The organism is Streptomyces sp. NBC_01092, assembly GCF_045039535.1.
GTDB lineage: Bacteria > Actinomycetota > Actinomycetes > Streptomycetales > Streptomycetaceae > Streptomyces.
The window spans coordinates 6,372,288-6,426,907 of the sequence record NZ_CP108659.1; the positions used below are offsets into that span (position 1 = coordinate 6,372,288).

The window sequence follows — 54,620 nt, forward strand, 5'->3', positions numbered from 1 at the left end:
GAAGCTCGTCGTCACCCCGGACGACGGCAGCGACGAGACGGCGTTCCCGATCTCGAAGCGTGCCCGACTCCTGGTCAGCGAGGGCGAGCACGTCGAGGTGGGCCAGAAGCTCACCGTGGGTGCCACCAACCCGCACGACGTGCTGCGCATCCTGGGTCAGCGTGCCGTCCAGGTCCACCTGGTCGGCGAGGTCCAGAAGGTCTACAACTCGCAGGGTGTGTCGATCCACGACAAGCACATCGAGATCATCATCCGGCAGATGCTGCGCCGTGTGACGATCATCGAGTCCGGCGACGCCGAGCTGCTGCCCGGCGAGCTGGTCGAGCGCTCGAAGTTCGAGACCGAGAACCGTCGTGTGGTCCAGGAGGGCGGTCACCCGGCCTCCGGTCGTCCGCAGCTGATGGGTATCACCAAGGCCTCGCTGGCGACGGAATCCTGGCTGTCGGCCGCCTCCTTCCAGGAGACGACCCGAGTCCTGACGGATGCGGCGATCAACGCCAAGTCCGACAGCCTCATCGGCCTCAAGGAGAACGTCATCATCGGTAAGCTCATCCCGGCCGGTACGGGTCTGTCCCGCTACCGCAACATCCGGGTCGAGCCGACCGAGGAGGCCAAGGCCGCGATGTACTCGGCCGTCGGCTACGACGACATCGACTACTCGCCGTTCGGCACCGGCTCCGGCCAGGCCGTTCCGCTGGAGGACTACGACTACGGTCCGTACAACCAGTAAGCGAGCAGCCTGACTCAGGCACAGTCGAGGGCGGTCACCTTTCGAGGTGGCCGCCCTTCGGCGTTCCCCGGTGCCGTCTCCGGGTTTTCTCCGGGTGGACCCCGATGCCCGCAATGCCGGTTCGGCGCATCATGGAAGGACTCCGACCAGTACGGGGGAGGTGTTCCATGACGCATCCGTCGTGGCAGCCGTGGCAGCCATGGCAGGGGAGCAGCGCGCCACAGCCCTGGTCCGCGCCCAGCGCCCCGTCGATGCTCGCCTCGCACGCCGACCGTGAGCGGGCCGTGGATGTGCTCCGGGCCGGGTACGGGGAAGGACGGCTGGAGCAGCCCGAGTTCGAGAAGCGGGTCACGCGGGCCTATACGGCCCGTACGGTGGGGGAGCTGGCCCTGCTCGTCTCCGACCTGCCGCAGGGCCCCATGCCGCAGCCGGCGCCCGTCACGCCCGTACCTGGGACGTTCCTGGCGTCGCCGCGGCCGCAGACCAACAGCAAGGCCGTCGGGGCGGCGGTGTGCGGGGTGCTCTGTCTCGTGAGCTTCGGGCTGACCGGCATTCCGGCCGTGGTCCTGGGGCACGCGGCGCGTACCGAGATACGCCGCACCGGGCAGGGCGGTGACGCGCTGGCGCTGACCGGGCTCGTGCTCGGGTGGCTGTCGACCGCGGGCTGGGTGGTGCTGCTGACGCTGCTGATGGTGGCCGCCGCCTTGTCCGAATCGGGGGCCGGCTGAGGGACTCTGGCATGCCCGGATCGGCGATTCGAAGATCAAACCCGCCGTGCGGTCTTGACATCGGCCGTATGGCGATGCGGGCGGGGCCCATTTGTTTTGACCGCAGCGTATGAGGTAGGTACGCTCAGACCTTGTGCCTGGGGTGTGCCCTGGCTCTTGTGCGTGCCTTCAACCGCATAGCGAGCCGTGAGCGGCCACCGTAATCTGTGCTCTTTTCGCCTCACGGCGGAAGTTCGCTGGATTCGACACACCCGACCGCGTGGGTCGGCGACGTTCCAGGTTAGCTTCACCATTCGGCACACAGAAACCGGAGAAGTAGTGCCTACGATCCAGCAGCTGGTCCGGAAGGGCCGGCAGGACAAGGTCGAGAAGAACAAGACGCCCGCACTCGAGGGTTCGCCCCAGCGTCGCGGCGTCTGCACGCGTGTGTTCACGACCACCCCGAAGAAGCCGAACTCGGCCCTGCGTAAGGTCGCGCGTGTGCGTCTGACCAGCGGGATCGAGGTCACCGCTTACATTCCGGGTGAGGGACACAACCTGCAGGAGCACTCCATCGTGCTCGTGCGTGGTGGCCGTGTGAAGGACCTGCCCGGTGTTCGCTACAAGATCATCCGCGGCTCCCTTGACACCCAGGGTGTCAAGAACCGCAAGCAGGCCCGCAGCCGCTACGGCGCCAAGAAGGAGAAGTAGAAATGCCTCGTAAGGGCCCCGCCCCGAAGCGCCCGGTCATCATCGACCCGGTCTACGGTTCTCCTCTGGTCACGTCGCTGATCAACAAGGTGCTGCTGAACGGCAAGCGCTCCACCGCCGAGCGCATCGTGTACGGCGCCATGGAGGGCCTGCGCGAGAAGACCAGCAATGACCCGGTCATCACGCTGAAGCGCGCGCTGGAGAACATCAAGCCGACCCTCGAGGTCAAGTCCCGCCGTGTCGGTGGTGCGACGTACCAGGTTCCGATCGAGGTCAAGCCCGGTCGCGCCAACACGCTCGCGCTGCGCTGGCTGGTCGGTTACTCCCGCGCCCGTCGCGAGAAGACCATGACCGAGCGTCTCCTCAACGAGCTTCTCGACGCCTCGAACGGCCTCGGTGCGGCCGTGAAGAAGCGCGAGGACACCCACAAGATGGCCGAGTCCAACAAGGCCTTCGCGCACTACCGCTGGTAGTCGCAGACCCCATCGAGACCGAGAGAAGACTGAAGCCTTATGGCTACCACTTCACTTGACCTGGCCAAGGTCCGCAACATCGGGATCATGGCCCACATCGACGCGGGCAAGACGACCACCACCGAGCGGATCCTCTTCTACACCGGCGTCAGCTACAAGATCGGTGAGGTCCACGACGGCGCTGCCACCATGGACTGGATGGAGCAGGAGCAGGAGCGTGGCATCACGATCACGTCTGCTGCGACCACCTGTCACTGGCCGCTCGAGGACAACGACTACACCATCAACATCATCGACACCCCTGGGCACGTCGACTTCACCGTTGAGGTGGAGCGCTCCCTGCGTGTGCTCGACGGTGCCGTGACGGTGTTCGACGGTGTCGCCGGTGTCGAGCCGCAGTCCGAGACGGTGTGGCGTCAGGCCGACCGTTACGGCGTGCCGCGCATCTGCTTCGTGAACAAGCTGGACCGCACCGGTGCCGAGTTCCACCGCTGCGTCGACATGATCTCGGACCGCCTTGGTGCGCAGCCGCTGGTCATGCAGCTGCCGATCGGCGCCGAGATGGACTTCAAGGGCGTTGTGGACCTGGTCCGCATGAAGGCGCTCGTGTGGTCCGCCGAGGCCGCCAAGGGCGAGATGTACGACGTCGTCGACATCCCGGCCACGCACACCGAGGCTGCCGAGGAGTACCGCGGCAAGCTGATCGAGGGCGTCGCCGAGAACGACGAAGAGATCATGGAGCTGTACCTGGAGGGCCAGGAGCCCACCGAGGAGCAGCTGTACGCCGCGATCCGTCGCATCACCATCGCGTCCGGCAAGTCCAGCGACACCACGGTCACCCCGGTGTTCTGTGGCACCGCGTTCAAGAACAAGGGCGTCCAGCCCCTGCTCGACGCGGTCGTGCGCTACCTGCCGACCCCGCTCGACGTCGAGGCCATCGAGGGCCACGACGTGAAGGACCCCGAGCTGGTCGTCAAGCGCAAGCCGTCCGACGACGAGCCGCTGTCCGCGCTGGCGTTCAAGATCATGAGCGACCCGCACCTCGGCAAGCTCACCTTCGTCCGGGTTTACTCGGGCCGCCTGGAGTCCGGCACTGCCGTGCTGAACTCCGTCAAGGGCAAGAAGGAGCGCATCGGCAAGATCTACCGCATGCACGCGAACAAGCGTGAGGAGATCGACTCGGTGGGCGCCGGCGACATCATCGCCGTCATGGGCCTGAAGCAGACCACCACCGGTGAGACGCTGTCCGACGACAAGAACCCGGTCATCCTGGAGTCCATGGACTTCCCGGCGCCGGTCATCCAGGTCGCCATCGAGCCCAAGTCGAAGGGCGACCAGGAGAAGCTGGGCGTCGCGATCCAGCGCCTGGCCGAGGAGGACCCGTCCTTCCAGGTCCACTCGGACGAGGAGACCGGCCAGACCATCATCGGTGGTATGGGCGAGCTGCACCTTGAGGTGCTGGTCGACCGTATGCGCCGTGAGTTCAAGGTCGAGGCCAACGTCGGCAAGCCGCAGGTCGCCTACCGCGAGACGATCCGCAAGGCCGTCGAGCGCGTCGACTACACGCACAAGAAGCAGACTGGTGGTACCGGCCAGTTCGCCAAGGTGCAGATCGCGATCGAGCCGATCGAGGGCGGCGACGCCTCGTACGAGTTCGTGAACAAGGTGACCGGTGGTCGTATCCCGAAGGAGTACATCCCTTCGGTCGACGCCGGTGCGCAGGAGGCCATGCAGTTCGGCATCCTCGCCGGTTACGAGATGACCGGCGTGCGCGTCACCCTGATCGACGGTGGCTACCACGAGGTCGACTCCTCGGAGCTCGCCTTCAAGATCGCCGGTTCGCAGGCCTTCAAGGAGGCCGCGCGCAAGGCCAGCCCCGTGCTCCTCGAGCCGATGATGGCCGTCGAGGTCACCACGCCCGAGGACTACATGGGTGAGGTCATCGGCGACATCAACTCCCGCCGTGGCCAGATCCAGGCCATGGAGGAGCGGGCGGGTGCCCGCGTCGTGAAGGGCCTCGTGCCCCTCTCGGAGATGTTCGGTTACGTCGGCGACCTGCGCAGCAAGACGTCCGGCCGGGCCAGCTACTCCATGCAGTTCGACTCCTACGCCGAGGTTCCGCGGAACGTCGCCGAGGAGATCATCGCGAAGGCCAAGGGCGAGTAACGCTCCGCGTTCACACGCTTTAGGCTTGACTCCGGAGCCTTCAGGGGCAAACACCCGCAAACACGGATGTTTGCCCCGAGGCCCGGGCTTTCCAGCAAAGATCACCTGGCGCCGATGAAGCAAGGCGTTCAGAACCACTCCACAGGAGGACCCCGTGGCGAAGGCGAAGTTCGAGCGGACTAAGCCCCACGTCAACATCGGCACCATCGGTCACATCGACCACGGTAAGACGACCCTTACGGCCGCCATTACCAAGGTGCTGCACGACGCGTACCCGGACCTGAACGAGGCCTCGGCCTTCGACCAGATCGACAAGGCTCCTGAGGAGCGCCAGCGCGGTATCACCATCTCCATCGCGCACGTCGAGTACCAGACCGAGACGCGTCACTACGCCCACGTCGACTGCCCCGGTCACGCGGACTACATCAAGAACATGATCACGGGTGCGGCGCAGATGGACGGCGCCATCCTCGTGGTTGCCGCCACCGACGGCCCGATGCCGCAGACCAAGGAGCACGTGCTCCTGGCCCGCCAGGTCGGCGTTCCCTACATCGTTGTCGCGCTGAACAAGGCCGACATGGTGGACGACGAGGAGATCCTGGAGCTCGTCGAGCTCGAGGTTCGTGAGCTCCTCTCCGAGTACGAGTTCCCGGGCGACGACCTGCCGGTCGTCAAGGTCTCGGCGCTCAAGGCTCTTGAGGGCGACGCCGAGTGGGGCAAGACCGTCCTCGACCTGATGAAGGCCGTCGACGAGAACATCCCGCAGCCCGAGCGTGACGTCGACAAGCCGTTCCTGATGCCGATCGAGGACGTCTTCACGATCACCGGTCGTGGCACGGTCGTCACCGGTCGTATCGAGCGTGGTGTCCTCAAGGTCAACGAGACCGTCGACATCGTCGGTATCAAGACCGAGAAGACCACCACCACGGTCACCGGCATCGAGATGTTCCGCAAGCTGCTCGACGAGGGCCAGGCCGGTGAGAACGTCGGTCTGCTGCTCCGTGGCATCAAGCGCGAGGACGTCGAGCGCGGCCAGGTCATCATCAAGCCCGGCTCGGTCACCCCGCACACCTCGTTCGAGGCGCAGGCGTACATCCTGTCCAAGGACGAGGGCGGCCGTCACACGCCGTTCTTCAACAACTACCGTCCGCAGTTCTACTTCCGTACGACGGACGTGACCGGCGTCGTGACCCTCCCCGAGGGCACCGAGATGGTCATGCCGGGCGACAACACTGAGATGACCGTTGAGCTCATCCAGCCCGTCGCCATGGAAGAGGGCCTGAAGTTCGCCATCCGTGAGGGTGGCCGGACGGTCGGCGCCGGCCAGGTCACCAAGATCAACAAGTAAGCTTGTTGACTTGACCTGGTAGCTCCAGCGCGAGCACCTGAGAGGGCCCGTACGACTTCGGTCGTACGGGCCCTTTCGCTGTTTTCTCACCCTCGTGGCTCCCCCCGAGTGGCATGCCGATCACGCCTCGAAAAGAGTGCTGTGAGGAATCAAGAAAGGTGTCGGCATGGCACATTCAGGGCACTGGGTGCGTTATTCGTCCCGGTTCTGCATAACCTCGCTCACCGCTGCGGCCGCCCTGCTGGCCGGTGCGGTGCCGTCCACCACCGCCGTGGCCACGGATCTCGCCCCGCAAGCCGCCGTCGACGTAACGAAGTTGTCCACGGGCTGGTCGAATCCGTGGGCCATCTCCTTCCTGCCGGACGGGCGCTCGGCGCTGGTGACGGAGAACGAGAGCGCCCGTGTCTACCGCCTGCGCGACAACGGCAGCAGGACCCTGATCGGCAAGGTGCCGAAGGTGGCTGTCTTCCGGCCCGGTGACGCCGCCAAGGGCGGGCTCCTGGGAGTCGCACCGTCCCCGACCTGGGACGGCCGCAGGGACAGGCAGGTGTTCTTCATGCACACCACGGCGACCGAGAGCCGGGTGGTGCGGATGAACTACGACGGCAAGTCGCTGAGCGGCTACACCGTGATCCTCGGCGGGCTCAAGCGGGGTTCCAACCACCACGGCGGCAAGATCGCCTTCGGCCCCGACAAGTACCTCTACGTCGCGACCGGCGAGGCCACGCACGCGAGGCTCGCGCAGGACAAGAACTCGGTCAACGGCAAGATCCTGCGGATCACGAAGAGCGGGAAGCCGGCTCCCGGCAACCCGTTCGGCAACCACGTCCACAGCTACGGCCACCGCAATCCGCAGGGCCTGGCGTGGGACCGCAAGGGCCGGCTGTGGTCGGCGGAAATAGGGCAGGAAGCGAAGGACGAGCTCAACCTGATCAAGCGGGGCGCCAACTACGGCTGGCCCACCTGCGAGGGCCACTGCTCCGTCAAGGGCATGACCAATCCGAAGGTCACCTGGGATCACACCACGGCCCCCGCCCAGGTCGCTGTTGTGGGCGACCACCTGTATGTGTCGTCGCTGCGCGGCTGGAAGCTCTGGCGCGTCCCGATCGCCTCGGCTCTCGCGGGCAAGGGCGACAGCGCGAAGACCAAGGTCTTCTCCGGGTACGCACTGCGTGCCCTCGCGAAGGTCCCCGGCCGCAGCGAGCTGTGGATGGGCACGTCGAGGCACGCGGAGGGCGACCGGATCCTCCGCGTCGTCGTCAAGTAGCGCTGCCCACCGTCAATTCGAGTACGACGAAGGACGTCCACATGACCGACATACGCCGCTCGATGCAGCATTCATCCAGGTTCGGGATAGCTTCGCTCGCCACCGCGGTCGCGCTGCTGGCGACCGGCCTGGCCCAGCCGGTGACTGCCGCCCCCACCACCGCCGACGGCGGCGCCCCGGCCGGCGCCAAGACGCTGTCGAAGGGGTGGCACACCCCCTGGGGCATCTCGTTCCTGCCGAACGGCCGGACCGCCCTGGTGACCGAGCGGCTGTCCTACCAGGTCTACCGACTCGACCGGGCCGGCCACAAGAAGTGGGTCGGCGAGGTGCCGTACACGGTTCCGGAGCCGTACGACGAGGGCGCCGGCGGGCTGCTCGGGGTCGCTCCGTCGCCGACCTGGGACGGCAAGAAGGACAAGCAGGTGTTCTTCATGCACACCACGAAGAACGAGACCCGCGTCGTCAGGATGGACTACGACGGCTCCTCGCTGCGCAACTACAAGCCGATCCTCACCGGCATCCGGCGGGGCGGCGACCACAACGGCGGCCGGATCGCGTTCGGCCCCGACAAGTACCTCTACGTCACCACCGGCGAGGCACTCCAGCCGAAGCTCGCGCAGAACAAGAACTCGATCAACGGCAAGATCCTGCGGATCACCAAGAGCGGGAAGCCGGCCCCCGGCAACCCGTTCGGCAACCACGTCTACAGCTACGGCCACCGCAATCCGCAGGGCCTGGCCTGGGATCGCAAGGGCCGGCTGTGGTCGGTGGAGATCGGCCGGCAGACCCACGACGAGCTCAACCTGATCAAGCGGGGCGCCAACTACGGCTGGCCCAGCTGCGAGGGCTCCTGCTCCGTCAAGGGCATGACCGGCCCGAAGGCCACCTTCAGCCCCGTCAAGGGCGTGCCGGCCCAGCTCGCCGTCGTACGCAACGTCCTGTACGTGTCGGCGCTGCGCGGGCAGCGGCTGTGGCGCGTCCCGATCGACGGCAACAGCGAACGCCTCGGCACGAAGAGCGCCTTCTACCCCGGAACGTACGGCCGGCTGCGCGCCATCGCCAAGGTGCCCGGCGCGAACGAACTGTGGGTCGGCACCAGCGACCTGGGATACGGCAACGACAAGATCCTCCGCGTCCCGATCAAGTGACCCGGCCCCTTCCCCGAGTAACCCGTCAAGTAACCCCACCAGAAGGGACGTACGACCGATGCACGAGACCAAGGAACCGCTGAAGCCGGTCGAGCAGACCCCCGCGACGACGGACGACACCACCTGGCAGGCCCCCGCCTTCGAGGTCGTCGACACCGCGCTGGAAGTCACCGCCTACTCGCTCAGCACCCGCTAGCCGCTGCCATGCTGCTGCTGGTACTCGGCACCGCCGCCGGCGGCGGCATCCCCCAGTGGAACTGCGCGTGCCCCGGCTGCTCCGGGGCACGCGCCCACCCGCACCGACGCCGCCGGCACGCCTCGCTCGCCGTACGCACCGGTGAGGGCCGCTGGTACGTCGTCAACGCGACCCCCGACATCGGCGACCAGATCGAGGTCCGGCCCGAGCTCCACCCGGGGCCCGGCCCCCGGCAGAGCCCGGTCGCCGGAGTGATCCTCACCGACGCCGAACTCGACCACACCCTGGGCATCGCCCGGCTGCGCGAGGCCGAGCGGCTCCAGGTGCTGGCGACGGCCCCGGTCCGGCAGACGCTCCTTGACCGCCTGCGCCTCGGCGAGGTGCTGGCGCCGTACACCGACGTGACCTGGCGGGAGCTGCCCGGGCGCGGCGCCGAGCCGCTGGACGGTGCGGGACACGGCCTCCAGGTCACCGGCATCCCGGTGTCCGGCAAGCGCCCGCGCTACGCCGCCGACGCCCCGGACGACGGCGCCTGGGTCGTCGCGCTGCGCCTGTACGACCCCGCCTGTGGCGCCTCGGTCCTCTACGCCCCGGCGCTGGCCGCCTGGCCCGACCGGCTCCAGCAGGCCGCCGCCGAGGCCGACTGCGTCATCGTCGACGGCACCTTCTGGGACGACGAGGAGCCCCGCCGCACCGGCATCTCCTCCCGCACCTCCACCGGCATGGGCCATCTGCCCATCGACGGCCCGGACGGCACCGCCGAGCGGCTGGCCGGCCTCTCCGCCCGGTGCCTGTACACGCACCTCAACAACACCAACCCCCTCGTCGACCCGGCCGCGCCCCAGCACAAGCGGCTCGCCCGGCTGGGCATCGAGGTGGCCCACGACGGGATGGTGATCGAGCCATGAACACGCCAGCTGCGAACACGACCCTCGCCCCGCCCGCGCAGCCCTGGAGCACCACGGAGTTCGAGGCGCGGCTGCGCGCGGTGGGGGAGCAGCGCTACCACCACCTGCACCCCTTCAACCTCCGGATGCACAGCGGCGACCTCAGCCCGGAGGAACTGCGCCGCTGGATCGTCAACCGCTTCCACTACCAGCGGCTCATCCCCGTCAAGGACGCCCTGATCACCGCGAAACTGCCCACCTCCGACCTGCGCCGGATGTGGCTGCGCCGCATCCAGGACCACGACGGGGCGCAGACCGGCGAGGGCGGCATCGAGCGCTGGCTGCGGCTCGGTGAGGCGGCCGGCCTGGACCGCGAGATGCTGCTGCGCGCCGACTCGGTGCTGCCGGGCGTACGGCTGGCGGTCGACGGCTACGTCAACTTCTGCCGGCTGCGTCCACCCCTGGAGGCCGTCGCCGCCTCGCTGACCGAACTGTCCGCCCCGGACCTGATGCGCACCCGCATCGACGCCTTCGAGCGCCACTACCCGTGGATCGACGCCGAGGGCCTCGCCTACTTCCGCACCCGTGTCTCCCAGGGGCGGCGCGACAGCCGCGAGGCGCTCGACCTGGTGATGGGCTGGGCCCGCACCCGCGACGACCAGGAGCGTGCCGTGGCCGCGCTGCGCTTCAAGTGCGACGTGCTGTGGTCGCTGCTGGACACCGTGGACGGGGCGAGCCGCGGGGAGCAGGAGTGAACGCGCCGCCCGGCACCGACTGGCGGCCCGCCCTGGCCCCCGCCATCGTGCGGCGCCACGACCCCGTACGGGACGCGGACCTGCTGCTCCTCCCGGAGCGCGTCGGCGTCCTGACGGGCTCGGCCGGCGCGGTGGTCGGCCTGTGCGACGGCACCCGCAGGGTCGGCGACATCGTCGAGGAACTGGCCGCGCGCTTCCCCGACGCCCCGGTGGCCACCGACGTCCCCCTGTTCCTGGAACGGCTGCGCACGGAGGGCTGGCTGCGATGACCCCGACCGATCCGCCGCCGGGCCCCGCCGCCGCGGCCCCCGCCCGACCCTGGGCCCTGCTCGCCGAGCTCACCCACGCCTGCCCGCTGCACTGCGGGTACTGCTCCAACCCCCTTGAGCTGACGCGCCGTTCACGCGAACTGACCACCGCACAGTGGACGGACGTGCTGCGCCAGGCGGGCGAGCTCGGCGTCGTCCAGATGCATCTGTCGGGCGGCGAGCCGCTGCTGCGACGGGACCTGACGGAGATCGTCGCCGCGGCCGAGGCGGCCGGCATCTACACCCAGCTGGTCACCAGCGGCGTGGGCCTGAGCGAGCCGCGCCTGGCCGCACTCGCCGCCGCCGGGCTGAAGAGCGTCCAGCTGTCCGTGCAGCACGCCGACCCGCGCGCCTCCGACCGCATCGCCGGACGCCGATCCTTCGCCGAGAAGGAACGCGCCGCCGAGCTGGTGCGGGCCGCGGGCCTGCCGCTCGGCCTGAACGTCGTCCTGCACCGCGAGAACCTCGACGCCCTGGACGCCCTCGTCGAACTGGGCGTGGCCTGGGAAGTGGACCGCATCGAGCTGGCCAATGCGCAGTTCTACGGCTGGGGCCTGCTCAACCGCGCCGCGCTGCTGCCCACCCGTGAGCAGCTCGCCGGGGCGCGGGAGGCGGTGCAGCGGTGGCGCGGGCGGCTCCCGAACGGGCCCGAGCTGGTCTGGGTCGTCCCCGACTACTTCGACGGCGTCGCCAAGCCCTGCATGGGCGGCTGGGGAGCGGTCTCGCTCACCGTCACCCCGGACGGCACCGTCCTGCCCTGCCCGGCCGCCGCCTCGCTGCCGGACCTGGACCCGCCGAACGTCCGGGACCACCCGCTGGACTGGATCTGGGACCACTCCAAGGCGTTCACCCGCTACCGCGGCACCGACTGGATGCCCGACCCCTGCCGCAGCTGCTCCCGCCGCGAGGAGGACTTCGGCGGCTGCCGCTGCCAGGCTTACGCGCTGACGGGGGACGCGGGCCGTACGGATCCGGCGTGCGGGCTCTCTGCGGACCATGGGCTGATCCGGGGGCTGGCCGAGGACGCCACGGACGGGCGCGGTCGCATCACGCGGCGCGCACCGGCCCGGCCCGAGGCGGTCGGTTCGGGCTGATCACACCGGGAACTCGAGCTGCGTGTCCGTCGCGGGGGGTGGCGGGACGGCCGGCCTCAGCCGGGCCCACTGTGCCGCGAGCAGCAGCAGGTAGTGCGGGTTGAGCACGACGTACCGGCGCCACAGCCGGCGCGGTTCCAGGCACAGCCGCCACAGCCATTCGAGCCCGCGCCGGCGCATCCACAGCGGTGGTCTGCGCAGGTTTCCCGCGTGGAAGTCGAACGCGGCACCGACCGCGAGCAGCGGCATCGGCAGCAGCGGACGCATGGCGTGCGCGAAGATCTCCTGGCGTGGGCAGCCGAGCCCGACCAGGACAAGGCGTGCCCCGGACTCGGTGATCCGTGTGGCGATCTCCAGGTCCTCGCCGGGGCGGGCGGCCCGGAACCCGGACGCCTCGCGGCCGGCGATCTTCAGCGCGGGCAGGGTGTTCTCCAGGTTCAGCACGAGACTTTCCAGCGTCGACTCCGTCGAGCCGTACAGATACACCGGGAGGCCCTCGTCGGCCGCGGCGCGCAGGACGTGCAGCGTCAGGTCCGGGCCGCACACCGGGTCCTTCAACGCCGTGCCGTGGAGCAGGTTCAGCGCCCAGCGCACGGGCTGGCCGTCGGGGGTCACCAGGTCGAAGGAGTTGAGGCGGGCTCCGTGCTCCCGGTCCAGCACGCCCGTCATCACGCCGTGCACGGCCAGCGCGGTGACCGCGAACGGGCGGCGTTGCCGGGCCGCGGTGAGCACGTCGTCCGTCGCCGAGGCATAGGTGGTCGCGTCGACGAGGACGCCGAGTACGTTCCTCTTCCCCGGGCCCGGCAGCACCCCGCCCTCTTTCACCGGACCGGCGTCCATCTGTCCATGTTGGCCTCGTGGATCTCGTTCATGATCATGGGGACGTCGTACATCAATTGCCATGCGGGATAGTGCGACTCGAAACGCGCGTTGGAGCTGATCCACCAGATGTGGTCGCCGGTGCGGGGAGTCTCGACGTGCTCGACCCGCACCTCGTTCCCGGAGATCTTCTCGGCCAGTGCGATCGCTTCGAGATTGGAGGTGTTGGAATGCCGGCCGCCGCCGAGGTTGTAGACCTCCGCGCTGCGCGGGTTGCGGAAGAACGCCTCGAACGCGGTGACGACGTCGTGACTGTGGATGGCGTCCCGTACCTGTTTGCCCTTGTACCCGATGAGCTTGTACGTACGTCGCTCCATGGCGCAGCGCATCACATAGGCGAGGAACCCGTGCAGTTCCGTGGCGGAGTGGCCGGGGCCGGTGAGGGTGCCGCCGCGGAAGCACGCCGTCCGGAGTCCGAAGTAGCGGCCGTACTCCTGGACCATGATGTCCGCGGCCACCTTGGAGGCGCCGAACACCGAGTGCAGGCAGGCGTCGATCGACATGTCCTCGCGGATGCCGGCGGCGTAGTGGTGGTCCTCGGTGATCTCCCAGCGTGTCTCCCGCTCCACCAGCGGCAGGGAATTGGGGCGGTCGCCGTACACCTTGTTGGTGGAACAGTGGATCAGCGGGGCGTCGGCGCAGTGCTCGCGGACGTTCTGCAGCACATTGAGGGTGCCGCCGGCGTTGATGTCGAAGTCCAGCAGGGGGTCGCGTGCCGCCCAGTCGTGGGAGGGCTGGGCCGCGGTGTGGATGACGACGGCGATGTCCCGGCCGTATTTCCGGAACACGGCCGCCAGCGCGTCCCGGTCGCGAATGTCCACGTCGCGGTGCGTGTAGACGCTGCCGAGGTCCGCCGACAGGCGTCGCACGTTCCACGCGGTAGAGGCTTCGTGCCCGAAGAACCGTGAGCGCATGTCGTTGTCGATGCCGACGACATCGAGTCCCAGGCGCGCGAAGTGCCGTACCGCTTGGGAACCGATCAGACCGGCCGAGCCGGTCACCACCGCGACACTCATGCAATCGCCTCCTGAGGAGAGCTGACCAAGGGATCCTGTTCCGGCTCCCGCCGGACACGGGCCCGCCGCGACCGTTCGCCGGCGAGGAGAATTCCGGCCGCCCAGAAGAAGGGAGCGGCGCCGAAGGGCGATTCGAGGATGACGCCCAGCAGGGCGACGATGAGCAGGGAGACCACCAACAGCACGCACAACGACGTCAGTTCGTCGGGCGGACCTCGGCGGACGGTTCTGACGGCAATGGTCACAAGACTCGCCAGCAGGGCGACGACGACGGTGAGGCCGACGAAGCCGAGCCGGGCAAAGGTGGTGAGCAGGTAGTTGTGCGGGGAACGCACCCCCATTCCCCGGCCGATGGGGAGATCGCCGTTGGACTGTTGCAGAAAGTCCGGTCCGAATCCCACGCCGACGGCCGACCGCACGGGATCGTCGAGGGTGTACGTCAGGACCCGCTCCCAGGCGATCAGCCGTGCGCGGGTGGTGCCGTGCGCGTTCTCCACGAGCTCGGAGGACGCTGTGGCGGTCTCGTTGAGTGCCAGGAGGCGTTGGCCGGCCGGGGAGATCGGAAGCACCGCCACCGTGGCGAGGACGGCGATCGCGCCGAGCAGCACCGCACGAAGCCGGAGGCGCCCGTCACCGGCCGCCCTGAGCATGACGGCCACCAGCACACACGCACAGCACGAGAAGAGCCCGGCTCTGTTCACCTGGGCCAGGCCCGTCACCAGCGCGGCGGCCGTCACCGAGGCGTGCAGCCAGATCCGCCCCCGCCTCATCCGCAGGATCGACAGGCCCGCCAGCACACCGAGCACCGCCACGTCGAAGTCGGTCCTGATCTCGAAGACGCGGGTACTGCCCACGCTCGGCAGGGTCGCGACGAAGGCCGGTGCGAGCGTCGCCACGACCATCCATGCCAGGTGCAGCAGCAGTCCCCCGTGGAGCAGCCGGACCGTGCGCTCCCGGCCGCGGTCACCCGATCGCTGGTAGGCACCCGCGGACAGATAGGCGATGGCCACGTAGGCGAAGGGCGCCGCGTCCCGCAGGGCCACCCGCAGATCGTCCTGCACGGTGAGCAGCCGGAACCCCGTCACCAGCAGCAGCAGTCCGATGAGGACTCCCGGCCCGTGGACGCGCTCGGACCCTTTCCCGGAGAGCAACGCCGTCCAGGTGGCGGCCAGGAAGGCGGCACACAGCAGGAAGTCGCCGATGTACAGCGGTCCCACATGAATGTGCGAACCCCAGCGGCTCCCGGCGAGCAGAACGGTGACCGCGACCACTCCGGCGACCGGCCGGCGGTCCGCGGCGGGTCCTGGTTCGGCCGCCGAGGCCCCGGACGGGCGGTGGCGCACGGGCGGCATGCGCGCGGCCACGTCAGTCCTCGGATACGCCATGTCCACTCTCGCTGTCACGAATCGCCCTCGTTCGCCTGCCTGGCCACGCAGGCCCTCCTACGGGGTGGGCGCCGCGACGCGGCCACGGGCGACGTGCGTCGCCTCCTCGTACGCCTCCGAGATACGGGTGAGCCAGGCCTGCTCCGTGAAGTGGTCGGCATAGATCCGCCGGCAGTGGTCACGCAGCCGGGGGAAGCGGGTGGCCGCCTCGGCCAGGACCGGGGCGAGGGGCTCGTCCCACGTCGTGACCAGGCCGGTGCCGTGGTCCCGTACTGCCTCGGCCACCGACGAGCCCTCGAACGCCAGGACCGGCAGCCCGGCCGCCAGGGCCTCGACATGGACACAGGGCTGGACCTCGTACCAGCGACTGGGGAAGACCAGCCCGCGGTAGGAAGGCATCCGTCGGCACAGTTCCGCCCGGTCGAGTTGGCCCACGAAGCGGACGGAGGCGGGGGCCGTCGCCCGGCAGGCGGCGAGGAGTTCGCCGTCGCCGATGACGTCCAGCGGCTCGTGGGCCGGCCACTGGCGCAGCAGTTCCAGGACACCCTTCTCGGCCGAGAGGCGCGCGGCGACGAGCCAGCGGCCGTTGTCGGGGCCCGGTGTGTCGCCGGACAGCGGTGCGTCGACGAAGTTGGGGACGAGCAGCAGGCGCTCGGCGGGCACGCCGGCGCCCCGGTACGTCCGCTCGCTCAACCGGGAGTTCACCACGAGCCGGTCCGCGCGGGCCAGCAGCGGGTCGCGTGCGGGGCCGTGCCGTCCGGCCCAGGCCAGCGGCAGCGTCGCGGCCCGGGAATCGCGGTAGCAGCCGTGCCGCAGGGCCGCCCACCGGTCGCCGTCGGGGCAGCGTGTGCACACCGCGCCCGCACGGTACAGGGTCGCCGCGGCACACATCGGCCGGTAGTTGTGCAGGGTCGCCACGAGCGGGCCCGCCCATTGCCGTACCCAGGAGCGCCCGTAGTTGGGGAAGAGGTTGTGGACGTGCACGAGATCGGGGGCGTACGCACGTACCTGGGCCAGCGGGTTGCTGCCCCTGCCGGACGCCACACGTGCCGCCGCCCGCAGGGGGTAGAGCGGATCACGCGCCAGTTCGTCGGTGTGGGCGTCGAACAGTTCCACCTCGTGGCCCGCCGCCCCGAGCGCGCGCACCTGATCCCGTACGAGCGCGTTCTCCCCGCTGGGCGTCGCGGCGGTGTAGAAGCTGTGGACCACCGCGATCCTCACAGCAGCGTGCCTTCGGTCGTGGTGCCCGGGGTCCTGGGCACCACCGCATCGGTATCAGCCACGACTAGCTCCTCCGGCCGTCACGGATCAACTCGGGCATGACGGACAACCTTGCGCAACCGTTGACTCTCCGTGACGTTTGGGGAAGGTGGCCGCGGTGAGTCCACCCGCCTGGCCGAGCGAACGGGGAAGCGGTGGTCGTCACCCGGTTCGAGAGGCTGATGCTGCTCATCGGGTGATCGTTTTGTTGTGATGAGCGTCGCCGTCCGCCTCGCCGTGCATGTGTCAGAGACACTCGGTGCCGTCCGCAGCCTGCCGCGCCTCGCATGAGGCCCTGGACCTCACGGCCACCGTCGTCGGCTTCATCCCATGGACAGGCGCACGGACCCCAAGTGATCCGCTGGAGCCGGTTGGAGATGGTGGCAGTGACTGTTCGGGGAGACGTGCCCCATGTGCCGCTGCCGGGGCGCACGCGGATGCGCTCCGACGGGAGTCCGTCGCGCGTGAGGCGAAGACGGCGCGGCAAGCCGGCCTGGTACGCGCCGACCACGGTCGTCGTCGACGTGATCGGCGCGGCCGTGCCGGTGTACGCGGCCTTCCGTCTGTTCGACCAGGCACACGCCGTGTACTACGCGGCGGTCGTGTCCGTGGCCTGGGTCCTCGTACGGGCCGCGCGCACGCGGTACGGCTGGCGCGCCCTGGGGGAGCGCGGCCACGCTCAGCCCCTGCTGCGGGACGGCATGGTCCTGGTGGCGCTGCTCACCGCGGTGAGGGCGGCGACCGGCGAGGACTCCCCCCGCCATCTCGTGCCGTCCGCCCTGGTCGTGTGTCTCGCGTTCACCGCCGCCTGCCAGACCCTGACGCACCGCCACCTCCAGGCGCGCCGACGTGACGGACGAGGGGTCCGCCGGGCCCTGGTGATCGGTGAGACGGCCGCCCTCAACGGCCTGGTCAACCGTCTCTCACGCCGCACCGACCACGAGTTCGTCGTGGTCGGCGTGTGCCCGATCGGCGACGACACCCCCAACCTGATCGCCCCGGTCGCGGCACGGCTGGCCCGGCGGCTTCCCGCGCAGCTGTCCGACGACTCCGTGCCGGTGCTGGCGTCGGTCCGTGGGCTGGAGGTGGACCTGGTCTTCGTCGTGTCCGGACCGACCATGGCCGCCGAGCGACTGCGTCGGCTGTCATGGGCCCTGCACGAGGACGGCTGTCCGCTCGTCGTCGTCCCCGGTCTGACCGAGGTGGTGCAGCGCCGGGTCACCGTCGCGACCCTGGCCGGCCTGACGACGCTCCACGTGACTCCGCCGGCCCGCGGCGGCGCCCTCCTGGCGAAGGGCATGCTCGACCGTGCGGGTGCCGCGGTGCTGCTGGTGCTGTTCGCCCCGGTGTTCGCCGTGGTGGCGATCGCCGTGCGGCTGGACTCGCCGGGCGCGGTCCTGCACCGCCAGATCCGTGTCGGGCACCAGGGTCGCCACTTCACCCTGGCGAAGTTCCGCACCATGGTCGCCGACGCCGAACAGCTCAAGCACGAGCTTGCGAAGACCAACGAACACGACGGGCTGATGTTCAAGATGCGTCGCGATCCCCGGACCACGCGGGTGGGCCGGGTACTGCGCCGCTTCTCGCTGGACGAGCTCCCCCAGTTGGTCAACGTGGTGCAGGGTCACATGTCCTTGGTGGGACCGAGGCCGCCGCTGCCCGAGGAGGTCGCGCAGTACAACGAGGTGGAGCTGCGGCGGCTGTGCGTCAAGCCGGGGCTCACCGGGCTGTGGCAGATCAGCGGACGCTCCGACCTGTCCTGGGACGAGACCGTGGCCCTGGATCTGCACTACGTCGACAACTGGTCTCCCGCCGTCGACCTCGGCATCCTCTCCCGTACCCTGCGCGCTGTCGTCGAGGGAAACGGCGCCTACTGACCGGGAGCCGGCGGGCGCGTGAGCGCGGCCGGCAGCAGCCCGCGTTCCCGGGCGACCCGGACGCCGTGCAGGGCCGCCCCGAACCGCACACAGCACAGCGCCAGCATGGCCGCGGCAGCCAGCTGGGCCGCGAGGATCACCGGCCCGGGGCAACTGCCCTCCAGCACCCGCTGCACGGACCACAGGGCGGTCCAGATCAGACCGGAGAGCGTGGCCGCCTGAGCGTAGCCCTGCGCGACCGGCCGCCGGACCGTGGGGAAGAGCCGGTTCAACCACACGTAGAACAGAGCCTGTTTGACGAGCTGGCTCACCAGCACCGCCGTCATCAGCCCCTGCACCCCGCCGCCCAGGAACAGCGCGACGAAAGTGCCGGCGACGAGCACCAGCAACTGCACCAGATGGATGATCACCTTGCGGCCCACCGCGCCCATGGCCTCCACCAGCGTGCCCGAGATCTGCGCCACCAGGCCGAGCACGCTGATCAGGCCGAGGATCGGCATCAGCGCCGCGCTGCCCCGCCACTGGCCGCCGAGCAGCAGGGCCACCAGCTGCTCGCTGCTCGCGCCGATCACCGCCCACAGGGAGAACAGGACGAGCGTGGTCACGGCCATGGCGTCGGCGTAGGAGGCGGCGAGCCGGCCGGTCTCGTGCTGGATGCGGCTCAGGGCGGGCAGGAGCACCTTGCTCGCCGCCTGCTGGATCTGCTGCAGCGGAAACGACGCCAGGAGCGCGGCGCGGTCGTAGAGCCCCGCGGCGGCGACGCCCACGTAGCGGCCGATGGCGAGCTTGGGCAGGTCGGCGGTGAGGTATTCCAGGAAGCCGTTCACCGACACCTTGCCGCCGAAGCGCATCACCTCGCGCATCGCGCGCACGTCGAACAGGGGGCGCAGGGAGTGCCTGACCATGGCGTAGGACAGCAGGGCCAGCAGCAGGTTCCAGCCGAGGGTGCCGTAGACGAGGCTCCACACGCCCGCGCCGAGCAGGGCGGAGGTGATGCCGACGACGCAGTAGCCGACGACGAAGGAGAAGAAGTCGGTGAGGGCGACGGCCCGGTAGCGCATGCTCCGGCTCAGCAGCCCGGTCGAGGTGGCACCCAGAGCCGTGATCAGCAGACCCAGGGCAAGTGCCCGGATCATGCCGGTCAGTTCTGAGGGTCCTCGGACCAGTTCGGTGCCGTACGGCGCAATGAGCCACACCGCCGCGGAGCAGCAGCTGCCGACGGTGAGGGCCAGGGCGAAGATCACGCGCACGTCGCGGCCGGTCAGCGAGGGCCGCTGAACCACCGCTGAACTCACCCCGCCCTGTGCGAAGTGGTGAGCGAAGCGCGGCACCAGATAGGCCAGGGCCATCAGTCCGAAGTCCTCGGGTGTGAGCAGCCGCGCCATCGTGGCCGCATAGGGGATCTGGACGGCGGCGGCCGCCACGCCGGCGAAATAGGTCCAGCGCATTCCCCGGACCGTGACGGACGTCAGCTGCGTCATGGGGACAGGATCCAGTCACCCGGCGCGGCGAAATGCGCGACGCGCGGGCCACCCATTCACACGTGCGAGTGATCGGCCGGCTCGCGGCAATGCACGATGTGCCGCCTCATCGCCGAATTCCTGTCCGCCGCCGGCTGTCCGCCAAACAGTGCACAGCCTTTTCCCGCCCCAGGAAGAAGCGACCATCCGCTTATATCCTTTCGAGGCTCCGCGTGAGCATCTCCCTCCCCTCTTGTAACCCTGGAGAAAAGCCATGCGCGTTGCCGTGACAGGTGGCGGCGGTTTTCTCGGTTCGCATCTGTGTGAGGCGCTGCTGCGGCGTGGAGACGCCGTGGTGTGCCTCGACGACCTCAGTACGGGCCGTCCCGAGAACATCGCAAACTTGCGGAAATACCCTGCATTCGAATTCATCCACGCCGATGTGAGCGTGACCGTGGACGTCCCCGGTCCGGTCGACGCCGTCGCCCATCTCGCGAGCCCGGCGTCACCCCCGGACTATCTGAGGCTGCCCCTGCAGACCCTCGCCGTGGGAAGCCGGGGTACCGAGAACGCCCTCGAACTGGCCCGGCGCGCAGGCGCCCGGTTCCTCATGGCGTCCACGAGCGAGGTCTACGGCGATCCGCTCGTCCATCCTCAGGAGGAGAGCTACTGGGGGAACGTCAACCCAGTCGGACCGCGCAGCGTCTACGACGAGGCCAAGCGGTACGCCGAGGCCCTGTCCCTCGCCTACCACCGCACACACGGCGTCGACGTGGGCATCGTCCGGATCTTCAACACCTACGGCCCGCGCATGCGCCCGCACGACGGCCGGGTCGTCTCCAGCTTCATCGCCCAGGCCCTCGGCGGCGAACCGCTGACCATCTACGGAGACGGCAAGCAGACCCGCAGCTTCTGCTACGTGAGCGACCTGATCCGTGGCCTGGTGGCGATGCTGGACTCGGCCGAGACCGGCCCGATCAACCTCGGCAACCCCGAGGAGTGGACGGTGGCCGATCTCGCCGATCTCGTCCTCGGGATCACGGGCTCGGACTCGGAGATCCGGTATCAGGCGCTCCCCGTGGACGACCCGGTCCGCCGCCGCCCGGACATCGGCCGCGCCGGCGCACACCTGCGCTGGCACCCGGAAGTACCGGTCGCGCAGGGCGTACGGCGGACGGTGGAGTGGTTCCGCGGCCGGGCGGGCGACGCCGCGGCCGAGGAGAGGTGACCATGCCCGGTCGCACCACGGTCCTGGTGACCGGTGGCGCCGGATTCATCGGCAGCCACACCTGTGTCGAACTCCTCGATCACGGCTACGACGTGGTGGTGGTGGACGACTACTCCAACAGCTCGCCCGGCGCGCTGGACCGCGTTGCGAAGATCGCCGCCCGCCCGCCGGCCGCCGTCCACGAACTCGACCTGCTCGACCGGCGCGCGCTGTCCCGGGTGTTCGACGAGCACCGCATCGACGCCGTCATCCACTTCGCGGCGAGAAAGGCCGTGGGGGAGTCCGTCGAACTGCCCGTCGAGTACTACGACACCAACGTCGGCGGCACCACGGCACTGCTGCGCGCGATGCGCGACCACGAGGTCCACCGTCTGGTGTTCTCGTCCTCCTGCTCGATCTACGGCAACGCCACCCGCGTCCCGATCACCGAGCAGGACCCGGCGGCCCCCACCAACCCGTACGCCGCCTCGAAGTGGCTCTGTGAGCAGATGCTCGCCGATATCTGCCGACACGTGCCCGAGCTGTCCGTCCTGGCCCTGCGCTACTTCAACCCGGTCGGTGCGCACCCCGGCGGACTGCTCGGTGAGGTGCCCCGGACAGCAGTGCCCAACAACGTGATGCCCTACCTCGCCCGGGTCGCCGCCGGCAGGCTCCCGAAGCTCAGCGTTTTCGGCGACGACTACCCCACGGCCGACGGCACGGGGGTGCGCGACTACATCCATGTGATGGATGTCGCCGAGGGCCACCGTGCCGCACTGGAACACCTCGACGACGACACCGGCATGCGCGTCTTCAACCTCGGTACGGGACAGGGCACCTCGGTGCTCCAACTCGTCGCCGCCTTCCAGCGCGCCTGCGGCAGGCCGATCCCGTACGAGATCACCGCTCGCCGGCCCGGAGACGTACCGGCTCTCATCGCCGATCCCGCTGCCGTGGCCCGTGCCTGGGACTGGACCACGAGAAGGGACCTCGCCGCGATGTGCGAGGACGCGTGGCGGTTCCAGGAGCTCAACCCGTCCGGCTATCCGGACTGACACAGAAGAGGCCAGCGAGATGCGACTGACCGTCATCGGAACGGGATACCTCGGTGCCGTGCACGCCGCGTGCATGGCGGAACTCGGACACGAGGTGCTGGGCGTCGACATCGACGCCGAGAAGATCGCGGCCCTCGGTGAGGGCAGGGTGCCCTTCTACGAGCCAGGTCTGCAGGACGTTCTCGGCAGAGCCGTCGACTCGGGGCGACTGCGCTTCACCACCGCCCTCGACGAGGCGGCCGACTTCGGCGACGTGCACTTCGTCTGCGTGAACACCCCGCAGCGCCGGGACTCGCCCGCCGCCGATCTGCGGGCGGTCGACGCCGTCATCGAGGGGCTCGCGCCCCGGCTGCGACGCCCGTGCCTCATCGTGGGCAAGTCCACGGTCCCCGTGGGGACCACCGCCCGGCTCGGTGCGCGGGTCGAGGAGCTCGCCCCGCGGGGGCAGGACGTCGAGGTCGCCTGGAACCCGGAGTTCCTGCGGGAGGGCTTCGCCGTGCAGGACACGCTCCGCCCCGAGCGGCTGGTGGTCGGCGTCCGGTCCGCGGGGGCCGACCGGATCCTGCGCGAGGTGTACGCGCCGTTGCTGCGGGTCGGCGTGCCGTACATCAGCACCGGACCGGCCACCGCCGAGCTGGTGAAGGTCGCGGCCAACTCGTTCCTCGCCACCAAGATCTCGTTCATCAACGCCATGGCCGAGGTCTGCGACGCCACGGGTGCCGATGTGACCACCCTGGCCGACGCCCTCGGGTACGACACCCGCATCGGCCGCCGCTTCCTCTCGGCCGGGGTCGGCTTCGGCGGCGGTTGCCTCCCCAAGGACATCAGGGCGTTCACGGCCCGCGCCGAGGAACTCGGCGTCGGCGCCGCGGTGTCGTTCCTGCACCAGATCGACGCCATCAACACCCGGCAGCGGCGCCGCACCGTCGACATCGCCCGGGACATGGCGGGCGGCGGGTTCGAGGGACGCCGTATCGCCGTCCTCGGTGCCACCTTCAAGCCCGACAGCGACGACGTCCGTGACTCGCCCGCCCTGGCCGTCGTGGCCGCGATCCACCGTGAAGGTGCGGACGTACGGCTCCACGACCCGCGGGGAATCGACAATGCGCGGGCCGTCCTGCCCCTGCTCGACTACGTCCCCGACGTGGTCAAGGCGTGCGAGGGCGCCGATCTCGTCCTGCATCTGACCGAGTGGTCCGACTACCGCCGGATCGACCCCGCCGAACTCGCCGCTGTGACGCCCTCGCGCAGGATCCTCGACGCGCGCAACGCCCTCGACGCGGCCCTGTGGAGGTCGGCCGGCTGGACGCTGCGGGCGCTCGGCCGGCCGACGCCGCAGCCTCTGCCGAGCCAGCAGACCGCCGCCGGGCACGAAGCACCCGTCTGCTCGGCCGAGCCGGGGTGATCCGGCGTCCTCGGTCTGGGGCCTGTCCGGCGGATCATGCCGGCGTCGCGGGGCCTGGCACGCCCTCCCCCAGAGGGGGTACCCCCAGCGGCGTTGTCGTCACTCGCCGACTCCCCCACTCTCGACTCCGCTCGAGCGGGGGGACCCCCATCGCGTCGACTCCCTCCTCCGCCTTGCAGCTGGACGCACCAGGCCCCGCTCACCCTGCGCTGATGGGATGCCGTTCCTTGCAGCCGGCCTGATCCGCCGGACAGGCCCTAGACACCGGGAGCGCTCTGAGCAACGACGCGTGGCGCGCGCCCCAGCGGCAGCCGCATCGCGATACGGCGCAGCGTGTAGGACGGCCGGGCCAGCAGGGCGAGAGCGCACAGCGCCGCCGCCTTGCCGTACCGGCGCTCCATCACCAGCAGACCGGCGGCGCGGAAACGCCGGGCCGCGCCGTCCCGCCGCCGCTGCGCTCTCGTGAGGCGGTAGGAGGCCACGAACGACTCCAGGTCGGGTGCCTGCCGGCCTTCGAGCCGTGCCGTGGCCCGCTGCTCGACGAACCGTACGAGCATCATCATCTCGGCGGGTTGCCGGGCCGACATGGAGTCGGCGTGCACCCGGTAGGCGCCCAGCGGCCGCATGACCGTGGCAACCGGTCCGGCCACGGCCAGCCGGGCCATGAGGTCCAGGTCGGCGACGGGGGGAAGCGACTCGTCGAACCCTCCGGCGTCCCGCACGGCGTCGGTGCGGGAGAGCAGGGAGGAGATGGGGAACGGCATCAGCTGACCGCGCCGCAGGCGCTGCAGGGCGGCGGCATCCCGCGCGTTCTCCCCCGCTCGGCCCAGCAGTCGGCCGCTGCCGGAGAGGTACTGGAAGACCGCGCCGACCGCCACGACGTCACGATCGCCGCGCAGAACGGCGAGCTGCTCGGCGAGCTTGTCCGGATACCAGAGATCGTCGGCGTCCAGGAAGGCCACGAACTCACCCCTGGCGAGGGCGAGACCACGATTACGGGCACCCGCGACTCCCCGGTTGACGCCCCGGTCGACCCGGACACGCTCGTCGGCGACGCGCTCGGCGATCGCCGCTCCGCCGTCCGTGGACCCGTCGTCCACCACGATGACGTCCAGCTCCCGATGCGTCTGGTCCAGGACGGACGCGAGACACGCCTCGATGTACTTCTCCGTGTTGTGCAGGGGGATGATCACTGATACGAGCATGGTCGCCTCTCGGACGTCGGCACGGATTCTCGATCAGCCCCCGGCTCTCGGGGGCAGAATGGCGCGGTAGAGCTCCTCGGCGGTCTCCGCCTTCGCCGACCAGGTGTGTTTCCGTGCCCACGCCAGCGCGGCTCGTTCCATGCAGTGGCGGGCGTGCTGGTCCTTGAGCACACCGCTGAGCGCCCAGGCCAGGCGCTGGGGCAGGTCGGAGGGGTCGCCGAGCGGCACGGAGATCGCCCCGCCCGGTGCCGAGAAGTCACTGATGCCGTGGTGGCCGAGATGAACGACGGGAAGGCCTCTGGCCCACGCCTCCAGGGTCTGGGTGCTGGAGGAGTCCCGCAGGCTGGTCATCAGGAACGCATCGGCCTCGTCACAGGCGGTGAAGACCTCTTCGCGGGGCAACAGGCCCCGGAATTCGACCGATTCACCCACCCCCAGCCGTTGCGCGAGCTGTTCCAGGGACGGCCGTAGAGGCCCGTCGCCGAGGACCACCAGACGGGCGTCCGGAATCTCCGACCGCAGATGTGCGACGGCCCGAACCGCCAGCTCAGGAGTTTTGCGCGGATGCAGCCTGCCGACCCACAGCACGGTGGGCGGGCGATCGGACCGGGCCGGTGGGGCCTCGGCCGGCTCCCGGATCAGCGACTCCTGGATACCGTCGGCCAGCATCAGACGGGTGGTGGCACGGCTCAGCTCACGGGCCCGCCGTTCCGTGTCCCGGTTGGTCGCCAGCACCACGGCCGCGTCACGAAGGGTCATACGGCACGACTGCCGACGGCTCAGACAGCGCACCCACAGCCACGTCCGCAACGCCTCCTGCGGGTAGGCGGCGCCCAGGTAACGCCGATGACTGTGCGGCGCGATCTGGCCACCGCCGACGGGACCGAACACCAAGGGCGGCCCCAGGTGACGCAGGGCCGAGCCACCTTGCAAAGACCCGTACGAGACGTGGTGCACGAGGTCGGCCCTGTCGAGGCCGTGGCCGCGGGCGTACGCCAGCGCCCGGCGCTGCCATCGGTCGTAGCGCTTGACCTCCGCGGCCATGCCGCTCAGCGGGCCGGGCAGCAGCCCGGTCCACCTGGGCGCCCGCGGTTCCGGGATGACGTGCAGCTTGATGCGTTCGCCCACCTCCCCCAGGTCCGCCACCCGGCGCTCGGCGTGCCGCACGCTGTCGAATTCGGGGTGTGTCAGCACCTCGACGGTGTGCCCGCGTCTCGCCAGTGACTCGGTCCAGCCCCAACCGATGGCGGGTTCGCTGCCCCGCGTCGGATCGCAGGTGAACGCGACCAGGACGATACGCAGTCCGGCAGCCCCATTGTCGATGTTTCTACGCATGAAGACCCGTCCATCCGCCGTGCGGAGCCCTCTTCTGCCGCCAGGCATATTGCGCAGGAACGGCATGGAATTCGGCGCCGAAACATTCTTCTCAATACATTTTCGGGGCTATTTCCCCCGATCGGCTCCCATCGGTGCGTGCGCGGGTGTGCCCACGGCTCGTGGTTGCCGAATACGAGGGCATGGAGCGCCTATTCTGCTCGCGCATACACCGACGAACACGCGCAAAGCGAAATGAATTCGCTCCTGTGAGGGGTGCCCGTTGGACCTTCGTGGATATCTCAAGATGCTCGCCAGACGCTGGCCGACTGCTCTGATCTGTCTGTTGCTGGGCATCGGCGCGGGCGAGGCGGTGACCGTGCTGACCACGCCGGTCTACGAGGCCCGGTCCCAGCTCTTCGTCGCCACCCGCACCGGCGTGGAGACCGACGACCTGAACCAGGGGCAGTCCTTCTCGCAGGCCCGCGTCCAGTCGTACGCGGCGATCGTCGGCACCCGCCCGGTGACCGGGTACGTGGCACGCCAGCTGGGACTCAAGTCCACGCCGGAGCAGCTCGCGTCCCGCATCACCGCCGAGGCCCCGCTCAACACCGTGCTCATCAACATCACGGTGCGCGACACGGATCCGGCACGTGCGGCGCGTATCGCCAACGCCGTCGCGAGCCGCTTCATCACCGTCGTCGAGAAACTGGAGACGCCGAAGCAGAAGCCCGCGCCCCGCGGGGCGCGCAAGGCGTCCAAGCCCCCCGCCGCGCCCACCTCGCCCGTCTCGCTCGGTGTCACCGAGCAGGCGAGCGTCCCCACGAAACCCGTGTCGCCGAAGCGGCTGCTCGACCTGGTGGCCGGCATGCTCGGCGGGCTGCTGCTCGCCGCCGGGGCCGTCGCGCTGCGCGAGGCGCTGGACACCACCGTCAAGACCGGCGACGCGCTCGGAGAACTCACCGCACTGCCGGTCCTCGGTTCGATCCCGTACGACAGGACCTCGGCCCGGCAGCGGATCGCGATGGACGGCGCCGGCAGCTCCGTACGCGCCGAAGCGTTCCGCAAGCTGCGTGCCAACCTGCAGTTCGCACAGATCGACGACCGCCCCCGGGTGATGGTCGTGACCAGCCCGGTGCCCGGCGAGGGCAAGTCCACCACCGCCGTCAACCTGGCGCTCTCCCTCACCGATACGGGGATGCGGGTCTGCCTCGTCGACGCCGACCTGCGCCGCCCGGCCGTGGCAGGCACCTTCGGGCTCGTCCAGGACGCCGGTCTGACCACGGTGCTCATCGGGCAGGCGCGGGTCGAGGACGTGATGCAGCAGGCGGGAGGCCGGCTCGCGGTGCTCACCAGCGGGGCCGTGCCGCCCAATCCCACCGAGCTGCTCGCCTCCGAACGCATGGGGGAGCTGCTGCGCGAACTCGCCGGCAGCTACGACGTGGTCGTCGTGGACAGCGCCCCTCTGCTGCCGGTCGCCGACACCATCGGGCTCGCCCCGCTCGTCGACGGTGTGCTGCTCGTGGTGCGCGCGTCCCACACCGGTCGCGACCAGATCCGCAGCGCCGCCGACTCGCTGAACCGGACCGGCGTACGCGTCCTCGGCACCGTGTTCAGCATGGTCGCCGCCTTCAAGGGCAAGGGCTACGGCTATGGCTACGGGTACGGCGCCGAACTGCCCGTGCCCCGCCCCGGGGCCGGCCGGGAGGGATCCGCCGAAGGCGCCGGGGCCGCCGCGCAGCCCGTCGCCGGCGAGAAGGGAGCGTCCCTGTGACCGCCTTCGAAGTCCTGTTCATCTGCACCGGCAATCTGCACCGTTCCCCGCTCGCCGAGCGGCTGCTGGCCGCCGTATTGCCGGAGCCCGGCTTCCGCGTGCGCAGCGCGGGCACCGGAGCCCGGCCGGCGCCGCTTGACCACGTGACGAGCACGATCCTCACGGAACTCGGGGGCGACGCGCGCGATTTCACCGCCCGGCCCCTGGCGGCCGGCCATGTCGAACGGGCCGACCTGGTGCTCGGGCTGGAGCGGTGCCACCGGGAGGCGGCGGTGCGGCTCTGCCCGCTGGCGCTGCGCCGTTGCTTCACCCTCCGCGAGTTCGTCCGGCTCTCGGCCGGGACCCGGGCGGGCACACCGGGCGAGGCGGTCCGGCTGGCGGCGACCCGGCGCGGCGAGGTGCCGCCCGTACCGGGAGAGTCGGACGGCATCGCCGACCCGCATGGCGCCCTGCCCCATGTGCACCGGGCGCGGGCCCTGGAAGTCCGTGCGGCGGTGCTGACGCTGGCCGCGATCCTGGATCCGGCCGCCTCGCATCACCTGCCGGGCGGCGACGACGGGAACCCCGACGCGTTCAGCGTCGCCGAGCGCGTGCCGAGCGGACGCGCGGCCGACTGAGCCCTGGGCTCAGCGACCGCACGGACGCGCGGGCTTGACGGTCGCCTTGAGCGGCGTCACCAGGGCCTGCCGCAGAATCGTCGGGGGGCGGTCGGCCTCGGGTTCGTGCAGGTGCAGTACCAGCGTGCGCGTGGACTGCCGGGGGAGCTCCAGGTCGAGGGTGTACACCGGGTGGCCGCGTTCGAAGCCGGGGATCGGCTCGATCGGTTTGCCGTCCAGGGTGGCCCGCGTCAGCTTCGCCCCTGTGCCGGCGTAGTAGGAGACCAGCAGCCGGTTGTCACCCGGGCGGGTGCGGTAGGGCGGGGCGTCCACGCGCTGGGTGACGTAGTGGGGGAGCCCTGAGGCCGGCGCCCGGTTGGTGAGCGTCACCGTCGTGGTGACCGCGCGGCCCTTGTCCGTGCAGGCACCCGGCTCCCACACGAGACTCCGGTCCAGGTAGTAGTCCAGCTTGGTGCCCGCCCCGTTGTTCAGGACGAGTCCCGCGAACGGTCCGGGCGCGTCGGGCAGCGCGCCACCGAACGGCCGTGCCTCCAGCAGCCGCTGCTCGCCCGGGTGCGCGCTCCACACCTGGAGCCGGCCCGCGCGCTGTACGTCGTGCACGGCCCTCAGCAGCGCCGGGAGCAGACGCGGATCGTCGAACGCGGTCATCATCTCCCCGGCGGCGGCCCGCGCGGCCTCGACGAAGAACGACTTCCGCTCGGCGACGTCCGAGTACTTCGAGTAGCTGTCCCGCTCGGTGAGGTCCACGGCGTTGTCAGCGGTCAGAGCGCTCCCGTCGGGCAGCCGGGCCGGCCCGGTGGCACGCAGCAGCATGCCGAGCGAGGCCGGATCGATCGCGATCGCGCCGTCCAGCGCCCGGCCGGTCTTTGCGCGCCAGTACGAGGTCCAGATACGGCCGGCGTACGGGAAGTGCGGACTCATGTTGGAGTTCGCCCACACGCTCTGGGGGCCGTTGTGCCCGTACTGGGCCGCGAACTCGGCCCCCAGGTCCACCTTCGCCCGGACGTCGATCTCGGTGTTGTTGCCGAAGTGCTCGAACGACAGCTTGCCCCGGTCTGCCCGCAGCACCGCGAAGGCACCCGGGAGGCCGCCCGTGCCCCGGGCCTCGGCGATGTTCTGGAAAGCGAGGAAATAGCGCCGTGGCCCGTGTGTCCCGAGCATGGACGGCACCACGCGGGCCGCGACGGCGACGTCGCGGGTCTGCGGGACGAGACGGTCCAGCTGCCCCGACAGCTCGGCACGGCCGCGATCGGCCGCCGGCAGCCAGGTGGAGCGGGGAAGACGGCGGGCGTCGGCGCGCACCTCGGCCGCGACCTGTGCGGCTCGCGCGAATCTCGGCGCCTCGCTCTCCAGCCCTGCCAGAGCACTCGGGACACCGCCCGCCCCAGCCGACGACGAGAGGCGGGGGACGGCGCCGACCAGCGGTTGCAGTACGTCCGTGGCCAGTCTGTCCGAGGCGTCGGCGATGCCGCGTACGGTCTCGAAGGGTCCGCCGATGAGGGGCAGCTCGGCCGCGACGAACCAGGCGGGCCCGGTGGTGAGGCCATGTGCGCGCGAGGCGTGCGCGGCCGCCGAACGCAGCAGCCGTTCCTGATCGGACTCCGCCGCGGACCCCGCGGCGCCCGCTGCGTGGGAGCTGCGGGCGACGGAGGTGCCGACCGACCCCCGCAGTGTGCTCAGGTCCTCGCGAGCGGCGAGGAGCTCGCTGTGGGCGAGCCAGCCGGTGACCCCGATCCAGGCGGCGGCCGCCGCGGGAAGAGCGAGGGCGGCCAGCAGCGCGACCCGGGCACGAGGCCCGCGGAACCGCGGGCCTGCCCGATGGGCGTCCCGGCTGTCGCCCGGACGCCCACGGAAGGTGATGCGCGGTTTCGGCATCGTCATGAGCTGTGGCGGCGGCGCACGACCAGCACGGTGCCCGCGCCCGCCGCGACCAGAGCGGCCGCCACACCGCCGAGGATCAGCTCCTTGTCCTTGTCGTTGTCGTTGCCACCGGTCTCAGCGAGGTGCTCCCGGCCCGGATCCTGGTCGTGACCCTCCTCGCCCCCGTCGTGCCCGTGCCAGTCATGGTCCGGCTTGCCCGGGTGGTGCCCGTCGTGGTCATGGTCGTGGTCGTGGTCGTGGCCCGGAGGCTTCGGCGGGTACGGCGGGTACGGGTGGCCCGGCTTCGTCGGATGAGGCGGGTAGGGGTTGTCCATGGCGAGGGCGGTCCCGGCGCCCGCCAGCGGTGCCACGACGAGCGCAGCAACCGCGACGGCTGAGGCCAGGACGGATCGTCGGCGTGGCGACGTCCTCATCTCTTCCATTCTCATAATGAAGAAATAGGAAATATCAGCCATAAATAACGCTGAAGCGCCCAAAAGTAGCCAGATGGTGTACGGCGAGCCTGCGGCGATCGGCCGCAAGGGAGGTGTACGGAGAGGGTTCGCGCGATGTCCGGCCGGGGCTCATGGAGCGCGGCGCGTGATCCCGGCCCGTGTGATCTCGACGGCTGCGGGCGCGACCCCGGGGTTCGGGTTTGACCTACGTCACCCTCGGGGTATTCTCTCCGGCTCGATTGGCGGAGCCCCCGCACCATATGGCAGACTGTCGGAGTTGCTCGGTCGAGTGTTGATGCTGCGCGCCTCCCGCCGGGAGGACCGGAAGCGAGTCCCACAGTACTCGTCGCCCTAACTGCCGTAAGGCAGCGCTGGGGCGGACGTACGGGAATCTTTCGGGAAGTGACAGTGCAATACCGGCCAGGCACCCGGTGGGCCATCCGCCCCCGGCCTGCGGTTCCGGAAGGGCCGTGCTCCCAGACTGGGGATGCTCGAACAAGGGGCATCTGTGTCGGTGAGAGCGCGACACACCCGACCGCGTGGGTCGGAGGCGGGAAGACGGAACACCGGGTTCCAGAGCGTTAAAAGAGACAGGACTACTGAGTAGCCATGGCGGGACAGAAGATCCGCATCCGGCTCAAGGCCTACGACCACGAGGTCATCGACTCCTCGGCGAAGAAGATCGTCGAGACGGTGACCCGCACTGGTGCGTCGGTCGCGGGCCCGGTGCCGCTCCCCACCGAGAAGAACGTGTACTGCGTCATCAAGTCGCCGCACAAGTACAAGGACTCGCGCGAGCACTTCGAGATGCGCACGCACAAGCGCCTGATCGACATCCTCGACCCGACGCCCAAGACCGTTGACTCTCTGATGCGACTCGACCTCCCGGCCGGTGTCGACATCGAGATCAAGCTCTAGGGGCCGGTGATCTGAGAATGGCTAAGCAGATCAAGGGCATCCTGGGCGAGAAGCTCGGCATGACGCAGGTGTGGGACGAGAACAACCGTGTTGTTCCGGTCACCGTCGTCAAGGCCGGCCCGAACGTCGTCACCCAGGTCCGCACGAACGACAGCGACGGCTACGAGTCGGTCCAGATCGCGTTCGGCGAGATCGACCCGCGCAAGGTGAACAAGCCCCTCAAGGGCCACTTCGCCAAGGCCGACGTCACTCCCCGCCGCCACCTCGTCGAGATCCGTACCGCTGACGCCAGCGAGTACACCCTCGGCCAGGAGATCACCGCCGAGGTGTTCGAGGCCGGCATCAAGGTCGACGTGACCGGCAAGAGCAAGGGCAAGGGCTTCGCCGGTGTCATGAAGCGTCACAACTTCAAGGGCCTCGGCGCCGGTCACGGCACCCAGCGCAAGCACCGCTCTCCCGGTTCCATCGGTGGCTGCGCCACCCCGGGCCGTGTGTTCAAGGGCCTCCGCATGGCGGGTCGTATGGGCAACGAGCGGGTCACCACCCAGAACCTGACCGTCCACGCCGTTGACGCGGAGAAGGGTCTGCTGCTCATCAAGGGCGCGGTTCCCGGTCCGAACGGCGGCCTCGTCCTGGTCCGCACCGCGGCCAAGGGGGCCTGAGGTACCGATGAGCACTGTTGACATCCTTTCGCCCGCTGGCGAGAAGGCCGGTTCCGTCGAGCTCCCCGCGGAGATCTTCGACGTAGAGAAGATCAGCGTTCCGCTGCTCCACCAGGTCGTCGTCGCACAGCTGGCCGCTGCCCGTCAGGGCACGCACAAGACCAAGCGCCGCGGCGAAGTCCGTGGTGGTGGCAGGAAGCCGTACCGCCAGAAGGGCACCGGCCGAGCCCGTCAGGGTTCGACCCGCGCGCCGCAGTTCGCCGGTGGTGGCGTCGTGCACGGTCCCGTGCCGCGTGACTACTCGCAGCGGACCCCGAAGAAGATGAAGGCCGCGGCCCTGCGCCACGCCCTCACCGACCGGGCCCGCAACAACCGCATTCACGTCGTCTCCGGCGTGATCGAGGGCGAGAACCCCAGCACCAAGGCCGCCAGGACGCTGTTCGGCAAGATCTCGGAGCGCAAGAACCTGCTCCTGATCGTCGAGCGCGCCGACGAGGCCGCGTGGCTCTCCGCCCGCAACCTGCCCCAGATCCACATTCTGGAGCCGGGCCAGCTGAACACGTACGACGTTCTCGTCTCGGACGACGTGGTCTTCACCCAGGCCGCGTTCGAGTCCTTCGTGTCGGGCCCGAAGGCCACTGACACCGAAGGGAGCGAGGCCTGATGGCTACGCGTCACCCGAGCATTGCCTCCAAGGCGGCCAAGGTCGCCAAGGCCGCGCGCGTCGCCAAGGCGCGTCGCCACGCCGCCGAGGGCAAGAACACCGTCGTCACCCCGGCCAGCAAGGCGTACACGGACCCCCGTGACGTGCTGCTGAAGCCGGTCGTGTCCGAGAAGAGCTACGCGCTTCTCGACGAGAACAAGTACACGTTCGTCGTCGACCCGCGTGCCAACAAGACCCAGATCAAGGAGGCCGTCCAGGCGGTCTTCGACGTCAAGGTCACTGGGGTCAACACGATCAACCGCGCCGGCAAGCGCAAGCGGACCCGCACCGGGTTCGGCCAGCGTGCCGCCACCAAGCGCGCGATCGTGACCCTCGCCGAGGGCGACCGTATCGACATCTTCGGCGGTCCGACCGCGTAAGCGGGTCGGATCGTCCGATATCGGACGAGGACTGAGAAATGGGAATCCGCAAGTACAAGCCGACTACGCCGGGCCGTCGTGGCTCCAGCGTCGCCGACTTCGTCGAGGTCACGCGGTCCACGCCGGAGAAGTCGCTGGTCCGCCCGCTGCACAGCAAGGGCGGCCGTAACAACGCCGGTCGTGTGACCGTTCGCCACCAGGGTGGCGGACACAAGCGCGCCTACCGAGTGATCGACTTCCGTCGTCACGACAAGGACGGCGTGCCGGCGAAGGTCGCGCACATCGAGTACGACCCCAACCGCACCGCGCGCATCGCGCTCCTGCACTACGCGGACGGCGAGAAGCGCTACATCGTCGCGCCGCGTGGCCTGAACCAGGGCGACCGCGTCGAGAACGGTCCTGGGGCCGACATCAAGCCGGGCAACAACCTGGCGCTGCGCAACATCCCGGTCGGTACCACGATCCACGCGATCGAGCTCCGTCCCGGTGGCGGCGCCAAGTTCGCCCGCTCCGCCGGTGCCTCCGTGCAGCTGCTCGCGAAGGAGGGCTCGATGGCCCACCTCCGCATGCCGTCCGGTGAGATCCGTCTGGTCGACCAGCGCTGCCGCGCCACGGTCGGCGAGGTCGGCAACGCCGAGCAGAGCAACATCAACTGGGGCAAGGCCGGCCGCAAGCGCTGGCTGGGCGTCCGCCCGACCGTTCGCGGTGTGGCGATGAACCCGGTTGACCACCCCCACGGTGGTGGTGAGGGCAAGACCTCCGGTGGTCGCCACCCGGTCAGCCCCTGGGGTCAGAAGGAAGGTCGTACTCGTTCGCCCAAGAAGGCGTCGAACAAGTACATCGTCCGCCGCCGCAAGACGAACAAGAAGCGCTAGGAGCGGGTTTAGATGCCGCGCAGTCTCAAGAAGGGGCCCTTCGTCGACGACCACCTGATCAAGAAGGTGGAAACGCAGAACGAAGCAGGCACCAAGAACGTCATCAAGACCTGGTCCCGTCGCTCCATGATCGTGCCGGCCATGCTCGGCCACACGCTCGCGGTGCACAACGGCAAGACCCACATCCCGGTGTTCGTCACCGAGTCGATGGTCGGCCACAAGCTCGGCGAGTTCTCGCCGACGCGCACCTTCCGGGGCCACGTCAAGGACGACCGGAAGTCGAAGCGCCGCTAGTAGCGGATCGCATTCAGACACGTAAGTAACTGAGAGGGACAACCATGGAAGCCAGGGCCCAGGCGCGGTACATCCGCGTTACGCCCATGAAGGCCCGCCGCGTGGTGGACCTTATCCGTGGCATGGATGCCACGGAGGCTCAGGCTGTTCTGCGATTCGCTCCGCAGGCAGCCTCCGTGCCGGTCGGCAAGGTGCTCGACAGCGCCATCGCCAACGCCGCGCACAACTACGACCACCCGGACGCCTCCTCGCTGGTCATCAGCGAGGCGTACGTCGACGAGGGCCCGACCCTGAAGCGGTTCCGTCCGCGTGCCCAGGGCCGTGCCTACCGGATCCGCAAGCGGACCAGCCACATCACTGTGGTCGTCAGCAGCAAGGAAGGAACCCGGTAATGGGCCAGAAGGTTAACCCGCATGGGTTCCGGCTCGGTGTCACCACGGACTTCAAGTCCCGGTGGTACGCCGACAAGCTGTACAAGGACTACGTCAAGGAAGACGTCGCCATCCGTCGGATGATGACGTCCGGCATGGAGCGCGCCGGTATCTCGAAGGTTGAGATCGAGCGCACCCGTGACCGCGTGCGGGTGGACATCCACACCGCTCGTCCGGGCATCGTCATCGGCCGCCGTGGCGCCGAGGCCGACCGCATCCGCGGTGACCTCGAGAAGCTCACGGGCAAGCAGGTCCAGCTGAACATCCTCGAGGTCAAGAACCCCGAGACCGACGCTCAGCTGGTTGCCCAGGCCGTTGCCGAGCAGCTCTCCTCCCGCGTCTCCTTCCGTCGGGCCATGCGCAAGAGCATGCAGTCCGCCATGAAGGCCGGCGCCAAGGGCATCAAGATCCAGTGCGGTGGCCGCCTCGGTGGCGCCGAGATGTCCCGCTCGGAGTTCTACCGCGAGGGCCGTGTGCCCCTGCACACGCTCCGCGCGAACGTGGACTACGGCTTCTTCGAGGCCAAGACGACCTTCGGCCGCATCGGTGTGAAGGTCTGGATCTACAAGGGCGACGTCAAGAACATCGCCGAGGTCCGCGCTGAGAACGCTGCCGCCCGTGCGGGTAACCGCCCGGCTCGCGGTGGCGGCGGCTCCGACCGCCCGGCCCGTGGTGGCCGCGGTGGCGAGCGGCGCGGTCGTAAGCCGCAGCAGGCTGCCGGCGCCGAGGCCCCCAAGGCCGAGGCCCCCGCCGCTCCGGCTGAGAGCACCGGAACGGAGGCCTGACCGACATGCTGATCCCCCGTAGGGTCAAGCACCGCAAGCAGCACCACCCGAAGCGCAGCGGCGCTGCCAAGGGCGGCACGCAGGTTGCGTTCGGCGAGTACGGCATCCAGGCGCTGACCCCGGCGTATGTGACGAACCGTCAGATCGAGGCCGCTCGTATCGCCATGACGCGTCACATCAAGCGTGGTGGCAAGGTCTGGATCAACATCTACCCGGACCGTCCCCTCACCAAGAAGCCTGCCGAGACCCGCATGGGTTCCGGTAAGGGTTCTCCGGAGTGGTGGATCGCCAACGTCAAGCCCGGACGCGTGATGTTCGAGCTGTCGTACCCCAACGAGAAGATCGCCCGTGAGGCGCTGACTCGTGCGGCCCACAAGCTGCCGATGAAGTGCCGGATCGTCAAGCGCGAGGCAGGTGAAGCGTGATGTCGGCCGGTACCAAGGCGTCCGAGCTGCGCGAACTGGGTGACGAGGAGCTTCTCGCGAAGCTCCGCGAAGCCAAGGAAGAGCTGTTCAACCTCCGCTTCCAGGCGGCGACGGGTCAGCTCGAGAACCACGGTCGGCTGAAGGCCGTCCGTAAGGACATCGCGCGGATCTACACCCTGATGCGTGAGCGCGAGCTGGGCATCGAGACGGTGGAGAGCGCCTGATGAGCGAGAGCAACGTGACTGAGAACGCAGAGGCCCGCGGCTTCCGCAAGACCCGTGAGGGTCTCGTCGTCAGCGACAAGATGGACAAGACCGTCGTCGTCGCCGTCGAGGACCGCGTGAAGCACGCGCTGTACGGCAAGGTCATCCGCCGTACCAACAAGCTCAAGGCGCACGACGAGCAGAACGCTGCCGGCGTCGGCGACCGCGTCCTCCTGATGGAGACGCGTCCGCTGTCGGCGACCAAGCGCTGGCGCATCGTCGAGATCCTCGAGAAGGCCAAGTAATTCCTGCGGGGCAAATCCCGCAGGTCAGTTCCGCCAGGCTCGGCAGGGGCTCGTCTCGTAAGAGAACGGCCCCTGCCGGGAACCGGCAGACAAACAGGAGATAGACGTGATCCAGCAGGAGTCGCGACTGCGCGTCGCCGACAACACTGGTGCGAAGGAAATCCTTTGCATCCGTGTGCTCGGTGGCTCCGGTCGCCGCTACGCGGGCATCGGTGACGTCATCGTCGCCACCGTCAAGGACGCGATCCCCGGCGGCAACGTGAAGAAGGGTGACGTCGTCAAGGCGGTCATCGTTCGCACCGTCAAGGAGCGCCGCCGTCCGGACGGCTCGTACATCCGCTTCGACGAGAACGCCGCCGTCATTCTGAAGAACGACGGCGACCCTCGCGGCACCCGTATCTTCGGCCCCGTCGGCCGTGAGCTGCGCGAGAAGAAGTTCATGAAGATCATCTCGCTCGCGCCGGAGGTGCTGTAAGCATGAAGATCAAGAAGGGCGACCTGGTCCAGGTCATCACCGGTAAGGACAAGGGCAAGCAGGGCAAGGTCATCGCGGCCTACCCCCGCGAGGACCGTGTTCTGGTCGAGGGTGTCAACCGGGTCAAGAAGCACACCAAGGCCGGCCCGACCGCCAAGGGTTCGCAGGCCGGTGGCATCGTCACGACCGAGGCGCCGATCCACGTCTCCAACGTCCAGCTGGTCGTTGAGAAGGACGGCAACAAGGTCGTCACGCGTGTCGGTTACCGCTTCGACGATGAGGGCAACAAGGTTCGCGTTGCCAAGCGGACGGGTGAGGACATCTGATGGCTACCACCACCACTCCGCGTCTCAAGACGAAGTACCGCGAGGAGATCGCGGGCAAGCTGCGTGACGAGTTCAAGTACGAGAACGTCATGCAGATCCCCGGCCTCGTCAAGATCGTGGTCAACATGGGTGTCGGCGACGCTGCCCGTGACTCGAAGCTGATCGAGGGCGCGATCCGCGACCTGACCACCATCACCGGTCAGAAGCCGGCCGTCACCAAGGCCCGTAAGTCCATCGCGCAGTTCAAGCTGCGTGAGGGTCAGCCGATCGGTGCCCACGTCACGCTCCGTGGCGACCGCATGTGGGAGTTCCTGGACCGCACCCTGTCGCTCGCGCTTCCGCGCATCCGCGACTTCCGTGGTCTGTCCCCCAAGCAGTTCGACGGCCGTGGCAACTACACCTTCGGTCTCACGGAGCAGGTCATGTTCCACGAGATCGACCAGGACAAGATCGACCGTACCCGGGGTATGGACATCACCGTGGTGACCACGGCGACCAACGACGCTGAGGGCCGTGCCCTCCTTCGTCACCTCGGCTTCCCCTTCAAGGAGGCGTGAGCGAGATGGCGAAGAAGGCTCTGATCGCGAAGGCTGCTCGCAAGCCCAAGTTCGGCGTGCGTGGCTACACGCGCTGCCAGCGCTGCGGCCGTCCCCACTCCGTGTACCGCAAGTTCGGCCTGTGCCGCGTGTGCCTTCGTGAGATGGCTCACCGTGGCGAGCTGCCGGGCGTGACCAAGAGCTCCTGGTAATCCCCCTTTTAGGGATTCCAGAGGCTCTCGGTAAGCAATGGGCGTGTCAGGCGCCCTCCCCTCCATGGCTTAGGCTTGGAGGGTTGGGCGCCTGACGGTCGCCCGTACGACTTACTACGCCGTAGGTCCACCGCGCCGCACCCGTCCCGTCTCGGATCGGGGAGAGGGATGGCGCACCAGGAAACCACGGCGAGAGAGGCCGAAGGCCAATTCATGACCATGACTGATCCGATCGCAGACATGCTTACGCGTCTGCGGAACGCGAACTCGGCATACCACGACTCCGTGACGATGCCGGCATCGAAGATCAAGTCTCACATCGCGGAGATCCTCCAGCAGGAGGGCTTCATCACGGGCTGGAAGGTCGAGGACGCCGAGGTCGGCAAGAACCTCGTCCTCGAGCTGAAGTTCGGCCCGAACCGTGAGCGCTCCATCGCGGGCATCAAGCGGATCTCCAAGCCCGGTCTCCGGGTTTACGCGAAGTCCACCAACCTGCCGAAGGTGCTCGGCGGCCTGGGCGTGGCGATCATCTCCACGTCGCACGGTCTCCTCACCGACAAGCAGGCCGGCAAGAAGGGCGTAGGCGGGGAAGTCCTCGCCTACGTCTGGTAGCGGAAGGGAACGGAGGAAACAGCTATGTCGCGTATTGGCAAGCTCCCCATCACGGTTCCCGCCGGCGTGGACGTCACCATCGACGGCCGTACGGTTTCGGTCAAGGGCCCCAAGGGCTCGCTGACCCACACCATCGCTGCGCCGATCGACATCGCCAAGGGTGAGGACGGCGTTCTGAACGTCACCCGCCCCAACGACGAGCGTCAGAACAAGGCCCTGCACGGCCTGTCCCGCACGCTGGTGGCGAACATGATCACCGGCGTGACCCAGGGTTACGTGAAGAAGCTCGAGATCAGCGGTGTCGGTTACCGCGTCGCGGCCAAGGGCTCGAACCTCGAGTTCGCGCTCGGCTACAGCCACTCGATCACGGTCGAGGCGCCCGAGGGCATCTCGTTCAAGGTCGAGAACCCGACGCACTTCTCGGTCGAGGGCATCGACAAGCAGAAGGTCGGCGAGGTTGCGGCCAACATCCGCAAGCTGCGCAAGCCCGACCCGTACAAGGCCAAGGGCGTCAAGTACGAGGGCGAAGTCATCCGCCGCAAGGTCGGAAAGGCGGGTAAGTAAGCCATGGCATACGGACAGAAGATCCTCAAGGGCGACGCCTACAAGCGCGCCGCGATCAAGCGCCGCCACATCCGGATCCGTAAGCACATCAACGGAACGGCGGAGCGTCCGCGTCTGGTCGTTACCCGCTCGAACCGCCACATCGTGGCCCAGGTGATCGACGACATCAAGGGTCACACCCTGGCGTCGGCGTCCACCCTGGACACCTCGATCCGCGGTGGCGAGGGCGACAAGTCCACTCAGGCCAAGCAGGTCGGAGCCCTGGTCGCCGAGCGCGCCAAGGCCGCCGGCGTCGAGGCTGTCGTATTCGACCGTGGTGGCAACCAGTACGCCGGGCGCATCGCCGCCCTGGCGGACGCCGCCCGCGAAGCCGGCCTGAAGTTCTAGTCGGTTCCGTAGCTAGCGGAAACAGAGAGAGGTAATTCCAATGGCTGGACCCCAGCGCCGCGGTGGCGGTGCCGGTGGCGGCGAGCGGCGGGACCGGAAGGGCCGTGACGGCGGCGCAGCTGCCGCCGAGAAGACCGCTTACGTTGAGCGCGTTGTCGCGATCAACCGTGTCGCCAAGGTTGTGAAGGGTGGTCGTCGCTTCAGCTTCACCGCGCTGGTCGTGGTGGGCGATGGTGACGGCACCGTGGGTGTCGGTTACGGCAAGGCCAAGGAGGTGCCGGCCGCCATCGCCAAGGGTGTTGAGGAGGCCAAGAAGCACTTCTTCAAGGTCCCCCGTATCCAGGGCACCATCCCGCACCCGATCCAGGGTGAGAAGGCTGCCGGCGTCGTGCTGCTCAAGCCCGCGTCGCCCGGTACCGGTGTTATCGCCGGTGGTCCGGTGCGTGCCGTGCTCGAGTGCGCCGGTATCCACGACATCCTGTCGAAGTCGCTCGGCTCCGACAACGCGATCAACATCGTGCACGCGACCGTGGCGGCCCTCAAGGGCCTGCAGCGTCCCGAGGAGGTCGCGGCCCGCCGCGGTCTGCCGCTCGAGGACGTCGCTCCCGCGGCTCTGCTGCGTGCGCGTGCCGGGGCTGGTGCGTAATGGCGCAGCTCAAGATCACGCAGACGAAGTCGTACATCGGCAGCAAGCAGAACCACCGTGACACCCTGCGTTCCCTTGGTCTCAAGGGGATCAACACGCAGGTCGTCAAGGAGGATCGTCCCGAGTTCCGCGGCATGGTGCACACCGTCCGCCACCTCGTGACGGTCGAGGAGGTCGACTGATCATGGCGGAGCAGAACCCGCTCAAGATCCACAACCTCCGTCCCGCCCCGGGCGCCAAGACCGCCAAGACCCGTGTGGGTCGTGGTGAGGCGTCGAAGGGTAAGACGGCCGGTCGTGGTACCAAGGGTACGAAGGCCCGTTACCAGGTTCCGGAGCGCTTCGAGGGTGGCCAGATGCCCCTCCACATGCGTCTTCCGAAGCTGAAGGGCTTCAAGAACCCGTTCAAGACCGAGTTCCAGGTCGTGAACCTCGACAAGCTGGCCGCGCTCTACCCCGAGGGTGGCGAAGTCACCGTCGAGGGTCTGGTGGCCAAGGGTGCCGTTCGCAAGAACAGCCTCGTCAAGGTCCTCGGCCAGGGCGAGATCTCCGTGGCGCTGCAGGTGACGGTTGACGCCGTCTCCGGCTCCGCCAAGGAGAAGATCACCGCCGCCGGCGGCACCGTCACCGAGCTCGTCTGAACACATCGGACGTCTCGATGACTTGAACGATCCCGACCGGGGATACCCCACAAATGGGGTATCCCCGGTTGGTCGTTCCAAGGGGGGCGGTCCCGCGGGTAAGGTGGCCTGCACTGCCCACTTTTACGGAGTGCTTCTTGTGGGGCACTCTGAGCGGCAGCTGACCGTTAGCTAAGTCGTTCCTATTAGTCGAACCTCAAGACCGTCACCCTTGACGCAGTAGCGCGGGGGTCGCAGGAGGCACCGTGCTCACCGCGTTCGCCCGGGCGTTCAAGACGCCCGACCTGCGCAAGAAGCTGCTCTTCACGCTCGGCATCATCGTCGTGTACCGGGTCGGTACACACGTTCCGATCCCGGGCGTCGACTACACGGCCGTCCAGACCTGTATCGACCAGGCCAGCACCAACACGGGCTTGTTCGGCTTGGTCAACATGTTCAGCGGCGGCGCACTGCTTCAGATCACGATCTTCGCGCTGGGCATCATGCCGTACATCACGGCGAGCATCATCCTTCAGCTGCTGACCGTTGTGATCCCGCGCCTGGAAGCCCTCAAGAAGGAGGGTCAGGCGGGTACGGCCAAGATCACGCAGTACACCCGCTATCTGACCGTCGCGCTCGCCATTCTCCAGGGCACCGGCCTCGTGGCCACCGCCCGCAGCGGCGCGCTCTTCCAGCAGTGCCCGGTCGGCAACCAGATCGTCCCCGACCAGTCGATCTTCACGACCATCACCATGGTCGTCACCATGACCGCCGGTACGGCCGTCGTCATGTGGCTCGGTGAGCTCATCACCGACCGCGGCATCGGCAACGGCATGTCGATCCTGATGTTCATCTCGATCGCCGCGACCTTCCCGTCCGCGCTGTGGGCCATCAAGCAGCAGGGCGACCTGGCCGGCGGCTGGATCGAGTTCGGGACCGTCATCGCCGTGGGCCTGGTCATGGTCGGCCTCGTCGTCTTCGTCGAGCAGGCGCAGCGTCGTATTCCGGTGCAGTACGCGAAGCGAATGATCGGGCGCCGTTCCTACGGCGGTACGTCGACTTACATCCCGCTCAAGGTGAACCAGGCGGGTGTGATTCCCGTCATCTTCGCGTCTTCGCTGCTCTACATTCCGGCGCTGATCGTGCAGTTCTCCAACAACGCCCAGTCCGGCTGGGCGACCTGGATCACAAAGAACCTGGCGGACACGGGGGCACCCGTGCACGTCACCCTCTATTTCTTCCTGATTGTGTTCTTCGCGTTCTTCTACGTGGCCATCTCGTTCAACCCCGAGGAAGTCGCGGACAACATGAAGAAGTATGGTGGCTTCATCCCGGGCATCCGGGCTGGCCGACCGACCGCTGAGTACCTTTCGTACGTGCTCAACCGGATCACCTGGCCGGGCTCGCTGTACTTGGGTCTGATCGCTCTCGTGCCGACGATGGCGTTGGCTGGTTTCGGGGCAAACCAGAACTTCCCGTTCGGTGGTACCAGCATCCTGATCATCGTGGGTGTCGGTCTCGAAACGGTGAAGCAGATCGAGAGCCAGCTCCAGCAGCGCAATTACGAAGGGTTCCTCCGCTGATGCGTATCGTCCTCGTCGGGCCGCCGGGCGCCGGTAAGGGAACGCAGGCTGCGTTCCTCGCCAAGAACCTGTCGATCCCGCACATCTCCACGGGCGACCTGTTCCGCGCCAACATCAGCCAGCAGACGGAGCTCGGGAAGCTCGCGAAGTCCTACATGGACGCGGGCAACCTGGTGCCGGACGAGGTCACCATCGGGATGGCCAAGGACCGCATGGAGAAGCCGGACGCCGAGAACGGCTTCCTGCTGGACGGCTTCCCGCGCAATGTGTCCCAGGCCGAGGCGCTCGACGAGATGCTCCAGTCCGAGAGCATGAAGCTCGACGCGGTGCTGGACCTCGAGGTCCCCGAGGAAGAGGTCGTCAAGCGGATCGCCGGTCGGCGGATCTGCCGCAAGGACTCCAGCCACGTCTTCCACGTCACGTACAGCCAGCCGAAGAAGGAAGGCGTCTGCGACGCCTGCGGCGGCGAGCTGTACCAGCGGGACGACGACTCGGAGGAGACCGTCCGCAAGCGGCTCGAGGTCTACCACACGCAGACCGAGCCGATCATCGACTACTACAAGACGCAGGGACTGGTGGTCACCATCTCCGCGCTCGGCAAGGTCGAAGAGGTCACGGCGCGCGCCATGGAGGCGCTCAAGCGTGACGAGGACGGCGAGTAGCAGCGTTCTCAGCTCGTACGTAGCTCAGGCCGCGGTTCCCACTGAGGGGGCCGCGGCTGCTGCGTGGGGTGGGGCGCCCCGGCTCCGCCCTTATCGTTGATGCAGTCCCTTTATTCGGCGCAGGAAAGGCCCCCGTCTCCATGGTGCAGATCAAGAGCCCCGAGCAGATCGCCAAGATGCGTGAGGCGGGGCTGGTCGTCGCCGCCATTCATGCGGCCACGCGCGAGGTCGCCGTGCCCGGGGCCAGCACCAAGGATCTGGACGAGGTCGCCCGCAAGGTGCTCGCCGAGCACGGCGCCAAGTCGAACTTCCTCGGCTACGGCGGCTTCCCCGCGACGATCTGCACGTCCGTGAACGACGTCGTCGTCCACGGCATCCCGTCCGAGGACGTCGTCCTGAAGGACGGCGACATCATCTCCATCGACTGCGGCGCCATCATCGACGGCTGGCACGGCGACGCCGCCTACACCGCCTTCGTGGGCTCCGGTCACGCTCCGGAGCTCGTCGAGCTCTCCCGGGTGACCGAGGAGTCGATGTGGGCGGGCATCGCGGCGATGAAGCAGGGGAACCGGCTCGTCGACGTCTCCCGTGCCATCGAGACGTACATCCGCCGGCAGCCGAAGCCCGGTGGTGGCCGCTACGGGATCATCGAGGATTACGGCGGCCACGGCATCGGCACCGAGATGCACATGGACCCGCACCTGCTGAACTACGTGGAGCGCCGGCGAGGGAAGGGGCCGAAGCTGGTCACGGGCTTCTGCCTCGCGATCGAGCCGATGGTCTCGCTGGGGACGCCGAAGACGGAGGTCCTGTCGGACGACTGGACCGTCATCACCACGGACGGGACCTGGTCGTCGCACTGGGAGCACTCGGTCGCGCTGACCGAGGAGGGGCCGCTCGTGCTGACGTCTCCCGACGGGGGCAAGGCGAAGCTGGCCGAGTACGGGATCGTCGCCGCGCCGGATCCGCTGGTCTGAGTCAGCTCTCCGCGGCAGAGCCCCGCGCCCCTATGGGGGCGCCTACCTCGTCAGTGCTTAATGAGGCGCCGTCATGGGCAGACTTCCCCGATTCGTCTTTCCGGGTGCGCTGACGTAGACTGACTCGTCGGCTCTCGTGCACTCGCATGTCCGCATGCACCCCGCAAGGGAAAGTGCAGGGGTCGATCAAGGTAGTCGATTCCGAAGGGCGAAGCGTGGCCAAGAAGCAAGGTGCCATCGAGATCGAGGGCACTGTCGTCGAGTCTCTGCCGAACGCCATGTTCAAGGTCGAGCTCCAGAACGGCCACCAGGTCCTGGCACACATCAGCGGCAAGATGCGTATGCACTACATCCGCATCCTCCCTGACGACCGGGTCGTGGTGGAGTTGTCTCCGTACGACCTGACGCGTGGCCGGATCGTCTACCGCTACAAGTAGATCTTGCCCGCATTCCGCTTCGGCGGGGTGGTGGCACTGACCCGGAGAACCTCAATCCCATGAAGGTCAAGCCGAGCGTCAAGAAGATCTGCGACAAGTGCAGGGTGATCCGCCGTCACGGTCGGGTCATGGTCATCTGCGAGAACCCGCGCCACAAGCAGCGCCAGGGCTGACGCACGACCGAACCCTCTGCATCCATCGCAGAGATTCGCGCGACGCAAGCAAATATGTTCATAGGCAGAACCCGGGTGAGCCATCGCCCGACACCCCCGGCTCGGAGGCCGGGGACCCAGTTCGTACCTGATACGGCGGCTGGGATCCGGTTCTGCGGAAGACCTCCGAACGACAACTGGAGCCATTGAATGGCACGCGTTTCCGGTGTTGACATCCCGCGCGAAAAGCGCGTGGAGGTCGCCCTCACCTACGTGTTCGGCATCGGCCGGACGCTTTCGCAGCTGACGCTGGCGGAGACGGGCATCGACCCGAACACCCGTGTTCGTGACCTGAGCGAAGAGCAGCTCGTCGCGATCCGCGAGTACGTCGACAACAACATCAAGACCGAGGGTGACCTCCGTCGTGAGGTCCAGGCCGACATCCGCCGCAAGGTGGAGATCGGCTGCTACCAGGGTCTTCGTCACCGTCGCGGCCTGCCCGTCCGCGGTCAGCGCACCAGCACGAACGCTCGTACCCGCAAGGGCCCGCGTCGCGCCATCGCCGGCAAGAAGAAGCCGGGCAAGAAGTAGTCCACAGCGGACTTCGCCGTCCAGCGGTCTTCGCTGTAGGACCGACCACCTCCCGTAGGAGTACAGATGCCCCCCAAGGGTCGTCAGGGCGCTGCCAAGAAGGTGCGCCGCAAGGAAAAGAAGAACGTCGCTCACGGCCACGCGCACATCAAGAGCACGTTCAACAACACGATCGTCTCCATCACGGACCCGTCCGGCAACGTGATCTCCTGGGCCTCCGCCGGCCACGTCGGCTTCAAGGGTTCCCGGAAGTCCACGCCGTTCGCCGCGCAGATGGCTGCCGAGTCGGCTGCCCGCCGCGCCCAGGAGCACGGCATGCGCAAGGTCGACGTGTTCGTGAAGGGTCCGGGTTCGGGTCGTGAGACCGCGATCCGTTCGCTTCAGGCGACCGGTCTCGAGGTCGGCTCCATCCAGGACGTCACCCCGACCCCGCACAACGGCTGCCGTCCGCCGAAGCGTCGTCGCGTCTGACGCACGGCTGCTTCACGCAGGCTTCGGGGGTGTGGGGGTATCCCCCACATAGGCACAGTCGGGCGGTACGGCTCTTTCGGGTCGTGCCGCCCGTACCCTTGCAGTACCCGTCCCTTTTGCCGGGGACGGTTCCGTCGGACGTCAAATAGCGGGCGTCCACGAAAGAAGGATCTGATCCACACATGCTGATCGCTCAGCGTCCCTCGTTGACCGAAGAGGTCGTCGACGAGTTCCGCTCCCGGTTCGTGATCGAGCCGCTGGAGCCGGGCTTCGGCTACACCCTCGGCAACTCCCTGCGCCGGACCCTCCTCTCCTCGATTCCGGGTGCGGCGGTCACGTCCATCCGTATCGACGGCGTGCTGCACGAGTTCACCACCGTGCCGGGCGTCAAGGAGGACGTCACCGACCTGATCCTCAACATCAAGCAGCTGGTCGTCTCCTCGGAGCACGACGAGCCGGTCGTGATGTACCTGCGCAAGCAGGGCCCGGGTCTGGTCACCGCCGCCGACATCGCGCCGCCGGCCGGTGTCGAGGTGCACAACCCCGACCTGGTCCTCGCCACGCTCAACGGCAAGGGCAAGCTGGAGATGGAGCTCACGGTCGAGCGTGGCCGTGGTTACGTCTCCGCCGTGCAGAACAAGCAGGTCGGCCAGGAGATCGGTCGTATCCCGGTCGACTCGATCTACTCGCCGGTGCTGAAGGTCACGTACAAGGTCGAGGCCACGCGTGTCGAGCAGCGCACCGACTTCGACAAGCTGATCGTCGACGTCGAGACCAAGCAGGCGATGCGTCCGCGTGACGCCATGGCCTCCGCCGGTAAGACGCTGGTCGAGCTGTTCGGGCTCGCCCGTGAGCTCAACATCGACGCCGAGGGCATCGACATGGGCCCGTCCCCCACGGACGCCGCCCTTGCCGCTGATCTGGCGCTGCCGATCGAGGAGCTGGAGCTCACCGTTCGGTCCTACAACTGCCTCAAGCGCGAGGGCATCCACTCCGTGGGTGAGCTCGTGGCTCGTTCCGAGGCCGACCTCCTCGACATTCGCAACTTCGGTGCGAAGTCCATCGACGAGGTCAAGGCGAAGCTGGTCGGCATGGGCCTGGCCCTGAAGGACAGCCCGCCCGGATTCGACCCCACGGCCGCTGCCGACGCCTTCGGCGCCGACGACGACGCGGACGCGGGTTTTGTGGAGACCGAGCAGTACTGATCGGTTCCACCTCCGGGGTTCGCGCGAGCGGACCCCGGATCTCCGACAGACAACCGTCTGCTCGGATACTGACTTCGGTACCTGATACGGCCGGGGCAGACACACAGGAGAAACGAAATGCCGAAGCCCACCAAGGGTGCCCGTCTGGGCGGCGGTGCCGCGCACGAGAAGCTGCTCCTCGCGAACCTGGCGAAGAGCCTCTTCGAGCACGGCCGTATCACCACCACCGAGGCGAAGGCCCGCCGTCTGCGGCCCTACGCCGAGCGTCTGGTCACCAAGGCGAAGAAGGGTGACCTTCACAACCGCCGCCAGGTGCTGCAGGTCATCACGGACAAGAGCATCGTGCACACGCTCTTCACCGAGATCGGCCCGCGCTACGAGAACCGTCCGGGTGGCTACACCCGTATCACCAAGATCGGTAACCGTCGTGGCGACAACGCGCCCATGGCTGTCATCGAGCTGGTCGAGGCGCTGACGGTCGCTCAGGAGGCCACGGGCGAGGCCGAGGCTGCCACCAAGCGTGCCGCCAAGGACGCCGAGGTTGCCGAGGCCAAGGTCGACACGACCAAGGCCGACGACGAGGCTGCCGCCGAGGAGTCCAAGGACGCGTAAGCGTCTGCCGGGGGCTGTTCGGATTGCGGCTGCGGCGCCGTCGTGGCTGGTCGCGCAGTTCCCCGCGCCCCTTCAGGGCGATTGCGGGCCCGTTCCTTTCGAGGAGCGGGCCCGCTCTTGTGTTGCTGAGAGGATCTGTGCGTGAGTGATGAAGTAGCACCCGGGTACGTCCGTGTTCGCCTTGATCTGTCGTACGACGGTTCCGAGTTCTCCGGGTGGGCCAAGCAGGCCGGTGGGCGGCGGACCGTGCAGGGGGAGATCGAGGATGCCCTGCGGACCGTCACGCGCTCGGGCGGGACGACGTACGAGCTGACCGTCGCCGGGCGCACCGACGCCGGGGTGCATGCGCGGGGGCAGGTCGCGCATGTCGATCTGCCCGAGCAGGTGTGGCGTGAGCATCACGAGAAGCTGCTGAAGCGGCTTGCCGGGCGGCTGCCCAAGGATGTGCGGGTGTGGGCGCTGCGGGAGGCGCCCAGCGGGTTCAACGCGCGGTTCTCGGCGATCTGGCGGCGGTACGCCTATCGCGTCACCGACAACCCCGGCGGTGTCGATCCGCTGCTGCGCGGTCATGTGCTCTGGCATGACTGGCCGCTTGACGTCGACGCCATGAACGAGGCGGCGCGACGGCTGCTCGGGGAGCACGACTTCGCCGCCTACTGCAAGAAGCGGGAGGGTGCCACCACCATCCGTACGCTTCAGGAGCTGAGCCTGGTGCGGGGGGACGACGGGATCGTCACCGCCACTGTGCGGGCCGACGCCTTCTGCCACAACATGGTGCGCTCGCTCATCGGGGCGCTGCTGTTCGTGGGGGACGGGCATCGGCCCGCCGACTGGCCGGGCAAGGTGCTGGCCGCCGGTGTCAGGGACTCCGCCGTGCATGTCGTACGGCCGCACGGGCTGACCCTGGAAGAGGTCGGCTACCCCGCCGACGAGTTGCTGGCGGCGCGGAACAAAGAGGCGCGGAACAAGCGGTCGTTGCCGGGGGCGGCGGGCTGCTGCTGAGCGGGAGGCCCGGCCCTCAGTCGTTCGACCAGGTCTGCAGGAGGTCGGCGAGGGCGTCCTCGGTCTCGTCGGCGTCATGGCCGTCGTCGCGGGCGTCGGGGGCCAGTTCCACGTGCAGGAACGGGGCGTGCCGGTGCTCGGCCGACCTGCCCTGGACGTTCGTGGTGCCCTCCAGCGGGCAGCGCGCGGACCAGCCCCGGCAGACCCGCAGACCGTCCCCCTCCAGGCGGTCGGCCAGTGCCGAGGCCTCGCGGGACGTGCTCTGGGCGGAGCCGCCGGAGACGACGGCCTCGTAGGGGCGCTCGGACGACTCGGCGAAGCCGTGCAGTTGGAGACCGGGCACCCCGCGCTTCTGGAGTTCCACGACGATGGTGTGGAAGGCGCTGTCCTCGCGGTGGGCGACGTCCGCGGCGTCCGATCGGCCGGCGTCGCGGTGCGCCCCGGCGACGATCAGGGAGCCCGACGCGGTGCTCTCCAGCAGCCGGATGCCCAGTGCCTCGGTGTCGCGGTCGGACACGGGATGCGGCACCTGGACGTTCCAGCGCAGGTCGGAGTCCGCGGTCAGGTAGAGGCGGCCCCAGCGCGTGGCCTTGCCGTTCGGCCGTAGGGCGGCGATCTCGTCGTAGCGCCGGCCCGAGTCGGTGTCGGTGAGGCGGGTGACGCCGAGGCCCAGGGGGGCCAGCTGTCGTTCCGCCTCGGCCGCGTCGCCGTCCAGGAGGTGACCCACGCCGTCTGCCAGCTGGTCGAGTTGGGAGTCGCCGGGCGCGGTGTACGGGTCTTCGGGTGCGAAGTCGGCCGTGTACGTGAGGATCCGGCTGCGCAGGTCCACGAGTTCGCGGGCCTGCGGAACGGAATGTTCCGACGCTTCGGGCGAACTCGTATGACAACCGGCCAAGGCGAGGATCAAAACCGTTTGAGCAAGAATGCGAGCAAAACGTGACTGTCTTGTGACGTGAGAGACCGGTTGGGTTGTGAGGCGCGTGTGAATATGTCGCGGTGACATTTCGTAAGTCTCTCCGTATAGGTCGCTCGCTGGCGATTCTGGGGGCTCTGGCCGGCCTCGTCGCCGCCTGTACCTCCGAGTCGGCCGGGTCGCAGGTGAAGCCGGGTGGGCGCTCGTTCACCGTCGCCGCCGCGGGTGATGTGCTCATCCACCCCGAGCTGGTCGAACAGGCGGCCAAGGATGCCAAGAAGACCGGTGAGGGGCAGGCCGGGCTGGACTTCGGACCGCTCGTGGCCGGGGTGAAGCCGGTCATCAGCAAGGCCGATCTGGCCATCTGTCACATGGAGACGCCCGTCGGCTCACCCAAGGGCCCCTTCGAGGGGTACCCGGAGTTCCTGGTTCCACCGCAGATCCTCACGACGCTCAAGGACGTGGGGTACGACACCTGCTCGACGGCCTCCAATCACACCTACGACCACGGCCTGGGGGCCGTGAAGCGCACCCTCGACGCGATGGACAAGGCGGGCCTCGGTCACACCGGTTCCGCGCGTACGCCCGAGGAAGCAGAGCAGATCAACATCCGGGACGTCAACGGCGTCAAGGTCGCCCATCTCGCCTACTCCTGGGAGTCCTTCCTCAACCCCACGCCCGAGAAGGAGCGTTGGGCCTTCAACCGGATCGCCTTCGACGCCGTCAAGAAGGCCGAGGCGAAGGCCCGCAAGAAGGGCGCCGAGGTGGTGATCCTCTCGGTGCACTGGGGCCTGGAGCACTACAACGAGCCGAGCGTCCCGCAGCTGCAGCTGGCGGAGCGGATCACCAAGGAGACCGGGATCAACCTGGTGATCGGCCACCACGCCCATGTGGTGCAGCCCATCCAGAAGCTCAACGGCACCTGGATCGCCTACGGCCTCGGCAACCAGGTGGCCCGTCACTCCTCGCCGAGCGGCCTCACCGAGGAGGGCGCGATCGGCTGGTTCGAGTTCAAGGAGACGACCGACGGCTGGGACGTCAGCGCCCGCTACCGGACCACGCTGGTCGACATCCCGCCGGAGCTGGAGGAAGGCGAGAAGGCGCCCGCGGGCGCGGTCGTGGATCACCGGTTGGTCGACGTGCAGGAAGTGCTCGACAACCCGGGCGAACTGTCCGAGGACCGGCTCGCCCGCTACCAGCTGGCCGCCGACCGCACCCGCGGCTTCCTCTACAACCGGGGCGCCCCGGGCGGCGACGGCCTTGAGCAGCTCTCTCTCGGGACGTGACGAGCGACACACGCAGCTGTTGCGCCCCGGGACCCAACCCCGGGGCGAGTTAACAGTCTTTTAAAGTGACGGCGTCTCATGCCCGCGTCAGCGGTGGCTCCTGCGAGCGCCTGTGTAGTGAAGAGGCGAAGGAAACCACCGGTGACTTCAACCCACGGCGCGCCGCGTCCCGCACGGGGCGGGCGGCGCCGCATGCGCAGACGCGCGGACATGCCGCTCCTGGGCGGTATACGACCGCCGATCGCGCTGCTGTGCCTGCTGATCCTCGCCCTGGCCGGGCTGACCGCCAAGGTGCTGGGCCCGGCCGGTGACCCGGTCGTACCGAAGGCGGTGCTGGGCTCGCAGCAGCACTTCGCCGAGGACGGCGCGATCGCCCTACGCGCGTCGATCGACGAGCGGGTCACCGACCTGGACCGCACCGCGGCCGCGCTGAACGCGGGCAAGCCGGCGGACCCCGAGCGGGTGCTGTCGGACCTGAGCAACACGTACCAGAAGTGGACCGGCACCACGGTGCTGGACCTGGAGAGCGGCAAGGTGCTGGCCGCGCGGGGTGAAACGATTCCCTTGGCCTGGCTGGACAAGGACGTCCTCACCGGCGAGAACGCCCTGACGCCCCGCATGGTGCGCCTGAAGACCGGCGACGTCCGGCTGATGACGATGGCCCTCCTCGACTGGAAGGACCGTCCGCAGCAGCTGCTGATCGCCTCCAACAGCCTCTCCGTGCCCGCCATCAACCTGGGCCCCTTCCGCGCGATGGCGGTCGTGGCCCGCGGCGGCGAGGTCCTCGCCACGGCCGGCTTCGAGCGGGCCGAGGCGCTCAACTCGGACGCGGAGCGCAGCGAGCTCTCCTTCCTGCAGAAGCAGATGAGCCGGCTGTCCGAGCGGTCGGCCAAGGAGACCGAGGAGGACCCCGTCAGCGCACGGGAGCCCGGCTCCCGCGGCTACCCGGGCGTCAGCGGAACCCTGCTCGGCGACTCCTACAACGGCCGTATCGCCACCGCCGGATACGCCTCCCTCGCCTCCGCCGACCCCGAGCAACGGGGGAGCGTCGGCGCGGGCCTCGGGCTGACGGTCGTGGCCATGCTGCCCGTGGTGCAGGAGCACGCCGTCGGGCAGGAACGCGAGCTGTACGGGCTGGTCGCGGCCGGCGTCCTGGTGCTGTTCGGGCTGGTGGCGGCGGCCCTGCTGTGGGTGGCCGTGCAGCGGCCCCTGCTGGGGCTCTTCCTGGAGTCCCGCCGGCTGGCCCGCGGTGATCTGACCCGCCCCGTCGAGGTGCCCCGCTGGGGCGAGACCGCCCGCGTCGGTGCCGCCCTGGAGCGGCTGCGGGTGCAGCTGTCCGGCGGGGCGGCCGAGCCCGGCTCCGGCAGCGGCGTCGGCCGTAGGGGACGGCTCGGACTGCGGGTGCCGCTGGCGCTGACCGCCGTCCTGCTGTTGCTGTGGTGCGTGCCGGTCGGGCTGCTGCTGAACCGCACGGACGCCTCCGTGAGCGTGCCGAGCAGCATGGTCAGCGACCAGCGCGACCGCACCGACCTCGTCGCCGACCGGGTCCGCCGGGCGCTCAACGAGGCCCAGGCCGACCTCGTCTCCATCACCCGGCTGATCGACGTGGACGACCCCGACGCCACCACGGGTGTGCTCGACGACGCCCTGCGCAAGCACACGCGCTACGGCTCCCTGTACGTCGTCGACAAGGGCGGCGACGTCGTCGCCCGCGCCGGCGAGGAGCCGAGCGCCGAGTGGGCCGAGGGCGAGGGAGCCAAGGACGCCTCGCTCATCCGGGTGGCGGGCGAGGGCGGCAAGAAGCCGGTGATCCAGGCCGCGGCCGCCGTACCGGACGAGAAGGGCCTGACCCTGGTCGGCGAGATCCGGGTGGAGTTCCTGAACTCGCTGCTGGCCCGGCCCGGTCTCGGCGAGGTCCGCGTGGTCGACGCCGAGACCAGGACCATCGCCGCCAGCGACGGCTTCCTCGCCTTCGAGGACCTGCCGCGCCAGTCGCTCACCGACCTCGTGCGGGCCGGCGGCGTCAGGGTCGGCGCGGGCCCCGTGGAGAACGGGCTGCTGATCCGCGAGGGTCGCTCCGTCACCGTCGCCGCCGCCGCGCCCTTCTCCGGTGGTGGTGTCGCGGCCGACGTCGGCTGGACCGTGGTCAGCTGGCAGAACGCCAAGCACTTCGAGATCGCCCCGTACGAGCGCGAGGACCGCAGCGTGCTCGCCGGGATGCTCGGGCTCGCCCTGATCGTGGTCTGCCTGGGCTGGATCCACCTGGTCGTGGTCCGGCCGCTGCGCGCCCTCGCGAGCGGCGCCGAGAAGCTGGCCGACGGCGACCTCAAGACCGTGCTGTACCCCCGCTATCACGACGAGGTGGGGGCCGTAGTCCGCAGCCTCGAACTGGTCCGTCAGCAGTTGCAGGCCCGCAGGCAGAACCAGGCGCGCCGCAGCGCCGAGCCCCGGCTCGGCGCCGGAGGAAGGTGACCGGCCGTGCTCTACCTCTACTTCGTGCTGCTGATCGGCGGCGTGTTCCTGCTGATCGCGGGCATCATCGAGCAGCGCAGGCATTACGCCGCCCTGCACACCATCCCGTCCCGGGTGCTCGTCAACGGCATCCGCGGCAAGTCCTCCATCACCCGGCTGTGCGCGGGTGCCCTGCGCGGCGGTGACCTGGTCACCGTGGCCAAGACGACGGGCACCGCCGCGCGCTTCATCCACCCGGACGCCACCGAGGAGCCGGTCTACCGCAAGTTCGGCATCGCCAACGTGGTGGAGCAGATCGGCATCGTCCGCCGGGCCGCCACCTACCGCCCCGACGCCCTGGTCATCGAGTGCATGGCGGTCATGCCGGCCCTGCAGGAGGTCAACCAGAGCAAGCTGATCCGCTCGACGATCGGCGTGCTGTGCAACGTCCGTGAGGACCACCTCGCCGAGATGGGCCCGACCCTGGACGACGTGGCGCGCTCGCTGTGCCGCTCCATGCCGGAGGACGGCATCTGCGTCACCGCCGAGAAGGAGCGCTTCCACATCCTCCAGGAGGAGGCGGACGCCCGTAACTGCAAGCTGATCTACGCCGATCCGGAGACGGTCACCGACGAGGAGCTGCGCGGCTTCAGCTGGTTCACCTTCAAGGAGAACGTGGCGATCGCGCTGGTCGTGGCGGACCTGCTCGGCATCGAGCGCCAGGTCGCGCTGCAGGGCATGTACGACGCCCCGCCGGACCCGGGTGTGCTCTCCGTGGAGAAGTACGTCGCCCCCGACGGCAAGAGGCTCGCCTTCGCCAACGTCTTCGCGGCCAACGACCCCGAGTCGACGCTGATGAACATCAACCAGCTGCTCGACCTCGGCGCGATCCGCCGCCCCCTGAACGTCGTGATCAACTGCCGCCCGGACCGGGTGGAGCGCAACGGGCAGATGGGCGAGATCATCCCCGACCTGCAGCCGGACAACGTCTTCGTCATCGGGCACCCCTCCAAGAGCGCCATCGACGCCATCCCCGCCGAGTGGCGCGACCGCGCGGTCGACCTGGGCGGCGAGCGTCGCGCGGCGGACGAGTTCATGCCGACGCTGCTCGGCCGGATGTCCGACGGCTCCTCCCTGGTCGCCATCGGCAACATCCACGGGCAGGGCGAGGAACTCCTCGAATACCTGGCGGAGCTCCCGGCCGACGAGAGCGACGCCGAGGACGAGGCCGGACAGCCGACGGCAGCCGCGCCGCCCCAGCAGCAGCGCCTGGACCCGTACGCCTCGTACCCCACGGCCTACGAGGAGCGCTACCAGGCCTCGCAGACCCAGGAGATCCCGGTGATCACCATCCCGCAGCC

At 68.8% G+C, this 54,620-nt stretch carries 63 protein-coding genes (2 of these 63 cut by a window edge); 53 read left to right on the forward strand and 10 right to left on the reverse strand.

Annotated features, from left to right (window positions below; translation table 11 throughout):
- The 13 genes from OG254_RS29150 to pqqE all read left to right on the forward strand — a co-directional run.
- A protein-coding gene (locus OG254_RS29150) for a DNA-directed RNA polymerase subunit beta' (protein WP_405587370.1) crosses the window boundary here: on the forward strand, nucleotides 1–730 show its final stretch. 3,170 nt of this gene lie to the left of the window's left edge; the window shows 730 of its 3,900 coding nt (coding positions 3,171–3,900); its start codon lies off the left edge, out of view; the stop codon is at nucleotides 728–730.
- 167 nt (nucleotides 731–897) lie between these two features.
- Nucleotides 898–1,458, forward strand: coding sequence for a DUF1707 and DUF4190 domain-containing protein (locus OG254_RS29155; RefSeq protein ID WP_405587373.1), 561 nt, complete (start codon nucleotides 898–900; stop codon nucleotides 1,456–1,458).
- 318 nt (nucleotides 1,459–1,776) lie between these two features.
- Nucleotides 1,777–2,148, forward strand: coding sequence for a 30S ribosomal protein S12 (gene rpsL / locus OG254_RS29160; protein WP_003948652.1), 372 nt, complete (start codon nucleotides 1,777–1,779; stop codon nucleotides 2,146–2,148).
- A gap of 2 nt (nucleotides 2,149–2,150) precedes the next feature.
- On the forward strand, nucleotides 2,151–2,621 hold the full coding sequence (rpsG, locus tag OG254_RS29165; protein ID WP_005481264.1) for a 30S ribosomal protein S7: 471 nt from the start codon (nucleotides 2,151–2,153) through the stop codon (nucleotides 2,619–2,621).
- 39 nt (nucleotides 2,622–2,660) lie between these two features.
- Nucleotides 2,661–4,787, forward strand: coding sequence for an elongation factor G (gene fusA, locus OG254_RS29170; protein ID WP_405587376.1), 2,127 nt, complete (start codon nucleotides 2,661–2,663; stop codon nucleotides 4,785–4,787).
- A gap of 154 nt (nucleotides 4,788–4,941) precedes the next feature.
- Nucleotides 4,942–6,135, forward strand: coding sequence for an elongation factor Tu (gene tuf / locus OG254_RS29175; protein ID WP_147995149.1), 1,194 nt, complete (start codon nucleotides 4,942–4,944; stop codon nucleotides 6,133–6,135).
- Nucleotides 6,136–6,301: 166 nt separating this feature from the next.
- On the forward strand, nucleotides 6,302–7,402 hold the full coding sequence (locus OG254_RS29180; RefSeq protein WP_405587380.1) for a PQQ-dependent sugar dehydrogenase: 1,101 nt from the start codon (nucleotides 6,302–6,304) through the stop codon (nucleotides 7,400–7,402).
- A 41-nt stretch (nucleotides 7,403–7,443) separates the two neighbouring features.
- Nucleotides 7,444–8,550, forward strand: a complete 1,107-nt coding sequence (locus OG254_RS29185; protein WP_405587383.1) for a PQQ-dependent sugar dehydrogenase — start codon at nucleotides 7,444–7,446, stop codon at nucleotides 8,548–8,550.
- A 58-nt stretch (nucleotides 8,551–8,608) separates the two neighbouring features.
- Nucleotides 8,609–8,746, forward strand: a complete 138-nt coding sequence (pqqA, locus tag OG254_RS29190) for a pyrroloquinoline quinone precursor peptide PqqA (protein ID WP_147995152.1) — start codon at nucleotides 8,609–8,611, stop codon at nucleotides 8,744–8,746.
- Between the two features lie 8 nt (nucleotides 8,747–8,754).
- Nucleotides 8,755–9,654: a pyrroloquinoline quinone biosynthesis protein PqqB gene (gene pqqB / locus OG254_RS29195; RefSeq protein WP_405587387.1), complete on the forward strand. Its 900-nt coding sequence runs from the start codon at nucleotides 8,755–8,757 to the stop codon at nucleotides 9,652–9,654.
- Nucleotides 9,651–10,388: a pyrroloquinoline-quinone synthase PqqC gene (pqqC, locus tag OG254_RS29200; protein WP_405587390.1), complete on the forward strand. Its 738-nt coding sequence runs from the start codon at nucleotides 9,651–9,653 to the stop codon at nucleotides 10,386–10,388. The genes pqqB and pqqC overlap by 4 nt, the downstream gene beginning before the upstream one ends.
- The gene (gene pqqD / locus OG254_RS29205) at nucleotides 10,385–10,657 is read left to right on the forward strand and encodes a pyrroloquinoline quinone biosynthesis peptide chaperone PqqD (protein WP_147995155.1); all 273 of its coding nucleotides are present in this window, start codon (nucleotides 10,385–10,387) and stop codon (nucleotides 10,655–10,657) included. The genes pqqC and pqqD overlap by 4 nt, the downstream gene beginning before the upstream one ends.
- On the forward strand, nucleotides 10,654–11,790 hold the full coding sequence (gene pqqE / locus OG254_RS29210; RefSeq protein ID WP_405587394.1) for a pyrroloquinoline quinone biosynthesis protein PqqE: 1,137 nt from the start codon (nucleotides 10,654–10,656) through the stop codon (nucleotides 11,788–11,790). The genes pqqD and pqqE overlap by 4 nt, the downstream gene beginning before the upstream one ends.
- On the opposite strand, the gene OG254_RS29215 is transcribed toward pqqE, so the two are convergent.
- The 4 genes from OG254_RS29215 to OG254_RS29230 are packed head-to-tail and all read right to left on the reverse strand — an operon-like array spanning nucleotide 11,791 to nucleotide 16,291.
- On the reverse strand, nucleotides 11,791–12,630 hold the full coding sequence (locus OG254_RS29215) for a WecB/TagA/CpsF family glycosyltransferase (protein WP_405587397.1): 840 nt from the start codon (nucleotides 12,628–12,630) through the stop codon (nucleotides 11,791–11,793).
- Nucleotides 12,612–13,685, reverse strand: coding sequence for an NAD-dependent epimerase/dehydratase family protein (locus OG254_RS29220; protein WP_405587400.1), 1,074 nt, complete (start codon nucleotides 13,683–13,685; stop codon nucleotides 12,612–12,614). Before OG254_RS29220 ends, OG254_RS29215 begins: the two co-directional genes overlap by 19 nt.
- Nucleotides 13,682–15,088: an O-antigen ligase family protein gene (locus OG254_RS29225; RefSeq protein WP_405587403.1), complete on the reverse strand. Its 1,407-nt coding sequence runs from the start codon at nucleotides 15,086–15,088 to the stop codon at nucleotides 13,682–13,684. Before OG254_RS29225 ends, OG254_RS29220 begins: the two co-directional genes overlap by 4 nt.
- Before the next feature lie 39 nt (nucleotides 15,089–15,127).
- A complete protein-coding gene (locus tag OG254_RS29230) occupies nucleotides 15,128–16,291 on the reverse strand; it encodes a glycosyltransferase family 4 protein (RefSeq protein ID WP_405587406.1) in 1,164 nt (387 codons plus the stop codon).
- 503 nt (nucleotides 16,292–16,794) lie between these two features.
- Between OG254_RS29230 and OG254_RS29235 the strand changes: the two genes are divergently transcribed.
- Nucleotides 16,795–18,207 (forward strand): sugar transferase, encoded by a 1,413-nt coding sequence (locus tag OG254_RS29235; protein ID WP_405587409.1) that lies wholly within the window; start codon nucleotides 16,795–16,797, stop codon nucleotides 18,205–18,207.
- Here OG254_RS29235 and OG254_RS29240 read toward each other — a convergent pair.
- Nucleotides 18,201–19,688: a lipopolysaccharide biosynthesis protein gene (locus tag OG254_RS29240; protein ID WP_405587412.1), complete on the reverse strand. Its 1,488-nt coding sequence runs from the start codon at nucleotides 19,686–19,688 to the stop codon at nucleotides 18,201–18,203. The genes OG254_RS29235 and OG254_RS29240 overlap by 7 nt on opposite strands.
- 253 nt (nucleotides 19,689–19,941) lie before the next feature.
- On the opposite strand from OG254_RS29240, the gene OG254_RS29245 reads away from it, so the two are divergent.
- From OG254_RS29245 to OG254_RS29255, 3 genes are read left to right on the forward strand one after another with little or no spacing between them, the layout of a single operon-like run.
- Nucleotides 19,942–20,895 (forward strand): UDP-glucuronic acid decarboxylase family protein, encoded by a 954-nt coding sequence (locus OG254_RS29245; RefSeq protein ID WP_405587415.1) that lies wholly within the window; start codon nucleotides 19,942–19,944, stop codon nucleotides 20,893–20,895.
- 2 nt (nucleotides 20,896–20,897) lie between these two features.
- Complete coding sequence (gene galE / locus OG254_RS29250) at nucleotides 20,898–21,929, forward strand: UDP-glucose 4-epimerase GalE (RefSeq protein ID WP_405587418.1); 1,032 nt, start codon at nucleotides 20,898–20,900, stop codon at nucleotides 21,927–21,929.
- 19 nt (nucleotides 21,930–21,948) lie between these two features.
- Nucleotides 21,949–23,334, forward strand: coding sequence for a UDP-glucose dehydrogenase family protein (locus tag OG254_RS29255; RefSeq protein ID WP_405587420.1), 1,386 nt, complete (start codon nucleotides 21,949–21,951; stop codon nucleotides 23,332–23,334).
- A gap of 257 nt (nucleotides 23,335–23,591) precedes the next feature.
- Here the strand turns inward: OG254_RS29255 and OG254_RS29260 are convergent, their stop codons facing one another.
- Nucleotides 23,592–24,539 (reverse strand): glycosyltransferase, encoded by a 948-nt coding sequence (locus OG254_RS29260; RefSeq protein ID WP_351199051.1) that lies wholly within the window; start codon nucleotides 24,537–24,539, stop codon nucleotides 23,592–23,594.
- A 33-nt stretch (nucleotides 24,540–24,572) separates the two neighbouring features.
- Entirely contained in the window at nucleotides 24,573–25,874 is a 1,302-nt protein-coding gene (locus OG254_RS29265) for a glycosyltransferase family 4 protein (protein WP_405587422.1), read from the reverse strand.
- A 262-nt stretch (nucleotides 25,875–26,136) separates the two neighbouring features.
- Here OG254_RS29265 and OG254_RS29270 point away from each other — a divergent pair, with 262 nt between their 5' ends.
- Both OG254_RS29270 and OG254_RS29275 read left to right on the forward strand, forming a co-directional pair.
- Entirely contained in the window at nucleotides 26,137–27,627 is a 1,491-nt protein-coding gene (locus OG254_RS29270; RefSeq protein WP_405587424.1) for a polysaccharide biosynthesis tyrosine autokinase, read from the forward strand.
- Nucleotides 27,624–28,244 carry a low molecular weight phosphatase family protein gene (locus tag OG254_RS29275; protein ID WP_405587426.1) on the forward strand — a complete coding sequence of 207 codons (621 nt, stop codon included), beginning with the start codon at nucleotides 27,624–27,626 and terminating at the stop codon, nucleotides 28,242–28,244. The genes OG254_RS29270 and OG254_RS29275 overlap by 4 nt, the downstream gene beginning before the upstream one ends.
- 9 nt (nucleotides 28,245–28,253) lie before the next feature.
- On the opposite strand, the gene OG254_RS29280 is transcribed toward OG254_RS29275, so the two are convergent.
- Together OG254_RS29280 and OG254_RS29285 are read right to left on the reverse strand one after the other, a co-directional pair.
- The gene (locus OG254_RS29280) at nucleotides 28,254–30,125 is read right to left on the reverse strand and encodes a DUF4012 domain-containing protein (RefSeq protein WP_405587428.1); all 1,872 of its coding nucleotides are present in this window, start codon (nucleotides 30,123–30,125) and stop codon (nucleotides 28,254–28,256) included.
- Nucleotides 30,122–30,538, reverse strand: a complete 417-nt coding sequence (locus OG254_RS29285) for a hypothetical protein (RefSeq protein WP_405587430.1) — start codon at nucleotides 30,536–30,538, stop codon at nucleotides 30,122–30,124. Before OG254_RS29285 ends, OG254_RS29280 begins: the two co-directional genes overlap by 4 nt.
- A 630-nt stretch (nucleotides 30,539–31,168) precedes the next feature.
- Here OG254_RS29285 and rpsJ point away from each other — a divergent pair.
- From rpsJ to truA, 31 genes are all read left to right on the forward strand, one after another.
- Entirely contained in the window at nucleotides 31,169–31,477 is a 309-nt protein-coding gene (gene rpsJ / locus OG254_RS29290) for a 30S ribosomal protein S10 (RefSeq protein ID WP_003948644.1), read from the forward strand.
- A 17-nt stretch (nucleotides 31,478–31,494) separates the two neighbouring features.
- Nucleotides 31,495–32,139, forward strand: coding sequence for a 50S ribosomal protein L3 (gene rplC, locus OG254_RS29295; RefSeq protein ID WP_053753931.1), 645 nt, complete (start codon nucleotides 31,495–31,497; stop codon nucleotides 32,137–32,139).
- 7 nt (nucleotides 32,140–32,146) lie between these two features.
- Nucleotides 32,147–32,803 carry a 50S ribosomal protein L4 gene (gene rplD, locus OG254_RS29300; RefSeq protein WP_405587433.1) on the forward strand — a complete coding sequence of 219 codons (657 nt, stop codon included), beginning with the start codon at nucleotides 32,147–32,149 and terminating at the stop codon, nucleotides 32,801–32,803.
- Nucleotides 32,803–33,222 (forward strand): 50S ribosomal protein L23, encoded by a 420-nt coding sequence (gene rplW / locus OG254_RS29305; protein ID WP_147995158.1) that lies wholly within the window; start codon nucleotides 32,803–32,805, stop codon nucleotides 33,220–33,222. The genes rplD and rplW overlap by 1 nt, the downstream gene beginning before the upstream one ends.
- A 38-nt stretch (nucleotides 33,223–33,260) precedes the next feature.
- The gene (gene rplB, locus OG254_RS29310; protein ID WP_405587438.1) at nucleotides 33,261–34,097 is read left to right on the forward strand and encodes a 50S ribosomal protein L2; all 837 of its coding nucleotides are present in this window, start codon (nucleotides 33,261–33,263) and stop codon (nucleotides 34,095–34,097) included.
- 12 nt (nucleotides 34,098–34,109) lie between these two features.
- Nucleotides 34,110–34,391: a 30S ribosomal protein S19 gene (gene rpsS, locus OG254_RS29315; protein ID WP_147995160.1), complete on the forward strand. Its 282-nt coding sequence runs from the start codon at nucleotides 34,110–34,112 to the stop codon at nucleotides 34,389–34,391.
- A gap of 44 nt (nucleotides 34,392–34,435) precedes the next feature.
- Complete coding sequence (rplV, locus tag OG254_RS29320; RefSeq protein WP_026290933.1) at nucleotides 34,436–34,783, forward strand: 50S ribosomal protein L22; 348 nt, start codon at nucleotides 34,436–34,438, stop codon at nucleotides 34,781–34,783.
- Complete coding sequence (rpsC, locus tag OG254_RS29325; protein ID WP_147995161.1) at nucleotides 34,783–35,607, forward strand: 30S ribosomal protein S3; 825 nt, start codon at nucleotides 34,783–34,785, stop codon at nucleotides 35,605–35,607. The genes rplV and rpsC overlap by 1 nt, the downstream gene beginning before the upstream one ends.
- A gap of 5 nt (nucleotides 35,608–35,612) precedes the next feature.
- Nucleotides 35,613–36,032: a 50S ribosomal protein L16 gene (gene rplP, locus OG254_RS29330; protein ID WP_009327094.1), complete on the forward strand. Its 420-nt coding sequence runs from the start codon at nucleotides 35,613–35,615 to the stop codon at nucleotides 36,030–36,032.
- Complete coding sequence (gene rpmC / locus OG254_RS29335; protein WP_003998824.1) at nucleotides 36,032–36,256, forward strand: 50S ribosomal protein L29; 225 nt, start codon at nucleotides 36,032–36,034, stop codon at nucleotides 36,254–36,256. Before rplP ends, rpmC begins: the two co-directional genes overlap by 1 nt.
- Complete coding sequence (gene rpsQ, locus OG254_RS29340; protein ID WP_147995162.1) at nucleotides 36,256–36,540, forward strand: 30S ribosomal protein S17; 285 nt, start codon at nucleotides 36,256–36,258, stop codon at nucleotides 36,538–36,540. Before rpmC ends, rpsQ begins: the two co-directional genes overlap by 1 nt.
- A 106-nt stretch (nucleotides 36,541–36,646) precedes the next feature.
- A complete protein-coding gene (rplN, locus tag OG254_RS29345) occupies nucleotides 36,647–37,015 on the forward strand; it encodes a 50S ribosomal protein L14 (RefSeq protein WP_003998823.1) in 369 nt (122 codons plus the stop codon).
- Nucleotides 37,016–37,017: 2 nt separating this feature from the next.
- The gene (gene rplX / locus OG254_RS29350) at nucleotides 37,018–37,341 is read left to right on the forward strand and encodes a 50S ribosomal protein L24 (RefSeq protein ID WP_147995163.1); all 324 of its coding nucleotides are present in this window, start codon (nucleotides 37,018–37,020) and stop codon (nucleotides 37,339–37,341) included.
- Nucleotides 37,341–37,898 carry a 50S ribosomal protein L5 gene (rplE, locus tag OG254_RS29355; RefSeq protein WP_020135807.1) on the forward strand — a complete coding sequence of 186 codons (558 nt, stop codon included), beginning with the start codon at nucleotides 37,341–37,343 and terminating at the stop codon, nucleotides 37,896–37,898. The genes rplX and rplE overlap by 1 nt, the downstream gene beginning before the upstream one ends.
- Before the next feature lie 5 nt (nucleotides 37,899–37,903).
- A complete protein-coding gene (locus OG254_RS29360) occupies nucleotides 37,904–38,089 on the forward strand; it encodes a type Z 30S ribosomal protein S14 (protein ID WP_003948630.1) in 186 nt (61 codons plus the stop codon).
- A 213-nt stretch (nucleotides 38,090–38,302) separates the two neighbouring features.
- Nucleotides 38,303–38,701 (forward strand): 30S ribosomal protein S8, encoded by a 399-nt coding sequence (rpsH, locus tag OG254_RS29365; protein ID WP_007384075.1) that lies wholly within the window; start codon nucleotides 38,303–38,305, stop codon nucleotides 38,699–38,701.
- A 24-nt stretch (nucleotides 38,702–38,725) separates the two neighbouring features.
- Nucleotides 38,726–39,265: a 50S ribosomal protein L6 gene (rplF, locus tag OG254_RS29370; protein ID WP_351199030.1), complete on the forward strand. Its 540-nt coding sequence runs from the start codon at nucleotides 38,726–38,728 to the stop codon at nucleotides 39,263–39,265.
- Between the two features lie 3 nt (nucleotides 39,266–39,268).
- Nucleotides 39,269–39,652, forward strand: a complete 384-nt coding sequence (gene rplR, locus OG254_RS29375; RefSeq protein WP_147995165.1) for a 50S ribosomal protein L18 — start codon at nucleotides 39,269–39,271, stop codon at nucleotides 39,650–39,652.
- A 40-nt stretch (nucleotides 39,653–39,692) separates the two neighbouring features.
- A complete protein-coding gene (gene rpsE / locus OG254_RS29380; RefSeq protein ID WP_007494753.1) occupies nucleotides 39,693–40,298 on the forward strand; it encodes a 30S ribosomal protein S5 in 606 nt (201 codons plus the stop codon).
- Nucleotides 40,298–40,480 (forward strand): 50S ribosomal protein L30, encoded by a 183-nt coding sequence (rpmD, locus tag OG254_RS29385; protein ID WP_005481207.1) that lies wholly within the window; start codon nucleotides 40,298–40,300, stop codon nucleotides 40,478–40,480. Before rpsE ends, rpmD begins: the two co-directional genes overlap by 1 nt.
- Before the next feature lie 2 nt (nucleotides 40,481–40,482).
- The gene (gene rplO / locus OG254_RS29390; RefSeq protein WP_023547373.1) at nucleotides 40,483–40,938 is read left to right on the forward strand and encodes a 50S ribosomal protein L15; all 456 of its coding nucleotides are present in this window, start codon (nucleotides 40,483–40,485) and stop codon (nucleotides 40,936–40,938) included.
- A gap of 245 nt (nucleotides 40,939–41,183) precedes the next feature.
- Nucleotides 41,184–42,500 (forward strand): preprotein translocase subunit SecY, encoded by a 1,317-nt coding sequence (gene secY, locus OG254_RS29395; RefSeq protein ID WP_405587447.1) that lies wholly within the window; start codon nucleotides 41,184–41,186, stop codon nucleotides 42,498–42,500.
- The gene (locus OG254_RS29400) at nucleotides 42,500–43,162 is read left to right on the forward strand and encodes an adenylate kinase (RefSeq protein ID WP_405587450.1); all 663 of its coding nucleotides are present in this window, start codon (nucleotides 42,500–42,502) and stop codon (nucleotides 43,160–43,162) included. Before secY ends, OG254_RS29400 begins: the two co-directional genes overlap by 1 nt.
- Nucleotides 43,163–43,302: 140 nt before the next feature.
- Nucleotides 43,303–44,139: a type I methionyl aminopeptidase gene (gene map, locus OG254_RS29405; RefSeq protein ID WP_405587452.1), complete on the forward strand. Its 837-nt coding sequence runs from the start codon at nucleotides 43,303–43,305 to the stop codon at nucleotides 44,137–44,139.
- A gap of 215 nt (nucleotides 44,140–44,354) precedes the next feature.
- Complete coding sequence (infA, locus tag OG254_RS29410) at nucleotides 44,355–44,576, forward strand: translation initiation factor IF-1 (RefSeq protein ID WP_003948620.1); 222 nt, start codon at nucleotides 44,355–44,357, stop codon at nucleotides 44,574–44,576.
- Between the two features lie 59 nt (nucleotides 44,577–44,635).
- Nucleotides 44,636–44,749, forward strand: a complete 114-nt coding sequence (gene rpmJ, locus OG254_RS29415; protein ID WP_003998809.1) for a 50S ribosomal protein L36 — start codon at nucleotides 44,636–44,638, stop codon at nucleotides 44,747–44,749.
- A gap of 189 nt (nucleotides 44,750–44,938) precedes the next feature.
- Nucleotides 44,939–45,319, forward strand: coding sequence for a 30S ribosomal protein S13 (gene rpsM, locus OG254_RS29420; RefSeq protein ID WP_053753917.1), 381 nt, complete (start codon nucleotides 44,939–44,941; stop codon nucleotides 45,317–45,319).
- A 66-nt stretch (nucleotides 45,320–45,385) separates the two neighbouring features.
- Nucleotides 45,386–45,790 (forward strand): 30S ribosomal protein S11, encoded by a 405-nt coding sequence (gene rpsK, locus OG254_RS29425; RefSeq protein WP_003956432.1) that lies wholly within the window; start codon nucleotides 45,386–45,388, stop codon nucleotides 45,788–45,790.
- A 182-nt stretch (nucleotides 45,791–45,972) separates the two neighbouring features.
- Nucleotides 45,973–46,995 (forward strand): DNA-directed RNA polymerase subunit alpha, encoded by a 1,023-nt coding sequence (locus OG254_RS29430; RefSeq protein WP_306939468.1) that lies wholly within the window; start codon nucleotides 45,973–45,975, stop codon nucleotides 46,993–46,995.
- A 117-nt stretch (nucleotides 46,996–47,112) separates the two neighbouring features.
- Complete coding sequence (rplQ, locus tag OG254_RS29435; RefSeq protein WP_351196253.1) at nucleotides 47,113–47,607, forward strand: 50S ribosomal protein L17; 495 nt, start codon at nucleotides 47,113–47,115, stop codon at nucleotides 47,605–47,607.
- A gap of 141 nt (nucleotides 47,608–47,748) precedes the next feature.
- Nucleotides 47,749–48,609, forward strand: a complete 861-nt coding sequence (gene truA, locus OG254_RS29440; RefSeq protein WP_147995170.1) for a tRNA pseudouridine(38-40) synthase TruA — start codon at nucleotides 47,749–47,751, stop codon at nucleotides 48,607–48,609.
- 16 nt (nucleotides 48,610–48,625) lie between these two features.
- Here the strand turns inward: truA and OG254_RS29445 are convergent, their stop codons facing one another.
- The gene (locus OG254_RS29445) at nucleotides 48,626–49,438 is read right to left on the reverse strand and encodes a hypothetical protein (protein WP_405587457.1); all 813 of its coding nucleotides are present in this window, start codon (nucleotides 49,436–49,438) and stop codon (nucleotides 48,626–48,628) included.
- Nucleotides 49,439–49,605: 167 nt separating this feature from the next.
- On the opposite strand from OG254_RS29445, the gene OG254_RS29450 reads away from it, so the two are divergent.
- The 3 genes from OG254_RS29450 to pgsB all read left to right on the forward strand — a co-directional run.
- Complete coding sequence (locus tag OG254_RS29450; RefSeq protein WP_405587459.1) at nucleotides 49,606–50,808, forward strand: CapA family protein; 1,203 nt, start codon at nucleotides 49,606–49,608, stop codon at nucleotides 50,806–50,808.
- 210 nt (nucleotides 50,809–51,018) lie between these two features.
- Nucleotides 51,019–53,280, forward strand: a complete 2,262-nt coding sequence (locus OG254_RS29455; protein WP_405595253.1) for a HAMP domain-containing protein — start codon at nucleotides 51,019–51,021, stop codon at nucleotides 53,278–53,280.
- A gap of 6 nt (nucleotides 53,281–53,286) precedes the next feature.
- On the forward strand, nucleotides 53,287–54,620 hold the 5' portion of the coding sequence (pgsB, locus tag OG254_RS29460; protein ID WP_405587462.1) for a poly-gamma-glutamate synthase PgsB. 343 nt of this gene lie beyond the right edge of the window; the window shows 1,334 of its 1,677 coding nt (coding positions 1–1,334); its start codon is at nucleotides 53,287–53,289; its stop codon lies off the right edge, out of view.

Coding starts and splice junctions, on each gene's coding strand:
- OG254_RS29155 (WP_405587373.1), top strand. CDS start 898: ATGACGCATCCGTCGTGGCAGCCGTGGCAGCCATGGCAGGGGAGCAGC.
- rpsG (WP_005481264.1), top strand. CDS start 2,151: ATGCCTCGTAAGGGCCCCGCCCCGAAGCGCCCGGTCATCATCGACCCG.
- fusA (WP_405587376.1), top strand. CDS start 2,661: ATGGCTACCACTTCACTTGACCTGGCCAAGGTCCGCAACATCGGGATC.
- OG254_RS29180 (WP_405587380.1), top strand. CDS start 6,302: ATGGCACATTCAGGGCACTGGGTGCGTTATTCGTCCCGGTTCTGCATA.
- OG254_RS29185 (WP_405587383.1), top strand. CDS start 7,444: ATGACCGACATACGCCGCTCGATGCAGCATTCATCCAGGTTCGGGATA.
- pqqA (WP_147995152.1), top strand. CDS start 8,609: ATGCACGAGACCAAGGAACCGCTGAAGCCGGTCGAGCAGACCCCCGCG.
- pqqB (WP_405587387.1), top strand. CDS start 8,755: ATGCTGCTGCTGGTACTCGGCACCGCCGCCGGCGGCGGCATCCCCCAG.
- pqqC (WP_405587390.1), top strand. CDS start 9,651: ATGAACACGCCAGCTGCGAACACGACCCTCGCCCCGCCCGCGCAGCCC.
- pqqE (WP_405587394.1), top strand. CDS start 10,654: ATGACCCCGACCGATCCGCCGCCGGGCCCCGCCGCCGCGGCCCCCGCC.
- OG254_RS29215 (WP_405587397.1), bottom strand. CDS start 12,630: ATGGACGCCGGTCCGGTGAAAGAGGGCGGGGTGCTGCCGGGCCCGGGG.
- OG254_RS29220 (WP_405587400.1), bottom strand. CDS start 13,685: ATGAGTGTCGCGGTGGTGACCGGCTCGGCCGGTCTGATCGGTTCCCAA.
- OG254_RS29240 (WP_405587412.1), bottom strand. CDS start 19,688: ATGACGCAGCTGACGTCCGTCACGGTCCGGGGAATGCGCTGGACCTAT.
- OG254_RS29245 (WP_405587415.1), top strand. CDS start 19,942: ATGCGCGTTGCCGTGACAGGTGGCGGCGGTTTTCTCGGTTCGCATCTG.
- galE (WP_405587418.1), top strand. CDS start 20,898: ATGCCCGGTCGCACCACGGTCCTGGTGACCGGTGGCGCCGGATTCATC.
- OG254_RS29255 (WP_405587420.1), top strand. CDS start 21,949: ATGCGACTGACCGTCATCGGAACGGGATACCTCGGTGCCGTGCACGCC.
- OG254_RS29260 (WP_351199051.1), bottom strand. CDS start 24,539: ATGCTCGTATCAGTGATCATCCCCCTGCACAACACGGAGAAGTACATC.
- OG254_RS29265 (WP_405587422.1), bottom strand. CDS start 25,874: ATGCGTAGAAACATCGACAATGGGGCTGCCGGACTGCGTATCGTCCTG.
- OG254_RS29280 (WP_405587428.1), bottom strand. CDS start 30,125: ATGACGATGCCGAAACCGCGCATCACCTTCCGTGGGCGTCCGGGCGAC.
- OG254_RS29285 (WP_405587430.1), bottom strand. CDS start 30,538: ATGAGGACGTCGCCACGCCGACGATCCGTCCTGGCCTCAGCCGTCGCG.
- rpsJ (WP_003948644.1), top strand. CDS start 31,169: ATGGCGGGACAGAAGATCCGCATCCGGCTCAAGGCCTACGACCACGAG.
- rplC (WP_053753931.1), top strand. CDS start 31,495: ATGGCTAAGCAGATCAAGGGCATCCTGGGCGAGAAGCTCGGCATGACG.
- rplD (WP_405587433.1), top strand. CDS start 32,147: ATGAGCACTGTTGACATCCTTTCGCCCGCTGGCGAGAAGGCCGGTTCC.
- rplW (WP_147995158.1), top strand. CDS start 32,803: ATGGCTACGCGTCACCCGAGCATTGCCTCCAAGGCGGCCAAGGTCGCC.
- rplB (WP_405587438.1), top strand. CDS start 33,261: ATGGGAATCCGCAAGTACAAGCCGACTACGCCGGGCCGTCGTGGCTCC.
- rpsS (WP_147995160.1), top strand. CDS start 34,110: ATGCCGCGCAGTCTCAAGAAGGGGCCCTTCGTCGACGACCACCTGATC.
- rplV (WP_026290933.1), top strand. CDS start 34,436: ATGGAAGCCAGGGCCCAGGCGCGGTACATCCGCGTTACGCCCATGAAG.
- rpsC (WP_147995161.1), top strand. CDS start 34,783: ATGGGCCAGAAGGTTAACCCGCATGGGTTCCGGCTCGGTGTCACCACG.
- rplP (WP_009327094.1), top strand. CDS start 35,613: ATGCTGATCCCCCGTAGGGTCAAGCACCGCAAGCAGCACCACCCGAAG.
- rpmC (WP_003998824.1), top strand. CDS start 36,032: ATGTCGGCCGGTACCAAGGCGTCCGAGCTGCGCGAACTGGGTGACGAG.
- rpsQ (WP_147995162.1), top strand. CDS start 36,256: ATGAGCGAGAGCAACGTGACTGAGAACGCAGAGGCCCGCGGCTTCCGC.
- rplX (WP_147995163.1), top strand. CDS start 37,018: ATGAAGATCAAGAAGGGCGACCTGGTCCAGGTCATCACCGGTAAGGAC.
- rplE (WP_020135807.1), top strand. CDS start 37,341: ATGGCTACCACCACCACTCCGCGTCTCAAGACGAAGTACCGCGAGGAG.
- OG254_RS29360 (WP_003948630.1), top strand. CDS start 37,904: ATGGCGAAGAAGGCTCTGATCGCGAAGGCTGCTCGCAAGCCCAAGTTC.
- rpsH (WP_007384075.1), top strand. CDS start 38,303: ATGACCATGACTGATCCGATCGCAGACATGCTTACGCGTCTGCGGAAC.
- rplF (WP_351199030.1), top strand. CDS start 38,726: ATGTCGCGTATTGGCAAGCTCCCCATCACGGTTCCCGCCGGCGTGGAC.
- rplR (WP_147995165.1), top strand. CDS start 39,269: ATGGCATACGGACAGAAGATCCTCAAGGGCGACGCCTACAAGCGCGCC.
- rpsE (WP_007494753.1), top strand. CDS start 39,693: ATGGCTGGACCCCAGCGCCGCGGTGGCGGTGCCGGTGGCGGCGAGCGG.
- rpmD (WP_005481207.1), top strand. CDS start 40,298: ATGGCGCAGCTCAAGATCACGCAGACGAAGTCGTACATCGGCAGCAAG.
- rplO (WP_023547373.1), top strand. CDS start 40,483: ATGGCGGAGCAGAACCCGCTCAAGATCCACAACCTCCGTCCCGCCCCG.
- OG254_RS29400 (WP_405587450.1), top strand. CDS start 42,500: ATGCGTATCGTCCTCGTCGGGCCGCCGGGCGCCGGTAAGGGAACGCAG.
- map (WP_405587452.1), top strand. CDS start 43,303: ATGGTGCAGATCAAGAGCCCCGAGCAGATCGCCAAGATGCGTGAGGCG.
- rpmJ (WP_003998809.1), top strand. CDS start 44,636: ATGAAGGTCAAGCCGAGCGTCAAGAAGATCTGCGACAAGTGCAGGGTG.
- rpsM (WP_053753917.1), top strand. CDS start 44,939: ATGGCACGCGTTTCCGGTGTTGACATCCCGCGCGAAAAGCGCGTGGAG.
- rpsK (WP_003956432.1), top strand. CDS start 45,386: ATGCCCCCCAAGGGTCGTCAGGGCGCTGCCAAGAAGGTGCGCCGCAAG.
- OG254_RS29430 (WP_306939468.1), top strand. CDS start 45,973: ATGCTGATCGCTCAGCGTCCCTCGTTGACCGAAGAGGTCGTCGACGAG.
- rplQ (WP_351196253.1), top strand. CDS start 47,113: ATGCCGAAGCCCACCAAGGGTGCCCGTCTGGGCGGCGGTGCCGCGCAC.
- OG254_RS29455 (WP_405595253.1), top strand. CDS start 51,019: ATGCCGCTCCTGGGCGGTATACGACCGCCGATCGCGCTGCTGTGCCTG.